44 protein-coding genes, 1 tRNA gene and 2 riboswitches (1 of these 47 running past the window's edge) are annotated in these 57,671 nt (G+C 53.8%); of the genes, 18 read left to right on the plus strand and 27 right to left on the minus strand.

All coding sequences use genetic code 11. The features are described 5' to 3' along the window. Nucleotides 1–876: 876 nt before the first annotated feature. From phnW to ACFPOF_RS05710, 15 genes are all read right to left on the minus strand, one after another. Complete coding sequence (gene phnW, locus ACFPOF_RS05640) at nt 877–1,992, minus strand: 2-aminoethylphosphonate--pyruvate transaminase (protein ID WP_378130462.1); 1,116 nt, start codon at nt 1,990–1,992, stop codon at nt 877–879. After that, entirely contained in the window at nt 1,989–2,828 is an 840-nt protein-coding gene (phnX, locus tag ACFPOF_RS05645; RefSeq protein ID WP_378130463.1) for a phosphonoacetaldehyde hydrolase, read from the minus strand. Before phnX ends, phnW begins: the two co-directional genes overlap by 4 nt. A gap of 295 nt (nt 2,829–3,123) precedes the next feature. Then, a complete protein-coding gene (locus ACFPOF_RS05650; RefSeq protein WP_378130465.1) occupies nt 3,124–4,533 on the minus strand; it encodes a glycosyltransferase family 2 protein in 1,410 nt (469 codons plus the stop codon). Nucleotides 4,534–4,565: 32 nt separating this feature from the next. Continuing rightward, a complete protein-coding gene (locus tag ACFPOF_RS05655) occupies nt 4,566–5,615 on the minus strand; it encodes a HEAT repeat domain-containing protein (protein ID WP_378130467.1) in 1,050 nt (349 codons plus the stop codon). A 12-nt stretch (nt 5,616–5,627) separates the two neighbouring features. After that, complete coding sequence (locus tag ACFPOF_RS05660; RefSeq protein ID WP_378130469.1) at nt 5,628–8,741, minus strand: hypothetical protein; 3,114 nt, start codon at nt 8,739–8,741, stop codon at nt 5,628–5,630. 11 nt (nt 8,742–8,752) lie between these two features. Continuing rightward, the gene (locus ACFPOF_RS05665) at nt 8,753–10,957 is read right to left on the minus strand and encodes a family 2 glycosyl transferase (protein WP_378130470.1); all 2,205 of its coding nucleotides are present in this window, start codon (nt 10,955–10,957) and stop codon (nt 8,753–8,755) included. Between the two features lie 148 nt (nt 10,958–11,105). After that, nucleotides 11,106–12,011, minus strand: coding sequence for a hypothetical protein (locus ACFPOF_RS05670; RefSeq protein ID WP_378130472.1), 906 nt, complete (start codon nt 12,009–12,011; stop codon nt 11,106–11,108). 122 nt (nt 12,012–12,133) lie between these two features. Then, a riboswitch (cyclic di-GMP riboswitch) is annotated at nt 12,134–12,221 on the minus strand. 70 nt (nt 12,222–12,291) lie between these two features. Then, entirely contained in the window at nt 12,292–14,028 is a 1,737-nt protein-coding gene (locus tag ACFPOF_RS05675; protein WP_378130474.1) for an ABC transporter ATP-binding protein, read from the minus strand. 25 nt (nt 14,029–14,053) lie between these two features. Then, nucleotides 14,054–14,341, minus strand: coding sequence for a 4a-hydroxytetrahydrobiopterin dehydratase (locus tag ACFPOF_RS05680; protein WP_378130476.1), 288 nt, complete (start codon nt 14,339–14,341; stop codon nt 14,054–14,056). Between the two features lie 65 nt (nt 14,342–14,406). Beyond that, a complete protein-coding gene (locus tag ACFPOF_RS05685; protein WP_378130478.1) occupies nt 14,407–16,182 on the minus strand; it encodes a sensor domain-containing diguanylate cyclase in 1,776 nt (591 codons plus the stop codon). A gap of 90 nt (nt 16,183–16,272) precedes the next feature. Beyond that, complete coding sequence (locus ACFPOF_RS05690; protein WP_378130480.1) at nt 16,273–16,977, minus strand: ECF transporter S component; 705 nt, start codon at nt 16,975–16,977, stop codon at nt 16,273–16,275. Next, entirely contained in the window at nt 16,974–18,614 is a 1,641-nt protein-coding gene (locus ACFPOF_RS05695) for an ABC transporter ATP-binding protein (RefSeq protein ID WP_378130482.1), read from the minus strand. The genes ACFPOF_RS05690 and ACFPOF_RS05695 overlap by 4 nt, the downstream gene beginning before the upstream one ends. Continuing rightward, nucleotides 18,587–19,480, minus strand: coding sequence for an energy-coupling factor transporter transmembrane component T (locus ACFPOF_RS05700; RefSeq protein ID WP_378130484.1), 894 nt, complete (start codon nt 19,478–19,480; stop codon nt 18,587–18,589). The genes ACFPOF_RS05695 and ACFPOF_RS05700 overlap by 28 nt, the downstream gene beginning before the upstream one ends. After that, entirely contained in the window at nt 19,477–20,268 is a 792-nt protein-coding gene (locus tag ACFPOF_RS05705) for a DUF4430 domain-containing protein (protein ID WP_378130486.1), read from the minus strand. Before ACFPOF_RS05705 ends, ACFPOF_RS05700 begins: the two co-directional genes overlap by 4 nt. A gap of 271 nt (nt 20,269–20,539) precedes the next feature. Further along, a complete protein-coding gene (locus tag ACFPOF_RS05710; RefSeq protein ID WP_378130488.1) occupies nt 20,540–23,284 on the minus strand; it encodes an S-layer homology domain-containing protein in 2,745 nt (914 codons plus the stop codon). 288 nt (nt 23,285–23,572) lie between these two features. Further along, nucleotides 23,573–23,778: riboswitch (cobalamin riboswitch) on the minus strand. Between the two features lie 334 nt (nt 23,779–24,112). Here ACFPOF_RS05710 and motA point away from each other — a divergent pair. Then, the gene (gene motA / locus ACFPOF_RS05715) at nt 24,113–24,919 is read left to right on the plus strand and encodes a flagellar motor stator protein MotA (protein WP_378130490.1); all 807 of its coding nucleotides are present in this window, start codon (nt 24,113–24,115) and stop codon (nt 24,917–24,919) included. Further along, nucleotides 24,900–25,742 carry a flagellar motor protein MotB gene (locus ACFPOF_RS05720; RefSeq protein WP_378130492.1) on the plus strand — a complete coding sequence of 281 codons (843 nt, stop codon included), beginning with the start codon at nt 24,900–24,902 and terminating at the stop codon, nt 25,740–25,742. Before motA ends, ACFPOF_RS05720 begins: the two co-directional genes overlap by 20 nt. 127 nt (nt 25,743–25,869) lie before the next feature. Here ACFPOF_RS05720 and ACFPOF_RS05725 read toward each other — a convergent pair whose 3' ends face one another. Beyond that, complete coding sequence (locus ACFPOF_RS05725) at nt 25,870–26,619, minus strand: hypothetical protein (RefSeq protein ID WP_378130494.1); 750 nt, start codon at nt 26,617–26,619, stop codon at nt 25,870–25,872. Between the two features lie 277 nt (nt 26,620–26,896). Here ACFPOF_RS05725 and tadA point away from each other — a divergent pair, with 277 nt between their 5' ends. Beyond that, on the plus strand, nt 26,897–27,358 hold the full coding sequence (gene tadA / locus ACFPOF_RS05730; RefSeq protein ID WP_378130496.1) for a tRNA adenosine(34) deaminase TadA: 462 nt from the start codon (nt 26,897–26,899) through the stop codon (nt 27,356–27,358). Here tadA and ACFPOF_RS05735 read toward each other — a convergent pair. After that, on the minus strand, nt 27,323–27,544 hold the full coding sequence (locus ACFPOF_RS05735; RefSeq protein WP_378130498.1) for a Spo0E family sporulation regulatory protein-aspartic acid phosphatase: 222 nt from the start codon (nt 27,542–27,544) through the stop codon (nt 27,323–27,325). The genes tadA and ACFPOF_RS05735 overlap by 36 nt on opposite strands. A 255-nt stretch (nt 27,545–27,799) precedes the next feature. Here ACFPOF_RS05735 and ACFPOF_RS05740 point away from each other — a divergent pair, with 255 nt between their 5' ends. The 7 genes from ACFPOF_RS05740 (at nt 27,800) to ACFPOF_RS05770 (ending at nt 34,479) form a co-directional block, all read left to right on the plus strand. Next, nucleotides 27,800–28,486, plus strand: coding sequence for a response regulator transcription factor (locus tag ACFPOF_RS05740; protein ID WP_378130500.1), 687 nt, complete (start codon nt 27,800–27,802; stop codon nt 28,484–28,486). Then, nucleotides 28,474–29,838 carry a sensor histidine kinase gene (locus ACFPOF_RS05745; RefSeq protein WP_378130502.1) on the plus strand — a complete coding sequence of 455 codons (1,365 nt, stop codon included), beginning with the start codon at nt 28,474–28,476 and terminating at the stop codon, nt 29,836–29,838. Before ACFPOF_RS05740 ends, ACFPOF_RS05745 begins: the two co-directional genes overlap by 13 nt. 120 nt (nt 29,839–29,958) lie before the next feature. Continuing rightward, nucleotides 29,959–30,651, plus strand: a complete 693-nt coding sequence (locus tag ACFPOF_RS05750; protein ID WP_378130504.1) for an ABC transporter ATP-binding protein — start codon at nt 29,959–29,961, stop codon at nt 30,649–30,651. Beyond that, nucleotides 30,648–33,194 carry an FtsX-like permease family protein gene (locus tag ACFPOF_RS05755; protein WP_378130506.1) on the plus strand — a complete coding sequence of 849 codons (2,547 nt, stop codon included), beginning with the start codon at nt 30,648–30,650 and terminating at the stop codon, nt 33,192–33,194. Before ACFPOF_RS05750 ends, ACFPOF_RS05755 begins: the two co-directional genes overlap by 4 nt. Before the next feature lie 156 nt (nt 33,195–33,350). Continuing rightward, nucleotides 33,351–33,500 carry a hypothetical protein gene (locus tag ACFPOF_RS05760; protein WP_378130508.1) on the plus strand — a complete coding sequence of 50 codons (150 nt, stop codon included), beginning with the start codon at nt 33,351–33,353 and terminating at the stop codon, nt 33,498–33,500. A 73-nt stretch (nt 33,501–33,573) separates the two neighbouring features. Continuing rightward, entirely contained in the window at nt 33,574–34,026 is a 453-nt protein-coding gene (locus tag ACFPOF_RS05765; RefSeq protein ID WP_378130510.1) for a UPF0158 family protein, read from the plus strand. A gap of 69 nt (nt 34,027–34,095) precedes the next feature. Continuing rightward, on the plus strand, nt 34,096–34,479 hold the full coding sequence (locus tag ACFPOF_RS05770) for a YciI family protein (protein ID WP_378130512.1): 384 nt from the start codon (nt 34,096–34,098) through the stop codon (nt 34,477–34,479). 65 nt (nt 34,480–34,544) lie between these two features. Here ACFPOF_RS05770 and ACFPOF_RS05775 read toward each other — a convergent pair whose 3' ends face one another. From ACFPOF_RS05775 to ACFPOF_RS05795, 5 genes are all read right to left on the minus strand, one after another. Continuing rightward, nucleotides 34,545–35,732 carry a response regulator gene (locus ACFPOF_RS05775; protein WP_378130514.1) on the minus strand — a complete coding sequence of 396 codons (1,188 nt, stop codon included), beginning with the start codon at nt 35,730–35,732 and terminating at the stop codon, nt 34,545–34,547. A gap of 5 nt (nt 35,733–35,737) precedes the next feature. Next, nucleotides 35,738–37,537, minus strand: a complete 1,800-nt coding sequence (locus tag ACFPOF_RS05780; protein WP_378130516.1) for a sensor histidine kinase — start codon at nt 37,535–37,537, stop codon at nt 35,738–35,740. A gap of 9 nt (nt 37,538–37,546) precedes the next feature. Further along, nucleotides 37,547–38,431, minus strand: coding sequence for a carbohydrate ABC transporter permease (locus ACFPOF_RS05785; RefSeq protein ID WP_378130518.1), 885 nt, complete (start codon nt 38,429–38,431; stop codon nt 37,547–37,549). A gap of 16 nt (nt 38,432–38,447) precedes the next feature. Then, nucleotides 38,448–39,341, minus strand: coding sequence for a carbohydrate ABC transporter permease (locus ACFPOF_RS05790; protein ID WP_378130520.1), 894 nt, complete (start codon nt 39,339–39,341; stop codon nt 38,448–38,450). A gap of 101 nt (nt 39,342–39,442) precedes the next feature. Further along, nucleotides 39,443–40,813: an extracellular solute-binding protein gene (locus ACFPOF_RS05795; RefSeq protein WP_378130522.1), complete on the minus strand. Its 1,371-nt coding sequence runs from the start codon at nt 40,811–40,813 to the stop codon at nt 39,443–39,445. 219 nt (nt 40,814–41,032) lie between these two features. Here ACFPOF_RS05795 and ACFPOF_RS05800 point away from each other — a divergent pair, with 219 nt between their 5' ends. The 8 genes from ACFPOF_RS05800 (at nt 41,033) to ACFPOF_RS05835 (ending at nt 53,622) form a co-directional block, all read left to right on the plus strand. Next, nucleotides 41,033–42,859: a sensor histidine kinase gene (locus ACFPOF_RS05800; RefSeq protein ID WP_378130524.1), complete on the plus strand. Its 1,827-nt coding sequence runs from the start codon at nt 41,033–41,035 to the stop codon at nt 42,857–42,859. Then, nucleotides 42,852–44,471 carry a response regulator transcription factor gene (locus tag ACFPOF_RS05805; RefSeq protein WP_378130526.1) on the plus strand — a complete coding sequence of 540 codons (1,620 nt, stop codon included), beginning with the start codon at nt 42,852–42,854 and terminating at the stop codon, nt 44,469–44,471. The genes ACFPOF_RS05800 and ACFPOF_RS05805 overlap by 8 nt, the downstream gene beginning before the upstream one ends. 204 nt (nt 44,472–44,675) lie before the next feature. Continuing rightward, a complete protein-coding gene (locus ACFPOF_RS05810; protein ID WP_378130528.1) occupies nt 44,676–46,070 on the plus strand; it encodes an ABC transporter substrate-binding protein in 1,395 nt (464 codons plus the stop codon). Between the two features lie 82 nt (nt 46,071–46,152). Beyond that, nucleotides 46,153–47,067, plus strand: coding sequence for a carbohydrate ABC transporter permease (locus ACFPOF_RS05815; protein ID WP_378130530.1), 915 nt, complete (start codon nt 46,153–46,155; stop codon nt 47,065–47,067). Nucleotides 47,068–47,080: 13 nt separating this feature from the next. Then, nucleotides 47,081–47,893 (plus strand): carbohydrate ABC transporter permease, encoded by an 813-nt coding sequence (locus ACFPOF_RS05820; protein ID WP_378130532.1) that lies wholly within the window; start codon nt 47,081–47,083, stop codon nt 47,891–47,893. Between the two features lie 56 nt (nt 47,894–47,949). Further along, nucleotides 47,950–50,235: a PQQ-binding-like beta-propeller repeat protein gene (locus tag ACFPOF_RS05825; protein WP_378130534.1), complete on the plus strand. Its 2,286-nt coding sequence runs from the start codon at nt 47,950–47,952 to the stop codon at nt 50,233–50,235. A 321-nt stretch (nt 50,236–50,556) separates the two neighbouring features. Further along, complete coding sequence (locus tag ACFPOF_RS05830; RefSeq protein ID WP_378130536.1) at nt 50,557–53,322, plus strand: carbohydrate-binding protein; 2,766 nt, start codon at nt 50,557–50,559, stop codon at nt 53,320–53,322. A 224-nt stretch (nt 53,323–53,546) separates the two neighbouring features. Beyond that, nucleotides 53,547–53,622, plus strand: a tRNA-Arg gene (locus ACFPOF_RS05835). Between the two features lie 554 nt (nt 53,623–54,176). On the opposite strand, the gene ACFPOF_RS05840 is transcribed toward ACFPOF_RS05835, so the two are convergent. The 5 genes from ACFPOF_RS05840 to ACFPOF_RS05860 form a co-directional block, all read right to left on the minus strand. After that, a complete protein-coding gene (locus ACFPOF_RS05840; protein WP_378130538.1) occupies nt 54,177–54,428 on the minus strand; it encodes a YolD-like family protein in 252 nt (83 codons plus the stop codon). Next, nucleotides 54,425–54,631, minus strand: coding sequence for a hypothetical protein (locus ACFPOF_RS05845; RefSeq protein ID WP_378130540.1), 207 nt, complete (start codon nt 54,629–54,631; stop codon nt 54,425–54,427). Before ACFPOF_RS05845 ends, ACFPOF_RS05840 begins: the two co-directional genes overlap by 4 nt. An 88-nt stretch (nt 54,632–54,719) precedes the next feature. Further along, complete coding sequence (locus tag ACFPOF_RS05850; protein WP_378130542.1) at nt 54,720–55,883, minus strand: MalY/PatB family protein; 1,164 nt, start codon at nt 55,881–55,883, stop codon at nt 54,720–54,722. A 216-nt stretch (nt 55,884–56,099) separates the two neighbouring features. Then, nucleotides 56,100–57,230, minus strand: coding sequence for a hypothetical protein (locus tag ACFPOF_RS05855; protein WP_378130544.1), 1,131 nt, complete (start codon nt 57,228–57,230; stop codon nt 56,100–56,102). 123 nt (nt 57,231–57,353) lie between these two features. Then, nucleotides 57,354–57,671, minus strand: partial view of a YitT family protein gene (locus ACFPOF_RS05860; protein ID WP_378130546.1) — the 3' portion only. 588 nt of this gene lie beyond the right edge of the window; the window shows 318 of its 906 coding nt (coding positions 589–906); its start codon lies beyond the right edge, outside the window; it ends in the stop codon at nt 57,354–57,356.

Genomic DNA, 57,671 nt, shown 5'->3' on the forward strand with positions numbered 1-57,671 from the left:
CAATATGTCCCGCCATTTAAGGTTAAATCTCCTGAATGACGTTAGGATAATGGATTTTCGAGGGTCATTCTTTGTGTCTACTCTTTCGATGCAAGGTCACCTTGCCGCACCCCGTAACCGACAAACTAAGCGCCAAAATGGCCAAAGCCGCCGTGCTTCCCCACTTCTTGCCCACTTTTTTCATACTTTCTCTCCTCCTGATAGGTCTATCTTTGTGTAGGGATGAGGTCCACCGTACTCGTTTTCGTTGCTTTTTCATGTGCAAAACCAATATAACAAATGAAAATCATGATTAAATACAACTTAATGTATTTGTTTTGTTAATTTTTTATGTTGTTTTTAGTTGTTTTTCGTTGTTGAAAAGTGTCGAAACGCTTTGCGAGCGCAGAGATGCAGGTTGGCAGTTTCATTATAGAGGCGAATATTCGGAGTTTTGTGTGTGGGTTGTTAACCGGTTGTAAACCTTGTGGCTGGTTGGCGTGTAAAAGTTTCCATAGAAGTGTGACCTGTCTCGGACTTGGAGCTCGCAGTAGCTAAACTTTCTATTGCTACGTAACCTACACTAGCCTCGAAGTCCGTATTAGCCAAACTTTATATAGTTAAGCGACCCACACTAGCCTTGAAGTCCGCATTAGCCATACTTTCCATAGCTACGTAGCCCGCACCGGCCCCGAAGTCCACATTAGCCATACTTTCCATAGCTACGTAATCCGCACCGGCCCCGCAGCTCCATGAATTGCATGCTGCTTCCGACAGAATCGAATCAATGATGCACCGCACCGACTACCGCACCACGCCACGCACAAAAACCTCCTGTAGACGCGCGATAACGCGTTCTCTCAGGAGGTTTGTCTCAACCTATGCATGCCGCAGTCGTTAAACTGCGCTAGCCACGTGGCCGATCGCCGCGATAAGCCTGCGCATATCTTCTTCGTGAACTTCTCCGATGTTGCCGATGCGGAACGTATCAGCCAGCGAAATTTTACCCGGATAGATGACGAATCCCCGAGATTTCAGCTGCTGGTAGAAGTCCACGAATGTAAAGGACGGATCATCCGGATAATAGAACGACGTAATGATTGGCGACTGCAGATCGTCCGGAAGCAGCGTCCGGAAACCGATTGAGCGCATGCCCGTCACCAGCGCGGACTGATTCCGACTATATCTTTCATATCGCGCCGCGACACCGCCTTCTTCCTGCAATTCGCACAACGCTTCGTAAAACGCACGTACAATATGAGTCGGGGACGTATAGCGCCATTTTCCACCGTTTGTCTCCATGTGATGCCATTGATCGTACAAGTCGAGAGACAACGATCTCGCCCGTCCCTTGCACTCTTCTAAACGCTCCCTGAGCGCGATAACGAAGCCGAAGCCCGGCACGCCTTGAATACATTTGTTCGCGCTGCTGATCAGGAAGTCGATTCCGATGTCTGCCACGTCCAGCGGTACGCCGCCGAAGCTGCTCATGGCGTCTACGATATAGATTTTACCGTGTTTCTTGGCAATACGTCCCGCTTCCGCGATCGGATTCAGGATACCGGTCGTCGTCTCGCAGTGGACCATGGCGACGTGTGAAATCGCCGGATCAGCCTGCAACGTCATCTCTAGCTTCTGCAAGTCTGGCAACGCCACTTCGCCGCTGTCCAGAACGACCGTATCGATTCCGAGGACGCCAGCCATCTGGGCTATGCGGTTGCCATAGGCACCGTTCACCATGACGAGCAATTTGCCATCCGCCCCGATCGCACTGCCGATAACGGACTCAACGCAGAACGTGCCGCTTCCCTGCATAAGCACGCTGGAATAGTCTTCAGTTCGATCGGTAGCAAGCGCAACGAGCCTCGCCCGGATTTCCTGCACAAGATCGTTGTAGTCGCGATCCCATGTACACCAGTCTTTCAGCATTGCCGCTTTTACTCGTTTGCTCGTCGACAGTGGACCGGGTGTCAGCAGCAAGTAAGGGTTGTCGTCTAACAAATTGATGTTCATCGTGTGGTCTCCTCGTATCGTGCGGCAGCCTGAGCGGCGTTTCTCGCGTTAATGTCTTCGATGACTGCAGGCAGGTCGGCTATCTGCTCAATGACGTAATGGGCGCCAGCCTTGCGGAACCGATCGGCCACCGCTTGCATTCGAGTTGCCAATTCGGCTTCCGGCATCGCAGCCACTTCGGCCTCGGACAACCCGAGCTCGCTGCTGCCCTTAATGACGCCAACGCTCCACATGCCCGCGTTCACGCCTTCGAGCACATCGCTCGTCGTATCGCCAACCTTCACCATTGCGGCCATCGGGTGCACGCCTAGCAGTTCCGCATTACGATAACACATCCATGGATACGGCCTTCCCGCTGCCACGTCACTCGGCGTAACAAGCGTATCGGGCGCATAACCTTTGCGTTTCGCTTCCGCCGCGACGACTTCCATCATGCCCGCTGTGTAACCCGTCGTTGAGCCGATTTTCAAACCGTCCGCCCGGAGCTTCACTACCACTTCGAGCGCGCCCGGGATCGGGTCCGTGTACGTCGCCAGATCGGCGAACAACATCGGCTCGAATTCAGCGTACAACTCGTCGACGTCCGCGTTCGTAGGTGCCCGGCCGAACTTCTCCCGCCACAATGCCTCGATCCGCTCCATTCGCAGCAACGCCTGAATATGATCCCACTTGAGCATGCCCATCGGAATCCGCGCTTCCTCCGCCGTAATCTCGATGCCTTTATTCCGGAAGACGTTCACAAAGACGATCAGTGGAGCGAAACATCCATAATCGACCATCGTACCCGCCCAATCGAAAATGACGCCTTGAACTTTTCCGTTGTATTTCGTTGTCATTTGCGCAACTCCCATCCGCCAAAATGTTGAATCACACTTTAATTATAATATATTTTGTTTTATTTAATTGTTTTTAATTGCGTGTTTGTGTAAAAAAATAACCATCAGGGACTCTCTGACTGGCCTTTGATTTTTGTCGGGGTCTCGAAACCCCATGTACACCCCGTCATATAGTTCATAATTGGAGAGGAAATTCAATAACGCCAAACAGACGTATATTTACATCTTGATCGTTTTCTGAGATCAATCTGCCAATATACGTCTAGTTCTTTTCGTGAACTGTCACCAATAGTTATTACTTTGAAGACACAAACTGTTTTCTTTTAATTGCCCCCCATGCATGGCGACCTTTTCTGAATTTGAAAATCCCTTCAATCCGAAACAAAATCGTAAGTTGCCTATACCCTAGATTCTCGAGTAAAGCGAAAAGAACCAAACGCATCGTATCCTTGAATGATGTATATTTACGGAAAGACATTTGCTCCAGAAGAATACTGCCCATAGATAAAGTTGTACCCAACAAAAACGCGGCAAAAAAATAAACAATGAAACTCTCGAATTCAAGCAACCCAAAAAGGTAGGCCATCGGAATAAAAATATAGCCGAGGAACTCCACCACCGGTCCCAAAAGCTCGAACAACCAATAGTACGGAAGCGTTAGCATTCCAACCGTACCGTATCTCGGATTCAGCAGCATTTTCCTATAGGCAAGCAAATTATCGAATAAACCGATCTGCCAGCGCCGACGTTGAACTCGCAGATCCTGAAGCGATTCCGGCGCTTGCGTCCAACATATCGGATCAGCTAGAAACTTGATTTTATATTTCCTTTTCTCATCTTTCATTTTCTTATGTAACTTGACGATAATATCCATATCCTCACCGATCGTGCCCACTTTGTAGCCGCCGCATTCGATGACGACGCTTTTATTGAACGCACCAAAAGCGCCGGAAATAATGAGAACGGAATTCAGCCTGCTCAAGCTGGTGCGACCAGTCAGAAAAGCACGCAAATATTCCACAATCTGGAATGAGGCTACTTTGCTTTTCGGTATTTTCATATCGATCAATTTGCCATCTTTAATAGTAGATCCATTGGCTATTCTTACGATTCCACCTACCGCCACTGTTTCGGGATTTTCCACGAACAGCATCGTAAGTTTGATGAGTGCTTCGTTCTCTAGGATGGAATCCGCATCGATACAAGCGAATATCGGGTACGACGAAACGTTGATCCCCACGTTAAGCGCGTCGGCTTTGCCTCCGTTGATTTTATCCACCAAAATAAGCTTCTCGTACTTTGGATTGCGGTAGATGCCCATTACTTCTTGTGTCCTCAAGCTCATCTTTACCGGCTGGTTTACTTTAACCAGATCGAATTCTTGAATGATTTTGTCTCGCGTCGAATCCTTCGAGCCGTCATTGACGATAATGATCTCGTATTCATAATAATTGAGCGCAAGCAAAGACTTGATATTATCGACGATCGTCTTTTCCTCGTTATACGCGGGGACGATGATAGAGATCGGGATCATGTTTTTGGAGTCGACATACCTTTTATAATCGGACGATTTCATCTTTCTCAAATAACCAAGCAAATCGACAACAGAGATCAGCATCTGCCCGTTATAGAACAGATTAATTCCAATCGTGTATAACATGCAGAATTCGCTGAAATACAGGATGAATTTCCAGAAAATATACACGTTTCTGCTCCTCTTCAACCGTATGGGATCCGTTACATTGACATCTCGAGCACTCCGACGATCGCTTCTCTCGCAAATCGATCATTGCCGTTAACGATCCGGTTTGCGTATTCCTTTCCACCGCTGATGGCGACGAGCGAACTGGCCGCATTTTGTCTGACCCACCATTCCTTATCATTGACGGCTTTGGCGAGAACGTCCAAGCATTGTTCCGTCCCAATCTTTTCCAATCCCTTGGCGGCTGCGGCTCTGACTTCCCATTCTTTGTCTTCCAACATGGCAATAAGGCATTGTTCGTTGCTCATGCCCTTGAAATCGGATAATGCCCGAATGCAGGCGATTCTCAGGTTTTTATTATTGCTGTTCGAGTATTTGACGAAACAATCGACAAGCTCCGCGCAACCTTTATCCGTGGCCGCCTTGATTAATATTCCTTTCATGTAATCATCGCAATAGTCGATCGTTTCTTTAACCAACTCCTCCAAAGAACCTCTAAATGCCGCAACCACTTCGACAACGGCCCTAAACGAAAGGTTAATATGGTTGGAGTTTTCCCGCAGACAATCAGACAAGCCTTTCAGATCGCCCATTTTGGAAAGTGCGAGCAGCATATTGTATATGACGTCGTTTTTCCGGCTATAAATGAGCTTGTACATCGACTCTTTCATCGCATCGATTCTTAAGTCTCCCGAGTATCGGCAGGCCAGAGATTGCTTGTATGTGATCTTGGATTCGAGCAGTTTCCCAAGATAAGTTACGATCTCCGTCTGCTCTAGGATCGCCGTCACGCGGCGGTGATTGCTCTCGAGGAAGTCGTCGCCCCGGCGAATCAACGATTTGATAAGCAGCTCTTTGTTACTATTGCTTTTCTCTACATAGCGCTTAAGTTTACCGATAGCGAGGCGTGACGACTCATCGCTGTTCAAGAAGATGTCGGAAAGCATGCCATTCAACGTATGATTCGTTTTGTTAACTGTAAGAAGGCGGATGTAAGAGTATAGCCAGGTGCATACGATAGCCACGAAAAATAGGACCGTCAATCCGAGCGAAATCCATAAAACAAATATAGGGTTATTTACCACGTGAGCCTCCTATTATTGTATGCTGAACGCCTCTTTTATGCTGTCATAGCTGGATTTCTGGCGTTGCTCGTATTGAGGAGCATCCCACGAAGACCAGGTAAATGTTTTATATCCAGACGACGTTACACTTTCGGGAAAATGATAATCAACCGCATTGGTCTTTTTGTCCATCACGACCAGAGATGCGACGACGCCATCTGTCATCCTCACGGTGAGCGTGTCTTTCTTGTTCTCCAATACCCCCGTCGTCTTATCGTCATTCAATACGAGCAAGCTGGACGGATCGGAGAAATTAAGCCTTGCCCAAGGAATCCTGATGTTTAGCGTGTTGCCCGTCAAATAAAATGCATTTGTACTGTTCTCGAACGGACCCGAAGTTAACGTAGAAATATCCTCGTAACGCGTGTCTAACTGTTTGCCGGACTTCGTCACGTACGATGCAGACAACTGTCTCGTAGCCTTTTCGAATAAACCCGTCGTCGAGACCATAGAAAAATAATGTCCCTTGCTTGCATTATAACTGGGAATCACGAGCAGCTCGGCTTTGGTCGGCTGCTGAATGCGGATGTTGAACTCCGCGCCGGACCAATTCTCGACGATGTCGGGCGCCAACATGTATTCCCCTCGCTTGCGGTCGAACGTGTCGAGATAAATCATAATGTTCTTCCGGGTCAAATCCGGAAATTTGCTGAATTCGGCCTTCACATAGAAATAGGATTCGTCCGCTGTCAGCGCCAATGTATCCAGCGGGTTCGACCCGCGAAGCGTCATCGCGTATTCGGACGGCGTCTTGGAAGCCATAGCTAGTATCCCGTAATTCTGGGAAGGGTCGTCAACATTATGCCAGAGTTTCCCCCGATTATATGGAATCATCAGAGAGGAACTGAATCGGTTGCTTTTCCCCCATTCGTCAGCCCATTCATAGATGAGCCCCCCCATCGCACCACTATCTTTGATGATCGACAACAAGGCTGTGATGCTATCGCCCTGATTTTTCTCGGACAATCCGCTACTTGTCGGCACTCCGAACTCGCTTACGAGAACCGGATATTTCTCTTGGCTCTTCACGAACTGAAGTAAATACTTCTTGTACGCCTCAAAGGATGGAGCGTCGGCTCCATGATCTTCTGCGAGCAAGCCCGGTTGATTCGGGAAAAGATCGAGCGCTCCGAATATTCCACCCTTTGCCCTATCACTCGCATCGATGTGCGCCATGCTCATCGCGGCATCGGTCTTCGCATCGGCCGGACTGTACTGAGAGCGATAGTTACGGTCCAACTCCGGGTTGCTTACGACTCCTACGGGGTGTTGCATGCCATAGTTTTGTTGTTCGTAACGATAGACCTCATCCAACACGGAAGCCAGCCACGCTTCAGTTCGCGTCGCGCCGGCACCGGCGGATACGAATTCGCCTGCATACGCGGTCGGTTCCGTCCCCACGTCCGTAACCGAGATAACATCCGGATTCCAATCCGGATCTACCAAGTATGCCAACAGGTAACCCGACACATCATTCATATATGTCGAAGTTGAGTTCCCTTTTTCGTTCGTCACTGTAGCATGACCATGAATCGCATTAATCGTAGTCTCAATTCTTTTGCGATATTCCGAACGGTATACGTCATCGATCGCGTGCTGCGGCGGGTTTTTCTGATCGGATACGATATTTTGCAATAAATACATTTTTTTCCCAGCATTATTAAAATTATATTCATCTAAAGCACGGTAGAAGACGGGCGGCATTAACGTGTATACTCTGATCGCGTTCGCATTCATACCAGCGATTTGGCTAAACCAATCTTTATAGAATGCCGGGGAATCGGGCATCTCGCCTTCGTTCTTGCCGGGTACTGTCGCACCGATGTTAACGCCTTTTACGTAAAGCTTCTGCCATGAACCATCACGAAAGACGGAGAAACGTCCGTCCGCGATTCGGGCTCCAAGTTTCGTGCCATCACTCGACACTTCCATATTCACGTCGGCATTCATGGATGATTTCACCGGTTTGACATCCTTCAATACCTTGGACATGAACGGCACGTAGAAGTGCCAGTAAAAATAAGACAAGTCTCCTTCGCTCTCCACGCTGAAATAACGATACAACATCGCCGCACCGACGAACTGGTTCAATTTTGTCGGACCCCTATAATCCGTAAAATCACCGGCGAAATAATAGGAATGCTTATGATTGACACGGTTATCGATAATAGCCGGGAAGCGTCGATCCAGTCCGAACGGTTTGAGCTGATCCGCACCCTCTTCCGTTAGATCCAGTTCGTACCAAGCAATGACCGAATCCGGATGTTCCGGTTGCACGATTTCGAACCAATTATAGTAATCAACCGTTTGAGTCTTATACGCATCCGCTGTATCCTTATCCATAGTGACCCGCAGCGACTGCCCTGTAAATCCGATGTCACGTTGCAGTACGACAATTCTGTTGTTACCTGCAATGACAATTCCCGCCCCAGTCAAGCTCCATTTTTTACCATATTGCTGCTCGTATGTCGCTTTTATCCAATTGGGAACGTCCTCTGCGGAGGATAGGTCAGAGAAAAACTTTCCGGCCAGTCCCGCAAACCTCACGCCGAATATTTCTTCTAATTCCTTCGCCACGCTTGGCTTTGTCGGGTCTCCTGCGATATTGTATTCGCCGATGACCGTTGTTCCCCGCTCGTAACTAGTCGAGATGACGCCAATCTCTTCCTTTGTCAGTCCAGATACGCCCTGACCTTCCTCACCGTTCGACTTAGAGTTACCAGTTCCGTACATATCTGAAAGGTAAATTACATCTGGCACCTCGCTTAGCGCCGAGAGAGGTTTATTCGTCAGTTTACCGTCAACCAGAAAATTCCCGTAATAGTCGGTACGAACATCGTATGAGCCCTTCGTGCCTGGCTGCTTGATTTTCAAATAATCGAGTAGCCAGAATAACCCACGCTGTTTGCTGTAATCCAGCTTCCCGCTCTCTCCGGACGCTTGCTTTACGAACGGAAACGTTTTATTAAGCACGATAATGTCCAATTTAGAACCGGATTTCGCCTGCCACCATATGAATGGAGTTAGTACAACAATGAACAGAAACACCAATAGGATGTAGCGGATTTTAAACTTTTTCTTCTTCATTGATCCATTCCTCATTTTCCGCCAGACCCTAATTCACGAAACCCCTTTTGTAAAATGAAATAGGATGGTTTCAATCTCTCATGGAAAGTTGGTGTGTCCCACTCGTTCCAATCGTAGGTCTGCATCGGCAAGTTTCTCACGCCTTGGGCAGTGCCATTCTTCAGCTTTTCGATTCCGATATGAAAGTCATCCGACTTCAAAGGAGTAATTTTGCCGCTCGCGAACATATCGTCGATAACAAACTTGTGAGATGGATCCATGACGTTGAACAACTGCCATGGGATTCTCATTTCCAGTTCGCCATCGCGATAATAGAAATCGCTCAATGAGTTGTATTCAGGACTTTCCGGATTGGCGATCCCGTATTGGAGCTTACCTGTTTCATACCCGGTGAACGGAACTTCAATAGTTGTCCCGGGGATATGAACTTTTTTGGTTATCGCTAATCTGATCGGATTAAATATTCCTGTATTTTTTCTCTGGAACGCATCGTCCTTCTCGATCAGATTGCTTTGCACAGCATAGCGAAAATAGTAGTTATCGTAATACGCATCGACTACCATTCGTGTGTCCGACTGGCCGTGAATTTGAAGAACGAAATCCGCCTGCTTGCTGAACGTCGTACCGAACTTTGCGTAACCGTCATTCCCTTGTCCGTTAATGGTGTCGATTGGAATGAGCAGCGTATCATTGTTGAAGTCGTAATCATCGGCATTTATTCTGAAATATACGTACCCCTCGTCGCTCTTCACGTATAATCGCACGCCATCCTGCGTTATCAATGGAGTATCGTGACTCCAATCTTCGACTCGGCCGTCCACCCTTACAATCGTGTCCGTGTTACCTGGGTCAAAAGCGAGTAATCCGAAATGCTGCTCGTTCGTTTGCGGATTGGACCAAAACGGACGGGAATCCGGCAAATCCAGATCGTTGTTGTTCCATGTCCGCTTAAACCATTCATCCTGCCACGCGAATACGATACCTCCTGCCAAATTCGCTGCATGAATGTCGTTAACCATATGGACCAACATTTCGCCTTGAGTCTTTTCGTCAATCTGTCCTTGATTGAATCCGGTAATCCTGTTTTCGTGCGCCTTCCCACGCGATGCCGGGATACCGAATTCAGACACGACAATCGGCATCGAATGCACCTTTTTTATATCCTCCAAATAGGCCAAGTATGGATCTGGCTTACCATCCGTACCTTTATATTCGATATAATCGGTCTGGTAGCTGAAGGAATCGGGATAGTATGGATATACGTGATAAGAAGCGAACATCCCCGGCTTGAAGGTATCGTGCCACTTCACATGCTCAACGTTTACTTCTACAATATCTTCATTTTTGTATGGTTCGTTCGGATGCTTCAACGGGTCAGTCGTCACCCAGTTGGAGAATGCAACGGGTCTTTGCATATTGTATTTCTGCGTTTCGTACGCAATGATCTTATCCCCTAACTCCGCCAAAAAAGCTTCAAAAGGCGAGGCATTCACGGTGTATAAATATTGTCCATCGTAATGGTTCCGATCCACATTATTCTCATTGGTACCGATCACGAAAGAAGGATCCCATTCGATCCCCAAGATCCACCCTGCAACGTATTCAGAGATATCCGTCGTATAAGTCCCATCCGCATAACCTTTGTGAACGGGTAAATCCTTATGGCCATGTAGAATATCGACGATTTCTTGCCCGCTCTTCACAACATCGTTCAGGATTTTGTTGTCGTTGCCAAACGCATCGTCAATCGTCATAATATCATTCTCGTTCACCCACACCCCATGAATGATGTAGAGCGGCTCTTTTCCCTCTTTTTCCATTTTCTTATTGAAATCATAGAGCGCATTGTAAAATTGCGGCCGTTGCGTTGTATACACCCTGATCATATTTGCGTTCATATCCGATATGTAACCGAACCATCGATAATATTCATCGTAAGTAATCGCAACTTCACCTGGAAAAGCACCAGGCTTGCCAGCGCCAATGTTGACCCCTTTGATAAATACGCGCTCCCAAACATTTCCTTTCAGAATATAGAACGAATTTTTATCCGTCCTGCTCATGTAGCGGATGCCTTCTTGCGATTGCATGGTCTGTTCAGCGGGAAGATGGCGAGACTCCAACTTTCGATACTCTAAACCTATGATTAGCGCAATAATCAGTAAGCAGCCCAATATGATAATAGATTTATTTTTTTTCGACGAAATTTTCATCATGTTATAACCCCCAAATCATCATTTTATAGGCATAAATACCTGATGTCAATGTAGAAACAGCCCCATTTTAGGACCAATGTAGTGGAATGATTTAACAACAAAAAAGCACCCTAAACAGGACCTAAACAGGGTGCAAATAACTTCTATTTTACTTCATCGCAACCCAGCTATCGTAGTAGTGAATCGCAATTCCATCAAATGCGGAATGCTTTCGGTGGTACTCATAGAGACGCTGGAGTTGCCGATTCATCACTTCTTTGCCTTTCCCATAAAAAGTGATAAATTGATACGCATCCGCTACTTTTCCGGTCTCCACCGCTATCGTTCCTCGAACTTTATACTTTTCGAAAAGTTTCATTTCCGCAGCGGCAACACTAATAATTCCATTTTCCCCCTCTACGCTATCCCGGTAAGCCATTATTGTCATTTTCTTGACGTAATGGCATAGCCATTCCGCCAAGTTTCCTGAGCCGTATTGGTTATCATACTTTACTCCGTAAAACCAGAACGGAATGTCGATACCGAATTCCAATTTAAGCTTGCTTGTCTGCATCTTAAATTTCTCGATCATTAATTGATAGTTGCCTATATACTCATCCATGTGCTCTTCATAATGTTCATTTTCGTAAGGCTCGACATCTAAATGAACTCCTTGAAATCTTTCCTTACTCACAGACGTATTCTGATATCGGACCAACCAGTCCAACATATTTTGCTGGAGCTCCTCGCCGCCGTCGGTCACCCACTGCGGTGCGCCATCCAACGCTTCGACCTTAATTCCATTAAAAGTCGCTTTGCCAATAAATTTGCGATAATACTCGACATCAACCGAGAAATCTATTTGTAATAAGAGAAACTTAACATGGCGATCAGCTAAATCCTCTATTACCTTGTCCGGAGAGTCGACAATTTTGGAAGCGTCCCATAGCCAGGTCGATAACTTAGTTTCATTCTGATAAGAATACGTAACGTCTGCCCCCTTGGCAGTTGTGGCACTCATTAAGTTTAACAGAAGCATAACAACGAAGCAGATCGACGGAAACAACTTCTTCATTACTGCCCCCCCCCCTTCCATTTTGCGCCAAAACAAAAACACAGTTCAGAGTATTGCCGAACTGTGTCGATATTGCGCAAAATTGACGGAAAGGAACATCGTCGATAGTTTCGCACTCTTCGTTCGGCAACTGGCTGCCATAGGTTGATTCACCCTTAGGCCCTGTAGTTTTGCGTCCCTGCCATTTCAGCAGGTTTGCTATTATCGTGAAGCTTACTCAAACTATCATAGCCGAGTAACATTTATCTGTCCAACAAATATTTAGTTGATCGTTGTCTGCCTAAACCGTCGCCAATCCAGCGCCGCCGCCGAATTGCGCGGCGCTCAAGCGCGCATATGTGCCTCCTGCCGCGATCAATTCTTCGTGCCGGCCTTGCTCGGCGATGCCTTCTTCCGTCACGACGACGATGCGGTCGGCATGGCGAATCGTCGCCAGCCTGTGCGCGATAATCAGTGTTGTCCGATTGTGCGCCAGCTTCTCGAGCGCTTGCTGGATCATCGTCTCCGTCTCCGTGTCCAACGCGGAAGTCGCTTCGTCCAGAATAAGAATCGGCGGATTCTTCAGGAAGATCCGCGCGATCGACAGCCGCTGCCGCTGACCGCCGGACAGCTTTAATCCCCGCTCCCCGATGAACGTGTCGAGCCCGTCCGGCAGCGCTTGAATCATCGCTTCCAGATGTGCCGCCCGCGCAGCTTCCCAAATTTCTTCCTCTGTCGCCCCAAGTCGCCCGTAGGCAATATTCTCGCGGATCGTTCCGTTGAATAAGAACACATCCTGCTGCACAATGCCAATCTGGTTACGCAGCGACTGCTGCTTCATCGCCCGAATGTCGATGTTATCGATCGTGACCTCGCCTTCATCGATCTCATAAAAACGCGGAATCAAGCTGCATAACGTCGACTTGCCCGCACCTGACGGACCGACTAACGCAAGCGTCTCGCCGGCCCGCACCTTCAGATTGATGTCCTTCAGCACGTGGGAATGGTTCTCGTAGCCGAACGTCACGTTGTTGAACTCGATGTTGCCTTTCAGCCGCGGCGCATCGATCGCATCGTCAGCGTCCTTCACGTCCGGCTCCGTATCCATCAGCTCGCAGTATCTCCGAAAACCGGCCATACCCCGAGGATACAACTCCAATAGCGCATTGATTTTCTCGATCGGCTTCAGAAAAATGTTCACGTACAGCAGGAACCCGACGAGCTCCCCGTACGATAACTTGCCTTGATAAGCAAACCACGCGCCGCACACAAGAACGACCAGCGTGATCACCCGTGTCAACATGTAGATGCTCGAGCCGCTCAAGGAAATCGTAAAATAAGAACGGAGTTTCGCGCGTCTGAAACCTTGGTTGTTTTTCGTAAAACGCTCCAGCTCGAACCCTTCGTTGCCGAACGACTTGACCACACGGATGCCGGAGATGCTGTCTTCGACTCGCGCGTTCACGTCGGCGATCTGCTCGAACATTTTGGTCGCGGCGTTGTTCAGCTTCTGATTGAAGTACACGATAATCCACGCCAGGAAAGGCACGACGATAAACGTGATCAGCGCCAGCTCCCAGTTCACCATCATCATAATGCCGAACACGCCGACAAGCGTCATGAGCGCAATGAACATATCCTCCGGCCCATGGTGCGCCATCTCGCCGAGATCGAACAGATCGTTCGTCATTCGGCTCATAATCTGGCCTGTCTTCGTATTATCGAAGAAACGGAAGCTGAGCTTCTGCACGTGCTGGAACAGTTGTCGGCGCATATCCGTCTCGATGTTGATGCCAAGCTTGTGACCCCAATAGCTGACAACGAACTGCATCAGCATGCTGACAATATAGAGCGCCATCAGGCCGACGCACACCCACGTAATCAGCCCCCAATCTTTCGTTGGAAGCAAATCGTCGATCATCCACTGAACCCCGACGGGGAAACCAAGCTCAAGCAACGCGACCAATATGGCGCAAGTGAAATCCAGTGTGAAAAGTCCTTTGTACGGACGGTAAAAAGCGATAAAACGGCGAATCAAGTGAGGCACCTCGCAATACGATAGTCTATTCTCGATCGTACGCGATGGCGGAATCGATGTCTATACCCGTGATTCCCCCGGAGTTCCAAGTCGTCAATCTGAGCGTTACTTTCCGGTAGTCGAGGGCGATGAACGGATGATGATTCATTTCCTCGGCAATAACCGCCACCCGATCCACGAAAGCGACCGCATCCATGAACGTTGGAAAAAGCCTCCGGCGCACGATCCACTTGCCTTCTTCGACCCGCCACTCCGGCAGTGCGGCGAGTTGTTCCGCCAACTGCTCTTCCGTTAATAAAGGATGTTTGCCCATGTCTACTCCTCCTTGTATGAAGACGATGTCGGCCAACGTGGTCTACAAAACTCGGGCAAAGCCGCTCACGCGGAAGCCATCGTCCGATTGCGCCCCGCCCGCTTGGCTTCATAGAGCGCCCCATCCGCAAGTTGGAACGTCGTGTCGAATGATTCGCCGGGTTCGGAACAAGCGCCAATGCCGATCGACACCGTGATCGGCCGGCCAGTCGGGCTAATCGCATCTTCTACCCGCCCACGAACCCGCTCCGCCAGCAAAGTGGCGCCTTCCAGCTTCTCGCCCGGCAGCACGGCGACGAATTCTTCGCCGCCGATTCGGCAGACGAGATCCGTCTCCCTGCACTCCGCTTTCAGAATACTCGCCAGATGGACAAGCGTGTCGTCTCCTATCTGGTGACCGTATTTGTCGTTCACGCTTTTGAAATGGTCGATGTCGATCACCATGAGCGCATACCCGGCGCTATCGCCTTCGCGCGCTTTCAACCATTCATCCAACCCCGTCCGGTTCGCAAGCCTGGTGAGACGATCGGTTCGCGCCTGCAAGCTCATCTCGTCCGCCTGATGCTGCAGACCCTGCACCGCCGTCATCATCGCGCGCGCCAAATGATGCGCCTCATAGTTCCAATGGCTCTCGAACGGCGGACGCCCCGCCCGCTCGCCTGACGCAATGCTTCTTGCGACCGCGGTCAGCCTCGCGAAAGGCGCCGCCATCTTACGAGCCATCCAAAGGCTAAGCAGCAAGAAAGCCGCGATGAGCGGCACGCTCCATTTCAACTGCGTCGATATGAACTCGCGCTTCGCTTTGTCCACGATGAAGATAGGCGACTGAACGACCACGCCCCAACCGAGATCGCCGACGCGTAAATAGCCGACCAACGTCTCGACCCCGTTCCCGTCAGCCAACATCGCCGAGCGCGGCACGCTGCCGCTTCCCTGACCAGGAGGTTCTCCCGGTCTTCCCGGAGGCTCATCGAATGGGCTCATCGGCGCAGAACGATCCAACGGACCATCACCCTGTCCTCTTCCGTCCTGCCCCGGCCCTTTCGTCCGCTCGTGCGTCTTTCCCGGCGATGCAACAAGACCTTCACTCGCTCCGTCGGACTCTGTGTCCCCTCCACCGAAGGTTTCCAGCAATGCCTTCGCCGGTATCACTTCCCCGGCGCGGTCTGCTTGAGCGCTCATCATCAACTCACCACTGCGGTCGACCAAATAAGCATACGTGCCCGGATCGCTCTTGATCGTATGCGAGAACATGTCGGAGAATACATTCGCGATCTCCAGGTCGACGAGGCCCGCGATGTAGACGGCCGTCCGCTCGTCTCCCGCTTTCATGGGGTGCAATGCAAGCACGACGCGATGACCGCCCGGCGAGACGAATGGCGCGGACATCCAAGGGCCTATTTCGTGTCCCGTTAACGATATCCCCGTCTCTACGCCGAGCCGATCGCCTACCGCGAAACCCGTACCCAGCGTCGAGACGAGCACCTCGCCTTCCCCGTCGACAAGCAGCGATCCGTTAAAGATACCGTTGCCCATCAGCAATGCACCGAGCGTCCTTCCTTCTCCGTCGAGAGGCAACTCTTCGTCAATGATATAACGTCCTGTCCCGCCAAGCTGTTTAAACATCAACTGCTTAATCGTATTGGCGGCAATCGCAAGATTGCGCGCCGCTTCGAAATTTTTTTGCCGTGTCGTCCTCATAATCGTCTCGTTCTGATGTTGGATCGACACGACTGTCAAAATCGCCGTCGACCCAATTAACGTAAAAGCGAGAAGCCCCACAAGCAAACTTTGTATTTTAAACCGGCCCTGGTGCGCGATGCGCTCCGTTTGGTGTTCCATGCGGCACTCCCTCTGATCGTTGCGATGTAAACGAATATGACATCATTCGACAACGCCCTTCGAAAGTCCTGCCCGGATTGGCACCGTCCGCTAATCCAACCTTTCCAACACCCCGTACTTGCGACGATATCTTTCGAGGACAGCGATCCACGACGGGCCGAACGTGAGGATAAAAAATAAGTTCGCCGACGCATGAATGACTTCGAACGGAAACCCGGTTACGTACTTCGCGAACACGGACGCCCATGAATGGGTTTGCGCCCATTGATCGATCGCCAGCGTCAGATTCATAATCCAGCCGTACAGGAAACCCCAAGCCACGCCGAAAATAGCCAGCGGCAGACGGCGGCGCCTAGCCGGGTTACGGTGAGCGAACAAACCCGCCGTATAGCCGACCATCCCCCATGCGAACATTTGCCACGGTGTCCAGGGTCCTTGCCCTAGAAACATGTTGGACACGAGCGCCGTCGTCGCCCCAACCATCCAGCCCGCTTCCGCGCCGAACACGACGCCGGAGACGATCACGACAAACGTGACGGGCGTAAAGCCAGGAAGCAGCGTCGCAAAAGGAATCCGGCTCACCGTCGCCACCGAAGCCATGACGGCGATCAGCATCAGCTCGCGGGCCTTGCGTTCCTTGCGCTCGAAGCGGAGCAGGAACGGGATCATCGAGAGCAGCACGAGCACGATGCCGATGAGCAACGAGTTGCCGCGCTCAATCGAGATATAAGATAAGACAAGGTAGATGATTGCAATCGGTAGAATTAACCACCGGATCGGCTTGGAAGCTTTCATCGGACGGTAGCCCCCTCCAACGCGAGCAACCGGTGAAGCGGCGTTGCATAGAACAGATTCCCTCGGAAAAAGGCTTCCGGTTCGCAGTCCGCCACGATCTCCCCGTGGAACAACAACGCGCATCGGTTCGCATACGCTGCCGCGAATTCGACGTCATGAGTCGCCATCGCAAGCGTTGTCCCCTCTTGATGAATCTGTCGCAGATGCTCTCCCAAGATTCGTTTGGCTAGCGGGTCGAGCCCCTTCGTCGGTTCGTCCAGCAACAGCAGCTTTGGTTTGCCTAGCAGCGTAATCGCCAGCGCGCCGAGTTGTTGCTCGCCGCCGCTCATGTCGTGCGGGTGTCGGGAGAGTAGATGCGCGATGCCGAGGCGGTCGGCCATCGCCCGGGCGGCCACCTCCGCCCGTCCGGCCTCGCCGGCCCCGGCCCGCGATGCCGCATGGACAAGGTCGCCGAGCAGGCTGTCGTGCGCATAGTGAAGCACCGGATTTTGCGCCAAGTAACCGATCTCGGCGAACCGCTCTTTCGGCTTCAGCCTGGCGAGCGACTTGAGCGTCTTAGCCGGGCACGCCACGCTGCCGCGCTGCGGTTCCCGCAAGCCGGCAAGCAGTTGCAGCAGCGTCGACTTGCCGCTGCCGTTGCCGCCGAACAGCGCCGTCCAATCTCCGGCGCGCACGTCCCACTCCAGCCCGCGCAGCACGGCGGGCGACCGCTTGTCGTACGCGAAGAATAGCTCTTTTGCGATAAGCAGCGCGGGCGAGGGGCTTGCGGCAGCCTTGGCGTGAGCGGCTGGCCGGGCCTCTGCGGCGGCGCTCGTCAGCCAACCGCGAGCTTCCTTCACCGTTAGCGGCGGCCGGGCCGCCGCCGAGGTGTTCGCCTCAAGCGCCCAGCGCGTAATGGAAGGCAGCGCGCTCGTCCAGGCGTCATCCGCCCGCCGCCAAGCTTCGCGGACGAACTCTCTCGCCTCGCCGTCGAACACGATTCGGCCTCTTTCCATGCGCACGACTTTGTCCGCGAGAGGCAGTAAGTCGTCGATCCGGTGCTCGCTCATGATGACGGTAATGCCCCACTCGTCGTTAAGCCGCTTGATCATGCCGAGCAACTCGCGCGCGGCAAGCGGATCGAGCTGGGCGAGCGGTTCGTCCAGCAACAGCACCCGAGGACGGAGCAGCAACGCAGCGGCAACGTTCACCGTCTGCTTCTGACCGCCCGACAGCTCGTCGGTTTTGCGCCCGAGCAGCGGTTCCAGACCGAAGAACCCAGCCATCTCGGCCATGCGGCGCCTCATCTCATCCCGCTCGAGGCCGAAATTCTCCATGCCGAACGCCAGCTCGTGCTCAACCGTGTCGACAACGAGCTGATTGTCCGGATTTTGCATGACCAGGCCAATAGTAGCCGCGAGCTCACGCGCCGGCCATTCTCCGAGCGACAGACCTCCGAACTCGATACTCCCTCCGATCCGGCCCCCAGGCGACACTTCTCTTTTTAACAGCCGCAGCAACGTCGACTTCCCGCTTCCGGAAGGACCGCACAAGACGACGAATTGACCGGCCGGGACGGAGAGGCTCGCTTCCTCCACCGCGGGCTCCGCCGCTCCTGGGTAATAGAAAGTCAAGTTCCGTAATTCGAGATAAGCCATGCCCTGCGATCCCTCCATTCCCAGCCAAGCGGCATCAGTAAAAAGACAATATAAGCGGCTAAAGCGACGCCGTCACCTATAGAAAGCGCGAATGCACCAAGACGCGGATAGATGGTCATAAAACCGTGGCCGCCCGCCCACGCCGCAAACAACGTCATCGCGCAGACCACAAAGCCGACGAGCGTCGCCCAGTCCCTCGCCCGTAGCCGATAAGCCAAGTACGAGCTGCGTTGCCCAGTTCCGTATCCACGTGCTTGCATCGAATCTGCCGTCTGAAGCGAGTCCTCTAACGTCCACGACAGCAAAGTGCCGATTAGTCGAGCGCCGTTATGCGCCCGTGCGGAGGGCGAGCCTTCTGTAACAGTTACTCCCCGCGTCCTCTGAATAAGCATGAGCTCCTGAAGACGACGGCGAATGCGCGGCACGAGCCCCATCGCCATCATGGCGACCAGCGCGGCTTTCGGGGATACCCGGGAGAACAAAAACAGAAATTTCTGCTCCGTCATAACCAGTCTGTAGGTCACGAAAAACGTCAGCAAGTTCAGTAACGACAGCGCAAGCGTCGCTCCGTATACGACCGATTCCAGCGTAATCGGAAGATCGCCCCAGTAAGTCAGCACCGTTCGCCCCCGGTGGGAGATCAGCGGATTTATCGCGGCGACAAGCAATACGCCGATCGACATCGGAATTGCCCATTTCCGCCATTCTCGTCCACCGTCGAGATGCAGGTTGACGACGACCGCACACGCCCAAGCCGCAAGCAAAACGATGGGGTGAAATAACAACATGCCGAAGGTTACCCCTCCGGCATAATAAACGAATATAACGATCGGATGAAGCGATCGGAAACCGAAACCTTCCGTCATGGTTTTTTCTCCTTGCCTTCCTCGGCTTCCGCATCCTCGGACACATAATACCACTCCAGCCGGTCGCCCGTCTTAAGCCGATAGGCGCCCGCGCCGATGTCGGCGACGATGCCGTTAACGCGATATTTCCAGCCGCTCGTCGGCCCGTCGTCGAACTCGAACAAGCCGTCTATGCCTTCTATATATGTCATCGCTCCGCTGCCACGGATGCCGAATGCAAGCCGATGGGCTTTCGCCGCTCTTTTCAGAACGCTTGCTGGCGTATCCCCTTTGCTCAGAACGACGGTTTCCGCCTTCAAAATCGTCCCCCATTCCGCGTTGCCCTCGATCGAGATCGTAACAACATCGGCCTTGGAAGTTTCTTCAGGCGGTCGCCCGTCTTTACCCGTCTGCGGGCTCGCGGACGGCTCGGATGGCTTGGCGGATGCGGCTGGCGTCGAAGATGGCTTAGACGACAGGTCGGACGGTGTGTCAGATACGGCTGGCGTCGAGGCAGGCTGAGACGGTCCGGCTGCCTTTGGCGGAGCTTCCCCCGAGGAGGAGCCACTCGCCTCCGACCCGTCAGGAGACGTCGCAGCGGAGGAGGAAGACGCTGACGGCCCCTCCGACTTCCCAGTTTGCATGGATTGTTCAACCGGCATTGACGAAGCAGACGACGATAGTTCACCCGACTCGACCGCCGCGCCTTGATTGCCACCTCCGCCACAACCCGAGATACCGATCATAACGGTAACCATCAAGACCAGCGCAAGCGCTGCCGACCGCCGCCTGAACATGAAGTTCCTCACACGTTTCTCCTCCTCTCCGACGAAGTATCCGTAACGCAACCCCGTTCGGTTCAGCACCTTACTGGATAAATCCTTTTATTTCTAAGGTATTTCAAGAAACTTAGCATTCTTACTGGAAAAATACATCTATTCAGCAGCCATTCCACCCGCAATCGGTACAAGTCACGAATAGTAATGGATTTTTCCACGGACTTGCCGCCTCACCCGCGAATGCGCGGGAAGTTAATGGACCATTCCATTAAATCCCCGCCCGTCACCGCGTGCTCAGATGTTACTTCCCGCTCGCGTGCCACACGCGCACGATGACAGTCGCAGCCTGCTCCCGCGTCAGCGTCGCCTTCGGCGCGAATCGTCCTTCATACGGCGTCAGCCAGCCTTGCTGAATAACCGCCTGCACGGCCGATACGGCGCTTGGCGTAATTTGCTTGGCGTCCGCCAACTCGGCGACAGCCGTCGCTTTCAGCTTCAGCGCGCGAGTCAGCAGAATCGCTGCCTGCTCCCGCGTGAGCGTCGCGTCCGGCGCGAACGAAGTCGCGGACACGCCGCTAATCAGACCAGCCGCCACCGCCGCATTCACGTCTTTGGCGTACCACGCGCTCGTCGGCACGTCTTTGAACGCCGATGCCGCCTTGCCGCTCAAGCCCAGCCCACGAGCCAGCGCAGACACGAATTCCGCGCGGGTGACCGCTTGCTTCGGCTTGAACGACTCCGTGCCGTCGCCGATGCCGCGAAGCAGCTTCGCCGAACGAGCGGTCGCTACAGCGTCCGCCGCCCAGGCAGCGACTGCACTTTGATCTTTGTATGCGCCGGCGATAGAAAGCCCAGTCACCGACCGAGCGACCGACGGCGCCGCATCTTTCGTATAACCCGTCACTTCAACCGTATAGTACCCTTCCTTCTGACCCGCGAAGGAAGCTTTGCCGTTCGGGTCCGTGATGACCGACGTTTGGCCAACGGTTACAGTCGCGCCTGCAATAGGCTTCGCCGCTTCGAACTTGCCGTTCTCCCAATCCCATGCGCGATTCGTGACCGTCACGGTGAACGCCTGACCAGGCTTCGGCTGAGCCGGAGAGAGCACGATCGGATCGACCAGCAACGTGGTGCTTCCACTGTAGTAGATGACCACTTCGTCGCCGTCTTCGAGCAGGAACGCGTCCGTACCCACCGCCGGTATGATCCAGTCGCCACCGCGAACAACCGCGAAGCTCCAGCCGTCGTAACCGCCGTACTTACCGCCGGCAATACCGTCAATCGAGTTAATATATTTGCCGAATGAGGATTCCTTCACTTCGTATTTAACGCCTTTGGCTTTGAGCAACTGTTCGATCGCCTGGAAAGCCGTTCCGCCCTGTGCGATGCCGGATGCCGTTACGCCGGCGTCTCCTTCGACACGTACGCTGACGTTCTTCTCGTACGTGGCGACTTTAACCGGAACCGACGATGCAACGACCGTCGGGACCGCATCCGTGCGGTAGCCGCCGATTGCGAGCACGTATGCGCCTGCTTGCGGAGCTGTCAGCGTTGCTTTGCCGTCCTTGTCCGTTTTCGCAGAAACGCCGCCGCCGAGCTTCACATTCACGTCTTCCGCCGGGCTTACGACCAGCTTGTTCGCGTCCCAATCGAATGTTTCTTTCTCAACGGTCACCGTTACCGGTTGGCCTGCGCGAGGCGCCGCCGGCTCGAGCTTCACCGAATGAATCAGCGATGTTTCCGCTCCGCCGTAGTAGACGACAAGCTCATCGCCCTGTTTAAGCGCGAACGTGCCCATACCTTCCGTAATCGTCACCCATGCGCCGCCGCGCTTGACGCCGTAGTTCCATCCATCGTACCCGCCAAACTTCGCGCTGTCGAGACCGCCGATAGACGTCAGCATAGGTCCGAAAGAGTAACGCTCGACTTTGTAAGCAAGCTTCGACGCGTTCAGTGCATTCACGAGCGCTTCGAGCGCCGTTTTGCCTGTTACCGAACCGTTCGCAACCGTGCCGGAGACGCCGTTTACAGTAACCTGAACTTTCGATGTCGCGTTAACGCCCGCATATAGGCCCGGCAAGCCATCTAACCAGCGTTCGGCCGCCGTCAATCCGAGCAATGCATAATAAGAAGCCATTCCGTCGGCTTTGCCGCCGAACGTATGAGAAAATTGACCGTCAGCAAGACGGAATTCAAGCAGACGAGTCAGCGCCGATTTGCCGTCTTTGGAAAATCTCGCGTCGTTTACCGGATCGATGCCAAGCGATGTCAGCGCAATGACGACTTGGGCCGCGCTCTCGCTCGACTCCGCGGCACCGCCGAATCCGCCGTTCGCCAGCTGAACGCTGGAAAGCCATTTTAAAGCTTCTTCTGTAGCGGATTTAACTTCCGGACTATCCTGATAGCCCGCCAGCGCGGACAAAACGATGCCTGTAATATCCGTATCGCTCTTACCTGCCGTCAGCGACCAACCGCCGCCGTTAGTGCGATGGTCGACGAGCCACTTCACCAAGTCGTCTCTCGACCACTTGTCGTTCGTGCCAGGCACGTAGCCGGCTGCATCCAACGCAAGCAGCGCATACGCCGGCGCGTTCGGACCTTGCGCTGTTATTTTATCGAAATTCGCGATTTTGCCGAGCAAGTCCGTCTTGCCGGAACCGACTTTGCGTACGTCGCCGCCGACCGCATTCACAGCCAGCGCCACGCGGGCGAAATCCGTTACAAGCCGCAAGCTGCCGCTATCCGCGCTCTTCGCCGCCTCGGATAAATAAGCTGCGCCGACCGTCGCGCCCGAGCGTGCCAATCCGAATGCCACCCAGTCACTCGACGGCTGCGACTTGCCAAGCAATGCTTGCAGTCCGTCTACCGCCTGACCCACTTGCCCCCGGATCGACGCCTTCGCGCCTGCTGCCGAATCGTCGCTTGCCGCGCCCGCAACGCCCGCCCAAGCACCCGCGACGAGTTGCAATGCAACGAACATTGCCAGCGCACCGCGCAACCAACCTTTAAACCCTCTTACTTCTTTCATGCTTTTCCCCACGTTCACCTGACCGCACGCTCCTCTCTGAATTCGCGTCTTCGCCTTCTCCCAAACGGCGAAAACATTCTTGCTTGCAGAGTGAAGGCAACAAAAAAACATCTCCCTCCCGGAAGATGTTCGCGTGATGGCCGAGCCACTCCTTGCCGTTGCTAAGGAGGGCGAGCGTTCGGAATACGATCCGTTCGCGCTCGCCAAGTCGCTCCGCCGCGGAAACCCGCTACCCGCAATTAGCAGGCGCAAGCCGTCATCCGCGGCCGATGCCGCCACACCTCCCCTATTCCTCGTAGGTTATCGGGTGTTTGTCGAGAACGGGCAGGTTTCCTGGCTCCTGGATCAATGCCTCCCGGACCTTCCCGCATCCGTCTACCGACGGCCGCAGTGGCATATTCCGCTTGGCTCCCCATGGTCAGTGGCGGGACCGCGCCGGTATCGCACCGGACTTCCCTATTAGGGCGTATCTGAAAACCCTGAATTTTCAGACACGCCCTAAGCTCTTGCGAGCACCCTGTTCTCCGCCGTATTCACTTGGTCGACCGGACAATAGCTGTTTACGATCCGATCGCTGCGCCTCGCGCCCCTCCCGGGGACATTAGGCTTGTGTAGCCATAGTAACACGCATGAAGTGGACTGTCCATTGGTCCAATTATGCATTTCCCCGCTCCCGGCGCGGCCTGTCAGCTTCTTATCCACACGTTTCCGCATTATGATTTTACGAAAAACAACGTTCCCCTCTAAAGCTTTTGCTTCATTCTGTCGATAAACCTATTATCGTGTCGGTTGCTGAGAAACTCTCCTGTCGCGTACATATCATTCTTTCATATACCGGGGTGTACGATGAAAAATTCAACGATTATTGGATTAGGTTTAGGTTTTGTCGCGCTTATATTGGGGATGTTCCTGAAAGGTGCGCCAATCGTCAGTCTCGTTAACAACCCGGCGGCTTACGTCATCATTCTCGTCGGTACTGCGGCTTCCGTGTTCGTCGCTTTTCCGACCTCGGATCTCGCCAAAGTTCCGAAGCTGTTCAAGCTGATTTTCTCGGAACCGAAACTGATCGCCCGCACGGATCTCATCGCAATGTTCATGGAATGGGCTACGATTACTCGCCGCGAAGGCTTGCTTGCACTCGAAGCCCGCGTCGAAGAAATTCAGGATCCGTTCCTCAAGTCGGGCATGCGAATGATCATCGACGGCAACGACCAAGACTTCGTGCGAGATGTTCTGCTTGAGGACATCTCCGCGACGGAAGATCGTCACCGCGTCGGAGCCCAGATTTTCTCTCAAGCGGGCATGTATGCGCCAACGCTCGGGGTTCTCGGGGCAGTTATCGGTCTGATCGCCGCTCTCGGCAACTTGGCCGAGATGGAGAAGCTCGCGCATGCCGTCGCAGCCGCTTTTATCGCGACTTTGCTCGGTATTTTCACCGGTTACGTGCTCTGGCACCCGATCTCCAACAAGCTGAAACGGTTGTCCAAGCGTGAGATCGACCTCAAGCTCATGATGGTCGAAGGATTGCTCTCGATTCAGTCCGGCGTATCGACGATCGCTATCCAACAGAAACTGCTTGTATTCCTGACCCCGACGGAAAGACTTGCTCTAGCGGATAAGGAGGATACGCAGCGTGAGCAAAAAACGGCATGAGCATCATGAGGAGCACGCGGACGAATCGTGGCTCCTTCCCTATTCCGACTTGATGACGCTATTGCTCGCCCTGTTTATCGTTCTCTATGCAGCCAGCGCTGTGAACACCGCCAAGTTAGAGCAGATGAGCCAGGCGTTCAAGACGGCGTTTAACTCCGGCATTAGCATTTTTGAAAAAGGCGACATCACCCGGGATAACGACATGAAAAAGCGCTCTGCGGAAAACGAGTTGAAACACAATAACGGCACGACGAAAAAGACTGAGACTCGCGAAGAGCTTATGCAGCAAGAACAGCAGAACCTTGAGCAGTTAAAGAAAGATCTCGACAAGTACATCAAGAAAAGCGGGCTGTCGTCTCAGCTTGATACGCAGCTTAACCATTCGCAATTACTGATTACGATAAGGGACAACGCGTTGTTCCCGTCCGGAAGCGCGTCAATCAAGCCCGATTCCCAGAAGCTCGCCAAGGCAATCGCGCAAATGCTGGATCAATATCCAGGCTACGAGATTCTCGTTGCCGGGCATACCGACAACCAGCCGATCAAGACGACTGAATTCCCTTCCAACTGGGAGCTTAGCTCGCAGCGCGCTGTCAATTTCATGAGGATTTTGCTCGAGAACAGCAAACTCGATCCGAAGCATGTCAGTTCCACCGCTTACGGCGAATACCGTCCGCTCCAATCGAATGACACCGAAGCCGGACGCGCGATCAACCGCCGCGTAGAAGTGTCTATCCTTCGCAATTACGTCGAGCCGACGGACGCGAACAGCACCGATCGAACGCTTAGCGCAATTGCGAACGACGGTAAGCAGCAGCCGTAAGCTGCGCCGATCATAGATAAATAGAACGCCCGAGGAAGTTCGACTTCTCCGGGCGTTTCTTTTTTGGATCGTCGGCCAACATGCACAAAATAGCGGAACCTATTGCCGCTACCGAGGAAAAGTACGCCTACACCCGCTTGGTCCGTTTCTCCCATTGGTGTAATAAGGTTGCCAGCTCAGCCCACGTCACTTTTCTGCCGGGGTGGGGCACAGGCTCCGGCAACAACCCTTCCGCCCGCAGCCACGTCAAGTCAGCTCCGCCGGACGTCAGCCAATCTGCACCCGAACCGTGATCTTCCGGCGTCTCCCGCCCGTAGGCGCCACCCCACCCTGAACTCGCACGCTCCATGACGACCTCCCCCTTCCCGCGCCAAGCAAGCATATTCCGCCACATCGCCGTGACGTCGTGACCGTACCGATGCGCTTGGTACGAACGCGACCACTTGCCCCCGAGATCTTCCCAGCAGCTGACTGTGCCGTGCCAGCCTTCCCGTTCCAACAAGTCCGCGTCATGCCGCCCAAGCGCAGCTCCTCCGGAAGAAGTCGAGAATGAGAATAACAGCCGCATTCTCTCCTCGATCGCAGATTCTTCCGCCCACCTTCCCGCTCCGAGCGGCGCCCACCATGGTCCGAGCATCCCCGACGTCCATCCTCTCGTCTCGATGGCCGCTTGGCAGAACGCGACATCGCCGCGAATCCCATAACGTTCTCCAAGTCTCAAGTACGTTTCCGCTACGTAAGGCGCCGCTGGATTACGCCGCCTTACGTACGCAGTCATCCGCTCGGCATCGCAACATGCCCGTCCGACGATCGACAGCTTGCCCGACGGCTCCAGCTCGGGATGCCCCCGGAATACGTCTGCGACTTTGCCCCCCATCCGATCCACTCCAACCGCGTTTTGCCGCAAGTTTGTCCTGCCTATCTCTAGCTTATTCACGGCTTCTCCCGGTTTGACCTTATTTGCCAACCTGATACAATAAAAAAAACGCCCGCAGCATCTGCTCAGGAGCGTTCATGGTACTCTTAATCACAGTTTATACCCACAAAACAATAAGAAATGTGCATAACTCTGTGGACAACCCCGTAGTTATCCACAAATTCATGCACAGCATGTTAACAACGAATACATGTTCGCGGAGTAAGGAGCACTTCTCATGTTGATAACTGCAGATGAACACTGGATGAAAGAAGCCATCCTGCAAGCCCGCATCGCCGAATCGTTGGGCGAAGTGCCGATCGGAGCCGTCGTTGTACGGGACGGCGAAATCGTCGGCGCAGGGTACAACCTTCGCGAGCGCGATCGGGATCCGACGGCACACGCGGAGATGATAGCGATCCGCCAAGCGAGCGAGAAGCTGCAAGCTTGGAGATTGCTCGGTTGTACTTTATATGTCACGCTAGAGCCTTGCCCGATGTGTGCGGGCGCCATTCTGCAATCCCGAGTGGAGCGTGTCGTGTACGGCGCATCCGATCCGAAAGCCGGTTGCGTCGGCACGTTAATGGACTTGCTCCAAGATTCTCGCTTCAACCACGTGAGCCCCTGGACATCAGGTGTGCTGCACGAGGAATGTTCGGCCTTGTTAACCGACTTCTTCCGAAAGCTGAGGAACCGTTAAACCCGCCAGCTTGCTTAATTCTGCTAACCTGCGGTATTCCGCTTCTTCCTTCCGGAGGCGTTGAAGCTGAACGATAAGACGATCGGCTTCTTCGCTGACCGCTACGATCTCGGGATCGGTCAGGCTGCCAACGTCGCTGGCCATCTCGCACAAACGACGCTGCAGCAGTTGGAGGCGTCTTACCAAATGCGTAGTCTCCAGGCAATCCAATCTGACCTCTCCTCATTGCACGTTATCGTGTTTTGCGCTCCTTTTCACTAAGGTTCAAGCAACCTGCAGCTAGGGAAAATGAACTACACAAATTATAGGACAGACTTACTCAAATTTTTGTAGAATGGTGTCGTTTCAATCGCTTTATTTTCCGACAAAATTAGTCAATAATACCTGCTACTTCAGTCTGAGAAACGGGTCGCCGAGTGCGATCAAGGAGGAATCGCCGTCATGAGCGCTCGCATTATTCTCGTCGAAGACGACGATGCCCTGCACCGGGGCATCCAATTCACCTTGCAACAAGAAGGTTTCCTGGTGGAGGGGGCAAGAAACCTATCCGAAGCGAGAGACCTGCTCGGAAGCGGCACGACCGACTTGCTTCTGCTTGACGTGCAATTGCCTGACGGCAACGGCTTCGATTTCTGCACGGAAATTCGGCGCTCGATGGATGTGCCGATCATTTTCCTGACGGCGAGCGATCAGGAATTCGACATCGTTCGCGGGCTCGATCTTGGCGGTGACGATTATGTGACAAAACCTTTTCGCCTCCGCGAATTCGTCTCGCGCGTACATGCGGTGCTCAGGCGCCGTTCAAAGATGAAGCCAGAGGAGAAAGATATCATCGTCTCCGGCCCGCTCTCGCTGTCTGTCGGAGAGATGCGGCTCGACAAGCAAGGCCAGGACATCCCGCTGAGCCTGACGGAATTCCGGCTGCTCCGCTTGTTCATGTCCCATCCCCGCTCCGTTCTGTCGCGCGATCAGATCATACAACACGTATGGCCGGACGGCACGGAAGTGCTTGACGACAACACGGTGGCTGTCAACATTCGCAGGCTGCGGGAGAAAATCGAGAACGATCCCCAACGCCCCGATAGGATTGTGACGATCAGAGGAGCCGGTTACCGATGGAACGATTAGAGCGCATCGAACATCGCTTGCCGCTCGGCGCGGGAAGAATATGGAGGAATCCCTCTACGAGGAGGCTGGCCGCCGCGCTATGCCTTCTTTTCGCGCTGTGTCTCGCCTTCTCATTCTGGTACAGCCGGCACTCCGCTCAGACGCTGAAAGCCGAGCTGCTCGACAAGCAGGCCGCGGCGATCGGCCGCTTGGCCGCGAAAAATCCGGATCAGGCCGCCGATTGGCTCAATCTTTACCTAGACGGCAAACGTCCGACGGCCGAAGAAATCTCGGCAGGTTGGAAGGTCATGTCGCAATACGGCGTAACGCCTACATTCGCGACAGAATGGCTGCCATCCGCAAATGCACATCGCTGGCAGACGTTCTGGGCGCTCCTCGCCGTATTCGCAACGCTATTCACGCTGTCTGCCGTGTTGCTGCTCCTCCATCACCGACGCCAACTGACGGACATTCGCGACCTCGCCCTCGACATCGAGGAAACGGTTAAACACGACCGCCCGATTCCCTATCGTCTTTACGATGAAGGAGAGCTTGGACTGCTCGCAAGCGGCGCTCAAGAATTATCGCTTCGCCTCCGGCAGACGATCGAACAGCTGCACCAGGACCAAATCTTCCTGAAAGATACCGTTGCCGACATCTCCCACCAGTTGAAGACGCCGCTTGCCTCGCTTGCGATTTACATCGACTTGTTGCAGGAAGGCAACGTCGACAAGCTTCATGCCGAGGAATTTCTGAAGATCTGCCGACGCGAGCTCGACAGAATGGAATGGCTGACGCTCACGCTGCTGAAGCTGGCGAGGCTGGAGGCGAACGCGCTGGATCTGCATATCGCCGAAGCTCCGCTGATCGACACCGTGAAGCAAGCGTCGGAAGCGGTCGAACAGGCGGCGATTCAGAAAGGCGTCGACCTCGTCTTCGAGACGGATGGCCAGTACGCCGGCGGACAGCGGCTCGTCGTCCCTCATGACCGACGCTGGTTGTCGGAAGCGATCACCAACGTGCTGAAGAACGCCGTAGAGCATAGTCCACCCGGTACAACGGTCTCGATTGGGCTCGAGAGCACCGCCGTCTTCGCCCGGCTGCTCATTCGCGACCAAGGTCCGGGCATCGATCCGGAACATCTCCCGCATATCTTCAAAAAGTTTTATCGCGCCCCGGGCAAGGGCAAGGAAGGCAGCGGCGTCGGCCTCGGTCTGCCGCTCGCCAAGTCGATCGTCGAGAAACACGGCGGATTCCTGTCCGCCGCTCCTGGGGAATCGGGAGGAACGGTGTTTACCGTCGCGCTGCCTCAGCGTTCTTTGCCGGCGGCGCCCTTCGACGGCAACCCGTCCCGCAAGCTTACAAAACTGTAAGCTTGCGACCGGAGCTCCTGTAAGGTTGGCCCTTTATACTTGGGTTCGTAGCAGGGGGAAGCTGCGTAGACGCTCGTTCCGCGCTTCCCGAGAATCCAACATCGGAGGATGAATCCCGACATGAACGTCATACAAGTAGACGGTTTAAGCAAAAGTTATGGTACAGGTTCAACGAAAGTAAACGCGCTGCACGGCGTGTCCTTCTCGATCAAACAAGGCGAGTTCGTCGCCGTCGTCGGGGCGAGCGGCTCCGGCAAGAGTACGCTTCTTCATATGCTCGGCGGACTCGACAAGCCGACGGGCGGTTACGTGCACATCGACGGCGAAGACTTGTACGCCTTGAAGGAGAAAGACCGCGCCGTGTTCCGTCGCCGGAAGATCGGCTTTATTTTCCAGGCATATAATCTCATTCCCGTGCTGAACGTCGAAGAGAACATTCAATTGCCGTTGCTGCTCGATCACCGCCAGCCGGACAAAACCTACGTCGACGATCTCATTCGTACGCTCGGCTTGCACGAACGCAAGAAGCATTTGCCTTCGGAGCTGTCGGGTGGCCAGCAACAGCGCGTCGCCATCGGTCGGGCGCTCGCCTACCGGCCTGCGATCGTGCTGGCCGACGAGCCGACGGGTAACCTCGATTCCGCGAACGGACGCGAAGTGCTCGAGCTGTTGAAGCTGGCTGTCCGGCAATACCATCAGACGGTCATCGTCATCACGCACGACATGAACGTTGCCGCAGAAGCCGACCGCGTCATTCGCCTGCAAGACGGCGTCATTCTCAGCGACACGCACAGCCGGGGGAATGCTCTATGAGAAGCTATGGCGCAATGGCGGGGAAATATTTAAAGCAGCAGAAGAAGAAAGCGATTCTGACCATCGTCGGCATTATGCTCTCCGTTGCGCTTATCAGCGCGCTCGGCACGATGGGTCAGGCGCTTAAGGACAATTTCGTTCGGCAAGTCGAACTGAGCGACGGTAAATTCGAGCTCGGTTACACGAAGCCGACGCCTGCCCTCGTCGATACGCTGCGCAAGCACATGCTTGTCGATAAGCTCGGCCTGATAAGCCCCGGGACGTCCACGGAGCTGGATAACGGCTACGGCATTAAGCTGGATGCCGCGAACACCGACGCGTTCGGATTGCTGCCCGCGCAACTTCAGGAAGGCCGCTATCCGGCGACGCCCGACGAGCTTGTCGCGGAGCAATGGATACTGGAGCAGTTGCCGGGCTCCCCGAAGATCGGCGGAACGACGGAACTGAACGCTCCGGACGGCAAAACGCATACTTATCGTATCGTCGGCTTGATGAAAAATCAGCAGATGACGCAGTTTGAAGGCAGCGCCAAAGCATTTACGCTCCTGCAAGACGGCGCTTCCCTAGGCGAGCAGTCGATGGTTGTCTTTACCTTAAAGAAAGGCGTAAAAGTCGACGCGCACCTCGACGAGTTCCGCAAGCTGAACGAGAATCTATTCGAGAACTTGCAATTGCTCGCGCTGCGCGGCGAGAGCGGCACAAGCATCGATCTGGCGCTGTCCGTCATTATGGGGACGCTGATCGGCCTCGTTGTGCTCTCTACCGTGGCTGTCATCTATAACGCCTTCCATATCGCGGTATTCGAGCGTATCCGGCAATTCGGACTGCTGCGCACGCTTGGTGCGTCGCCTCGCCAAATACGTAACCTCGTGTTCCGCGAAGCAACTGTTCTATCTTTCATCGGAGTGCCGCTGGGTTTGTTCATCGGCTGGTTCGGCCTATGGTTCGCTCTGTGGCTTATGAAGCAATTCGGCTTACGGATTTTCATGATGGACGACTTTAAGTTGACGTTCCATTGGTGGATTATGGGCGGCAGCCTGCTGATCGGTTTCCTTGCGGTGTATATTGCGGCTTGGCTGCCGGCGCGCAAAGCATCGAGCGTCTCTCCGGTGGATGCCGTGAAGGGCACGGGCACCATCGTTCGGGAATCTTTCCGCCGTCTGCGCATTCCTTCCCTGCTGACGCTGATCGGCATCGAAGGCAAGATGGCGTCGACCAATATTCGCCGCAACCGGACGAAGTTCCGCATTACGACATTCTCCATCGTCGTCAGTATCATGCTGTTTATCGTGTTCCACTATTTCACGCAGCAGCTGGTCAGTATGACGACAACGACAAATGAGAACGACCGGATCGCCTTCCAGCTTATCCAGTCGTTCAGTTCGAAGCAAGAGAATGCGGCGAAGAAAACAGACGATCTCCTCTCGGCCGACCAAATCGCCAAGATTCGGAAATTGCCCGGCGTTGCGGCCGTCTACGGCGGCTACACCAACCGTTCCGCGAATGCGATCGTTCCTGATACGCTGATCAACGCCGATTTCTCCAAGAAGACCGGCAAGTCGCTAGCGACCGTTGATTGGGAAGGCCGCAAAGATGCGCTTCTCAGTTCCCGCATCGTGCTTTACGACGATGCCCGTCTCAAGGAAGCGGCCGATTATTTGAAGTCGGGGTCCGCCGACCCGCAGAAACTGGCGGACGAAGACGGCGTTCTGATCGTCCAGACGATCAAGCCGGTCGTCTCCGACGGCAAAACCGAGATCATGCCGCTCACCCGCTACAAAGTCGGGGATCGGATCAAACTTGACCTCTCTAATGACGGCAGCGCGCCGGTGAAAGATCGCGTACGCGAAGTGAAGGTCGCGGGCATTCTCGAACAATCGCCGTTCGACTCCCCTTATCAGAGGGAGCCGGGACTTGTGATTATCGCCGCGAAAACCACTTTCGCCAAGCTCGCGGCAGTCGGGTCCTCTGAAGAGTCCGCCGCCCTGGCTACGCGACTGACCCGCTTGGAAATTGCTTTGAAGGACAAGGCCGACCCTGATCCAATCAAGCGTGCGCTTAGCGAGATGGCGAACCCCCAATCGGGCATCCGTCTTGTGGACACCGCGCAATCGCAGAAGGAAGAGCGGCAGTTCAACTTGCAAATGCAAATTTTCGTCTATGGCTTCCTTATCATCATCGGAGGCATCGGCAGCTTAAATATTATCAACACGATACAGACGAACTTGCTGCTGCGCCGCAAAGAAATCGGGCTGCTGCAAGCGGTCGGCATGACGATGGGCCAAATTCGGAAAATGGCTGCGGCGGAAGGAATCTGGTTCGGCGTCATCGGCGGCATATGGGGCATCGCGATCGGCTACGGCATCAGTTACCTGCTATACGCCAAACTGAACGAGGTGCAGGGCGTACCGTTCGAATTCCCTTGGCTGGCCGCTTTGCTGGCCAGCGGGACCGCTTTGCTCGTCGGGCTGCTGTCCGTGCAAGGACCGCTTAGAAAAATGGAAAAAGCGAATTTGCTCGAAGAACTTCGCGTTGAAGCTTAATATCTACAAATAACAAAAGGGTAATCCCTCAGTTTGCCGCCCATCGCGGTTTACCGAGGGATTACCCTTTTGCAGCAGCCCACAATCGTTCTATACGGCATAAAGATCGCGTGATATATTCAACTTGTAGGTGCTCCGGCGAAAGGACGTGGCTTAATGAATGAAGAAAAAGGTACAGCAGTGGTTGAATCTAAGAAGCTAACGATTACAGATATTAAAAAAGCTTTGAAAGCTTACGATAAAGAAACATTGTTATCAATCATTCTAGATTATTATAAACAAAGCCCTGAAGTGTCAGGGAAATAATGGTTTATGATGATGAAGATGAAGAGTTAGAGGCGTAAGTAAAAAATGAAGATTATATTCGAGGGTGATATCAATGGAGCTGGAGATCGTCAAGATAACAGCTTTTCAGTTTGGAGAGTTAGTATTCGCATGCGAACAATCGAGTGACGACATTTCTTGTTACTTCGATAAACAGACTGGTGATATTGAAATGCTGGGCGACTATATAGAATCAGACCCAGAGCTTGAAGAAAGAATCGAAGAAGAATTCGGTGAACGATATATTAGGGTGCCTAAGATTGAATCTTGGCAATCGTTCGAGGACATGGAAGAGTTCGTAACGACTGTTCAAGACGAACGAATGCAGAAGTCGCTTGAACGAGCTTTAAGCGGCGGCAAAGGCGTATTCGGGAGATTTAAGGATACCTTGTCGGACGATGATGATTTGTTGAATGCATGGTATGCATTTAAGGATCAGAGGAATAAAGAACGGGTAATTGAGCTGCTTGAAGAAGAAGAGAATATTAAACTAATCGTTGACGCTTAAGGGGCTCCGTCCTTTGTCGTCTAGATGTCTTGTACACACGAACGACCGAGACCGTGAGGAGGAAGATTTATGCTATTTATGATGATAGTCAAAGCCTCGAAAAATGCGGAAGCCGGAATTCTCCCGAGCTCGGAGCTAAGAGAAGCTATGTCGAAGTACAATGAGGAATTAATTGAGGCAGGCGTGCGGGTTATGGCTAAAGGACTTCATCCAAGTTCAAATGGGATTCGTCTTTCGTATCCAGAACCAGGGAAAAAACCGGTGGTTACGGATGGCCCATTTACGGAAACGAAAGAATTGATTGCGGGGTTCTTTCTAATTGATGTGAAGTCGAGAGAAGAAGCCATCGAGTGGGCTATGCGGGCGCCGGACCCGATGGGACATGGGGAAGGTCAGATTGAATTGCGTCAAGTATGGGAGGAGCCGGAATTGACGGAAATCCCTTCGTCCTAGAAGGAAACTAAACGGTCGAATCAACTGGTCGAGTAGGGGCCAGCGGCCCCTACGTCGGCGGACGTTCACTCCTGTTGAACCGTAATTGCCCCGCTTGCGCCTTGGCGATATTCCGAAGGGGTCTGGCCGCTTTTCTTGCGAAAAATTTGCGAGAAATGACGAACATCGGAATACCCTATCCGTTCGGAAATATCGGCGATTTTCAGCTCGGAGTCCCGCAGCAGCTCCATCGCCCGCTCCATCCGCAGTTGGGTGACATACTCCTTGAATCCGTGGCCGGTCTTCTGCTTGAACAACTGGCTGAAATAGATCGGGTTCAAGTAAACGATCGATGCCACTTTCTCCAGCGAAAGCTCGGTATGATACTGTCCCTGAATGTATTGCAGCGCCACTTCGACCGCCTGATCTCCGCCGCTTGCGTAGTGATCGTAGACTTGGCTGACCGCAGCCTTGCGCATCCGCCTAACCTCTGCCGGAACCTCGTTGAAATCGGCAAGCCGCTCGGAATGCAGCACCTGGAACGGTACTTTCATATAACGCTTCAAGTGGCTGCGAAGCTGCTCGGTCAGTCCGTGCAACGTGCTCTCCTCCCGCAGCGTCACAAGGCCGAGCAAACTTTTTGCATCGATGCTGGCGACAAAACCTCTCCCTGACGATTCGATCAACTCCGACAGCACGTTTTCCACGATAAAATGCTCCAGCTTCATGTCTCGCTCGCTTTCTACACGGACCATCAACAGATGAAAGCTCGGATGATTTTCGGTGAAAGGCTTCAGATCGATGCCGCCAAGATCAAGGCCCGATGCCCAGCGAGCGAAGACGGCCTCCCGCAGCAGGCGCAGATTGTTTTTCAGCAAATGCGTTTCCTTGGAGCGTACGCTTTCCTGTGCAATCTCCTCGCCCAGCTTGCGGATCATCTCGATCAAGCTTTCCTTGCCGATCGGCTTAAGCAAATAATCCTTGGCACCGAGACGAACGGCCTCTTGGGCATAGGCAAATTCCGAATATGCAGAGATGACGACCCATTTCACATGGGCATGGCTTTGGCGGGATATTTCCATCAGCTCCAGGCCGGTCATTCCGGGCATCAGCACGTCCGTGAATACGAGATCGATAGATTCGTTTCTGAGCAGCACAACCGCGTTCTCCGGATTCGCCGCCTGGTAGACGGCATGCTCCGGAAAGTGATGGCGGATCGTCCGTTCGATGCCGCTGCGAATGACGCTTTCGTCATCTACGACAAGAATGTTCATCCAACTTACCCCCTCTCGGGCGGAATGGGGATCGTCACAATGACGGTCGTTCCCTCGTTTAACCGGCTTTCGATGCGGACGCCGTAACCTTCCCCGAACAGAAGACGAAGGCGGAGATGCACATTCTGTAGACCGATCCCTTTGCGTCCCGGCTCCAGTTCCGGCTCTTCCTCGTCCCCTGCCTTCATGGACCGGATCGCTTCCAAAGAACGTTCCAGGTGCCGCAGCGTCTCCTCTTCCATGCCGACGCCGTTGTCCGCAACGACGATTTCCAGTTTGCCGTCGCGCTCCCGCGTCGAAATGCGCAGCTGACCTGGACGGTCGACCGGCTCCAGCCCATATTTGACCGCGTTCTCGACAATGGGCTGCAGGAACATTTTCGGCACCTCAATGCCCAGCCATCGCTCTTCTACATCGAACTCGGTATGCACCCTGCCCCCGAGGCGGGTCTGAATAATCGTCAAATAATGCCGGAGCTGCTCAAGCTCCCTTCTCAAGGGTGCCCTGGAAGCTTGCTCCCATTCGCTGCCATAGCGGAAAATTTGCGACAGAGCCAGAATGACTTTGCCAAGCCGATCATTCTCCCGCTCATCTAACATCCAATAGATCATGTCCAACGTATTAAACAGAAAATGCGGGTTGACCTGGGATTGAAGCGCCTGAAGCTGGGCATTCTTCTCGCTGAGCGTCGCCAGCTTGATCCGTTCGATCAACTCATCCATCTGGCGGACCATCCGGTTGAAGGAGCCTACGAGCACATTCAGCTCCTGGTACGATTGCACGTGTACTTGACCTTTAAAGTTGCCAAGCTCCACCTGCTTCATCTGCTGGATGAGCCTCTTGAACGGAGAAGAGAAGGAGCGAGACACGAACGTCGCAAGCACGGTTGCGGCGAGTACAAGAACGATAATGACCGATAAAAGGAATCGCTGAGTCTGCCTCAGTTCCAGTTGCAATTCGCCTTTGGGCGTGATGCCGATAACCGTCCAGTCCGCCGTACGGATGCCTGAGGCGGTAATCATTACGTCCTTCTTGTCCGTGATCTGCACTTCTCCCGTCTTAAGCGGGCCCGGCCACCCGGCCGGAATTCGTTCCTCCGCCGATCCGGCGGGATTCGTACGGATCATTTCCGAACCATCGGAAGCTTGAATGATGACGTCGCTGCCCGGTCCAAGACTGGCATTCGTCAGCGCCGAGACGATCGCGTCCACATCGGTCTCGATCAGGACGATTCCGATCGACTTAAGCGCGCTCAACTCGTACAACTGGCGGCCAAAGGCGAACACCGGACGTTCGATCCCGCCGCTCATCAGCGAACGGGGATAAACGCCCAGCCAGATCATTTCTCCGGTTGAGCGCTTGAGCCGAGTGTACCACTCCTGTTCGGAATGATCGCGGACGGTTGCCCCCACCGATCGGTCGAAGCTGAACACCCGTCCCTCGTTAGTGACAATATGAATACCGACAATATCGTTGCGAGAGTAAAAAATGGCGCCGATGGTGTCGGTAATTTTGCGGTCCAAATCCACGTTGGCGACTGAGAGTCCGGCGGAAGAGCTGCGCAGCAGCCGCATGAGCTCATTGTTGGAATTGAGCGACTTCGTCACGCTGTCATACCCTTTCAGCATCACGTCGAACAGACCGGCCGTCTGGGAAATGTTTTTCTCCGCGACGACGCTCATCTTGCTGCGAATCTGCTCCGTGGCGCGCTGATAGTAGACAAAGCTGACGATCAGCAGCAACCCTAGCATGCTGAACAAGAAAATCAGAAACAATCTGCCGCGAATGGATCGGAATTTTTTCATGCTTTCATGTTACCCTTTTACCGCCCCGGCGACCATGCCTTTTGTAATTTTCTCCGCGAGCAGGAAGTAAATGAGCACAACCGGCAACGCCCCAAGCACGAGGAATGCGCCGATGGCTCCGTAGTTGACCGAATATTGACTGACGAAGCTGTATACGCCGAACGGCAATGTTTTCAGCTTCTCGGAAGAAATGAAGGTAGCCGCCATAATGTACTCGTTCCAAATGTTGATGAAGGCGAGAATACATACGGTCATAATCGGCGGAATGGAAATCGGCATCACGATGGAACCGAATATCCTCATCACTCCCGCGCCGTCCACGATGGCCGACTCTTCGATCTCCGTCGGGATCGTCTTCATGAAGCCGCTCAAAATAAAGACGGCGATCGGCGTCTGGAAGGCGATGTAAGGCAGAATCAGCGACAGATGTGTATTCAGAATGCGGATGTTCTTGAAAATGAGCATCAGCGGGAGCAGCGTTGCCTGCATCGGGATCATCATGCCGATCAGGAAGATGAGCATCACGATCTGGCCGTATTTCCAACGAAAACGAGTAATCGCGAATGCCGTCAGCGAAGCGAGCAAAATGATGCAAATCATCGTGACAATCGTCACGAAGCCGCTGTTGTACAGGTACTTCCAGTAGTTGCCCCCGTTAATGGCGTTAGCGTAATTGCTCCATTGCCATACGGACGGCAGCGAGAAGAAACTGCCCGACAAAATTTCTTCGTTCGTCTTCAGGGAATAAATCAGCAGCCAGATGAGCGGGTACAATTGCGTGACGAGAAGAATACCGAAAAACGCGAATACGACAATCTGGGCTGCGGACAGGCGGCGTTTGCGCCGAACGTTGGCAACGGGAGTCCCTTTCGTCAGACTGACGGTCTGGTTCATGCGAAGCTCCTCCTTTTTACGAGAATCGTTTGTCCAGACGGTTGAACAGCAGGTTGATGACCAAGGTGGCCGCTAGACAGACGACAACCAGGAAAGAGGCGATGGCGCTTCCGTAGCCGTACTTCATCGACAAGAAGCTCATGTTGTACATATAGCTTGCGAGAACGTCGGTCGCGTGCGCGGGACCGCCGCCCGTCATGACCATTATCAAGTCAAACGATTGGAGGGAGCCGATAAACGAGAGTACGACGGAAATTTTGAAAATCGGGACGATCAGCGGCAGCGTAATATAACGATCCGCTTTGAGGCCTGAGGCGCCGTCGATTTTGGCCGCCTCGTAAATATCGGCTGGAATGTTCTGGATGCCGGTAAACTGGATCAGAATGTGATAGCCCAAGTACTGCCACAAGGCCACGACGATGATCGAGAAAATCGCGATTTTCGGCTCGGTTAACCAGGAATGCGTCCAAGAGTCCAGCCCGAGCTGAATGAGAACCTGGTTAATCATTCCCCCCATCGGCGCCGGATTGTAGATCGTCTTCCACAGTTGTCCGATGACGGCCACTGACAGGATCACGGGCAGAAAATAACTCGACACGAGAAACCCCGTCCGGCGTACGAAACGGCTGATCAGAATCGCCACGAATAGCGCGATCGGCAGCTGGATCAGCATCGAGAAACCCGCAAGCAGGAACGTTCGGCGTACGGATGGCCAGAACAGCGAATCGTTCGTAAACATTTTCTCGAAGTTGGCCAGACCGACGAACTTCGAAGTGCCTATGCCGTCCCAATTCAGCATGCCGTTATACACGGAGACGAGGATCGGAGCGAAAACCAGACAAACATAGAGGAGCAAACACGGCAATACGAAAGCCGCGATCGTCCAAGGGGATACTTTTAACACCTTCAAGGCTCCCGCCTCCTTCAAGCACTCTCATCGATGACGAAAGAGGTTGTCACACGGGCCGAAGCCCGATGCTTGATGACAACCTCCTCCGTTCTCTTCGCTGTTTATTCCTTGTTCTCTTCGTAGCCCTTCTGATGTTCCTTGGCCACCGCAGCCGAATCTTCTTTGGCTACGAACAGTTTCTGGATGCTGGAGAGATGCACTTGAGCCGTTCCCGGATTCATCGTGTTGTCGAACGCCAGGTCTCCGCCTTTAACGTCTTTGAACATGCCCAGCACTTCCATCGCCATGTCGGAGTAACCCGCAGCTTTGAAGTCTTCCTTGATGTTCTGTGCGACGCCGACTGCGCCTTTCACTGCGAACGCTTCTTTCGGATAGTTCAGCATGAAGTAGTTCAAGAAGTCGAGCGTCTCAGCCAGATGCTTGCTGTTCTTGGATACTGCGAATGCGCTTCCCGGAGCCAGCATGAACTCATCCGGATTGCCTTTGCCGCCGATCGTCGGGAACTTGAACACGCCGACATCGCCGCTCTGGCCGACTGTGGATGTCTCAATGCCGCCGGTAGCCCAGCTACCCATGAAGTACATCGCCGATTTGCCTGTCTTGAACAAGTTTTCACCTGCGTTGTAGTCGAAGGAAGTTGCGCCTTCCTGGAACGCGCCCGCTTGAACGAGCGATTGGAACGCGTCTACCGCTGCGATGAACGCCGGATCTTCGAATGTTTTCTTGCCGTCGAGAACGTCTTTCAGGAAGCCCGGGCCGCCGTTCGTGCGAAGCAGCATGTTCATGAACAGGAACGAACCCGTCCAAGAATCCTTCTCGCCGATCGCGATCGGGGTCATGCCTTTGGACTTCAGCAGCTTAACCGTATCCACCAGCTCTTCGAACGTCGTCGGCACTTTCGCGCCCGCTTCCTGGAACATTTTCTTGTTGTAGTAGATCAGCGCGATATTGTTGCCGTCAGGCAATGCGTACAAGTTGCCATTGAAGGAGTAGTAGTCCAGAATGCCGGCCTGGAACGTGTCCTTGAGCCCGTTCTTCTCGACCATCTCGTTAAGCGGAGCGAACAAGTCGGCATCCACGAACGGCTTCATCTGCGCGGCCGGGTTCACGATCGTAATGTCCGGCACTTCCTTGGAAGCGGCTTGCGTCTTCAGCTTCAGCTTCTGCTGGTCGGTGTTGAGGGAATCGAGCTCGATCTTGATGTTCGGATGATCGGCTTCGTATTGCGCAACGATCTTGCGCAGCATGTTGTATTTCGGATCGGTCGGGTCAGGGTAGATGTTCTGGAACGTTATCGTCACTTTCTCGTTGCTGCCGCTGCTCGCTTTAGGCGTCTCGGATGCGGTGGGGCTGCTTGCCGGAGCGCTTTCGCCGTTTTTATTGTCATTGTTTTTCGATCCGCAGGCAGCCAGACTGAGCGCAAGCGCGCCAGCCATCGCGGAGAGAAGCATCTTTCTGTTCAGAACTTTCATCTTATATCCCCCTCGGGTTGTGATAGACCCATTATCTATCTAAGACCTCGGACGAACAATAAAGTTACTTAAGGGTTGATGTTTGTTTTTTTAAGGTGCTCTGTGTTGGGGACAATCTCTCCATTTGGTATTCCCACCATGCACCCGATCGGACATTTTGTTGTCGCGGAAAAACTTGGCGGGTGCTACAATACTTTTTAATCAAAAGGGGGGCCGGCGATGAAGGGAATTGCGGAAGCTTGCCAGAGGCTGTTCCTCGGCTCTATTCAAAGAAAATTGGTTTTCGCTTTCTTGTTTTTGATCGTGCTGCCGATCGTGCTGTCCGGCATCATCTCTTTCAGCCTCATCCAAGCCTCGGTGAAGAGCAAGGCGAACATCGGCAACGAGATGGCATTGTCCCAAGCCGGCGCGCAGGTGGAACGGGTGTTCCGAGACATGATCATCGCCTCCAACACGCTGATGCTTGACGACGAAATCTCGGAGATCGTGGCCGGGGGCGCGCGTGAAGATCCCTCGGAGCGCTATTATGCGAGCAGCATCATGAACAGCAAGTTTTTCAATATCCAAACGTCGACTTTGGATTACTACGCCAACAATTTTATCGCGGTTATCGACCAGAGCGGCGATATGTATACGACGATTCCGTCGGAATCCGGCGCCTCAGACACGCTCGCCCAGCTGCTGAAACAGGAAGGGGCCAAAGCGGACTCCAACTATGTGAAAATGGGCGGCTCCGCTTACGTGATCGACTTCTCGCCATTGGGGAAAAAGATTCGCTACATCGTCTTGATCCGTGCTTACATGGAGCTCGGAAACGGGAAGAAGCAGGGCGATATCGTCATCGGCATGCCCGAGAAGGAAATATCCGGCATTCTGCGGGGTCTCGGCTCGGAACAAGGCATCGGCGGCTATGTGATCAACGGCGAGGGGAAAATCATCTCCTCCTCGAACGAGGATGAGGTCGGACAGACCTTCCCCTATTGGGCGGAGATGGCGGACAACCCTGCGGAGGACATTAATTTTCTAGAGTTGAAAAAGCAGCACGTCATCGTGAACGCCCGGTACCTGGAACGGCTGGGGTGGCGGGTCATGCAGGTGGTGCCCGACGACGTGCTGTTTGCCGACGCATCCGCGATCCGCAATTCCCTTCTTTACGTGAACCTCTTATTCTTGTTCGTGTTTTTCGGCCTGTCTTTCTTTATCGCAAGAAGCCTGTCGAGGCCGATCGCCAAGCTGAACAAAGCGACCGAACAGCTGGCTTCGGGCAACCTGGAAGCGCGAGTGGATGTGCTGCGCAAGGACGAGTTGGGGATGCTTTCGGTCAAATTCAACAAAATGGCTTCGCAAATCCACGAGCTGTTCGCCAAGGTGAACGAAGAGCAGAAAACGAAGCGGGAACTCGAATTGAAGATGCTGTATGCGCAGATCAACCCCCACTTCCTGTTCAATACGCTCAATTCCATTCGCTGGCTCGCCGATGCCAGCAAAGTGTTTAACGTGAGCAAGGTCATCGTAGCGCTTGCCAACCTGTTGAAAAGCAGCATCCTGCACAAGAACGAATGGATTACGGTGCGGGAGGAAATCGACAACGTCAAAAACTACGTGACCATCCAGAAGTTCCGCTATGCTTCGCTGTTCATCGATGAGTACGACATCGACGACAGCATCGCCGACTGCGGCATTCCCAAGCTGATCCTGCAGCCGATCGTCGAGAATTCGATTATTCACGGGTTCGAGGGGCTTTCCCGCAAAGGTTTGATCCGTATCAGGGCCCGCAAAGAAGGGGAGAAAATCGTCATTACCGTATCGGACAACGGAGTCGGAGCCGACCGGCAGCGTCTGGACGAGATGATGACGGGACAGGGACAGGGCGGCCAGTCCGGGAAATTCAGCGGCATCGGCATTCACAACGTGAACGCCAGACTGGTTCTGCATTACGGGACGGAATCGGCCCTGCGCGTGCAAAGCGAGCCCGGCGAAGGCATGATTACGACGGTTGTCATCCCGATTCGCCAGATGGGGCCGGAGGTGGAAACGCATGTATAAAATTTTGATCGTGGATGACGAAATCTTCGTGCGCATGGGCCTCAAAATGTCCATCGATTGGCACGCCCACGGCTTGCAGCTGATCGGCGAAGCATCGAACGGCCAGCAAGCGCTTGAGCTGATGAAAGAGACAACGCCCGATATCGTCATTACGGATATCAAGATGCCCGTGATGGATGGCATCAAACTGATCCAGGAGATTGCCGCAGCGTATCCGGCGGTAAAATGCCTCGTACTGAGCAATTACGACGAGTTCGAGCTCGTCAAGGAAGCGATGAAGCTCGGCGCGCTCGACTACTTCCTGAAGGTCACGATCGAAAGCGAGAAACTGATTGAAGCCATAAAGCGGGTATGCGAGCGATTGGACGGAGAAAGGCGTGCGGCCAACGAGGTGCGGGAAATCGTCAGGGCGATGAACGAGCATCGGACCGTGATCGAAAGAAAGTATTACTTGGAGCTCATCCAGCCGGAGGCGAAGCCGGGTACGTTCCATGCCGCGGTTGAAGCGCTCGGCTTAAAGCTGTACGACCACAGCGGAGCGATTCTGATGCTTCTGCTGCGGGATTACGGGAAGCTGCTGTCCGAGCGGTTTCAATCCAACCGGCGCTTACTCGAGTTTACGATTCTGAACGTCGTCGAGGAACTGATCAACCACCACTCCAGCGGCAAAATCATCGAGCACTCGGACGGCGTCTACGCGATGATCGTCAGCTGGAAAGATCAAACCGATGAGCGGCAAGTTTCCGATTTGGCGGATCGGGTCAGAACGGCGCTGCACGATTATTTGAGCATCGAATCCAATGTCGTCTGCGGCGCGGCTTTCCAGGGTTACGAGCAGCTGCGGGACGGGTTGGTGGCGTTGGACAAAGCGAAGCTCGAAGCTTTCTACGAGGATGCGGGGTCTGTTCTGCGCATCGGCCAAACCGCGTTCTCCGACGACGGCGTCTCCGAAACTTACCTGAACGCCAAGGGACAACTGGCGCTGTACGTCCAATTAGGAGACGGCCCGCGGATCGCGGCATGCCTGGATGCTTTTCTTGACTGTGTGAAAATGGAGCGGATAGACCCCGTCCTCGCCAAGCGGCACGTCCTTAACCTGGTCGGCATCGTGCAGGACGAGCTTTCGCTGCGGATCGAAGACAAGGGGAACGCCCCGATCGATACCGCGATCGCGGGCAAGATCGACGAGGCCGCCGGTTTCGCCGAGCTCAAGGAAATCGTGCTCCCCTTCGCCCGCCAATGCGAAATCCGACTGGAAAGCTTCCGCCTGCAGGGACCCCGAGACGAGATCGTTCAGGCGATCGAATATGTAAAGCGGCACTACGCGGGGAAGGTGTCGCTGGAGGACATCGCCAGACGCGCAGCGATGAACAAAAGCTATTTCAGCCGCTTGTTCAAGCAAGAGACCGGCGAGGCGTTCCAGGATTTCCTGATCCGCACGCGAATGGAACAGGCACGGGAGCTTCTGCTGGCATCGGACAAAAAAGTGGCGGACATCGCGGCGGAGGTCGGATACAACGATATTTTTTATTTTACCCGGGCGTTTAAGCAATATTTCAAGATGTCCCCCGGCGAATACAAGAAAAGGAACCGGCCGGCTCCCCCGAAGTAATCAAAATTACAAGTGGATCTCCCGAAAAAGGTATATTCGCGCAATATGCCTTTTTTGTTGCGGGTCGGGAGGGTTCGGCAAGGTTCAGCAAGTATTCAAAATGCAAACAAGCGGTAAAACGAATTCATATGTCCGCCACAAGAAATGCTCTACAATTCAAAGTGTCGAAACAAATCGACGTCATATCGGGGAGGTTACGAAAGGATGCAGGCAATCAAGAGAACGACGGGCATCATCCTTACGGCCGCGCTAAGCGCCATGCTGTTCGCGGGCTGCAGCAACAATTCAAATTCGTCCGAAACCGGCGGCAATCCGTCGTCGCCCGCGGCTTCGGGAGGAGAAGGAAGCGCACCGCCGGCAAGCGACAAGGAAGTCGTCGTGCTGAAATACGCCGTGTCGGCCGATCAGGCGGCCCGGCAGAGCACGAAGGACTTGCTGGCGCTCGTCGAGAAAAAGCTGGGTAACGTTAAGCTTGAGCCGATCGTCATTCCCGGAGAAGGGGCCGAGTGGAACAAGAAGGTCACGATCAGCTTGATGGCCGGGGACGAGATGGACGTGCTCTACCAGAACGCGACAACGTACCAGAAGTTCGCGACGGCGAATCTGATCGAGCCGCTGGACGAGATGATCTCGCAGGACAATTACGATGTCGACAGCATTTACGGAAGCAGCATTTCGAAGTACAACGACAAGATTTACATGCTCCCGGCGTTCAGGGATGTGCATGTGACGATGTACAATAAAAACCTGTTCGACGAAGCCCATGTCCCTTACCCGGACAATGCGACCTGGACGTGGGACAAATACGTCGAGACAGCGCAAGCGATTAGCAAGCTGGGCAAAGGCACGTACGGCTCCTACATGTTGGATTGGGACAATTACTTCATGTTCAAGGCCCGGCAAATGAAGGTCCCGGAATATAAGCCGGACGGCACGTCGAATTATGACGATCCGGCGTTCGCCGAATCGATGAAGTTTTACGGCGACCTAGGCAACGAACTGAAGGTTCAGCCGGATTTCATCACCTTCAAATCCAAGAAGATGCCTTGGGACACGTTCCTGACGACCAACAATTACGGTATGTTCGTCGTCGGCAACTGGGCGGTTCAAAGCGCGATGGACAAGAAGCAATATCCGCGCGACTGGAAACTCGGCGTGGCGATCATGCCGCAGATCGACGCGGGAGGCAAGACGGTGATGGGCATTATGGGCGGATACTCCGTGTCGTCTACGTCCAAGCACAAGAAGGAAGCCTATGAAGCGGTCAAGGTGCTGGCGGAGCTGCAATGGACGCTTCCGGGCAACATCCCCGCCAGAGTCGATCTGAGCGCGGAAGAGGTCAACTCCATTTTCCAACCGATGGTTGACGGCTTGAAGGACGACGGCATTACGGTCGAAGAGTTGAAAGCCGCCATTCTGAACCCGTCCCTGGACATCGTCAGCGAGAAAATCGTCGGACCGGGCATGACGCAGATTACCTCCCTTATCATGTCGGAAGGCGAACTGTATGCCACCAAGCAAAGAACGCTCGAGCAGACGATGAAGGAGCTGAAGGAAAAAGCCGACAAGGCGATCGCGGAGGATCAATCTACCCCATAAGGCGCGGCAAGGCAAGGAGGGAGCATACGTTAAACGTTGTCTCCCTCCTCGTTTTCCCGAGAGGCCGACGAAAGGAACGCATATGAGAAAAACGCATCGATCGGGCTCATGGACGCTCAGGCGGCAGGAGGAATGGATCGGCTATTTGTTCATTCTGCCTTTCGCCATCGGTTTTATCGTGTTCCAGTTCGCCCCGCTGCTGTCCTCTGCGGCAATCAGCTTAACGAATTTGAGCTTTATCAGCAATCTGTCGGGTGTCCGCTTCATCGGCTTGCAGAACTTCACCGCCCTGTTCGGAGACGAGCAATTCACGGGCGCTTTCTGGCGAACGTTATATTACGGTGTGTTGTTCGTTCCGGGCGTCATCGCGATCAGCCTGTTTTTCGCCTTTCTGATCAACCGGAAGATTTACTTCAGAAGCGCGATCCGCACGGCGATCTTCATGCCTTACGTCTCCAACATGGTCGCCATCGCGGTCGTCTGGGCGCTACTGCTCGACGTGAACGACGGTCCCGTCAACATGCTGCTGCGGGCGCTCGGCGTGGAAAATCCTCCTCTGTGGCTGCTGGGCGAGAAAACCGCCATTCCGAGCATCGTAATGATCGTCGTGTGGCAGAACATCGGTTTTTTTATGATCGTGTTCCTGGCCGCACTGCAGAACGTCCCGGGCGAACTGTACGAAGCCGCGATGATCGACGGCGCAGGCGGCTTCGCGAAATTCCGGAAGATCACCCTGCCGATGATCTCACCGACGACATTCCTGCTTACGATCACGGCGGTCATTACCTCGTTCCAGAATTTCGGACCGATTCAAGTGCTAACCAAGGGCGGCCCCGGCTCGGCCTCCACGACGCTGTCGGTCAATATTTATCAGGAATCGTTCGTCCAATACCATATCGGCTACAGCACGGCGCAGGCGGTCGTCATGTTTCTGATGATTCTGATCATTACGGTCATCCAGTGGCGCGGACAGAAAAAATGGGTGACTTATTCCTGATGGAGGCTTAACGATGCGCAAAATCATCCTGACGTCGCTTGTGGCGATTCTCGGCATTCTTAACTTGTTTCCGTTTATTTTCATGCTGTCCTCTTCGTTTAAGCCGCTGGGCAAAATTTTCGAGTACCCGTTCCGGCTGATCCCTGAGCCTTTCATCTGGGACAACTACAAGGGGATTTTCGGCGAGCAATATCAGTTCGCGCTCTGGTATCAGAATTCTGTGGTAATGGTCGTGCTGACGCTGCTGCTGAAGTGCGCGATCGTATCGATCACCGCGTATGCGTTCGCTAGGCTGAGGTTCCGGGGGAGAGATCGGATTTTCCTGCTTTTTCTAGCGGCGCTTATGCTGCCTGGAGACGCGACGATCATCCAGCGTTACGTCATCTATAAGGTGCTTCACTTGACTGATACCGTATGGGCGCTCGTGCTGCCCGCGGCGTTCGACGTCTATTTCGTTTTCCTGCTTCGCCAGTTTTTCGTTTCGATCCCGTTCGAGCTGACGGAGGCCGCGATCATCGACGGATGCGGACATTTCCGAGTGTTCTACCGGATCATCCTGCCGCTGGCCAAGCCCGCCGTCATTACGATGATTCTTTTCTCCTTCGTGTGGACGTGGAACGATTTTACCAACCCGTTTATTTTCATTACGAATATGGATAAGCAAATGCTGACGGTCGGCATCGCGATGTTCCAGGAGATGAGGTCGCAGAACTACGCGCTGCAGATGGCCGCCTCTTCGTTGGCGCTGATCCCCGTAATCGCGCTGTTCATGTTCTCGCAGCAGTATTTTATTAAAGGAATCGCAACCAGCGGCGTTAAGGGCTGATAGCCGGAGGCGAAGCGCCTGCGCTGCTGCGATTGCCGCACCCGGAGGAATGAAACATGAAACCTAATCTGCTGGCGGGGCTTTCCCCGCAGCATACGAAATTCGTGCAGTTGCCCAATGAGAAAGGCCACAACGCGGTATGGGATTTCCGCCGTTCGCCCGACGACCGCTTCTATGTGAGCGTATGCGGGGAGAACGACAAGCCGCTGTCTGCGCTGTTGTACGAATATGATCCCGAGAACGGGAATTTGCGCTTGATTCTCGACGTGGAGAAAAGCTGGATCGTCGATCCGCGGCAGATGCCGCCGAGCAAAATCCATACGAGCCTCGACTTCCTGCCGGACGGCAAGCTGATTATGGCCACTCATAATACGTCTCCTGCTCCGGGACATCGGCAGTGGCTGTTCGAGCAGCACTACGAGCATCCTTGGGAAGGATATCCCGGCTCCACCGTGATGATCGTCGATCCCGACACGACACAGGTGCGGACGCTCGGAATCCCCGTGCCCCGCGAAAGCATCTACGGCGGCCTGCTCGGCGACGATCCGCGATATTACTACTTTCTCGGGTATATGAGAGGCCACTTCTACCGGCTGGATCTGGAGACGAACGAGGTGAAGGACTACGGCAAAGTGTCCGAATTCGCTTCGTGCAGATTGGTAAAAGACGAGAAAGGCCGCATCTACGGGGGCACCTACACCGGAGAGCTCTGGCGTTACGACCCTGTGCGGGATGAAATCGAGGATTTGAAAGTCCACTTTGTTTCTCCTCACGGGACGAAGTATCGCCGGGCGCTTATTTTCGCCCTGAATTCGCCGCGCGGCACCTTGTTCCTGACCAACAACGTGGACGGCGAGATGATCGAGCTTCATCCGGAGACGCTGGAGGTCACCCGGCACGGGTATGTCCATCTCCGGCCGGAGCAGCCCCGGAATCCCTATTTGAGGCACGCGATCGGAGGGCTCGCCGCCGACGATAATTTTGTGCTGTATTACGGCCTGGAGACGTATCACGGAGCGGATCTGATCCGTCTCGTCCGGTGGGATATTTTGAACGGCGGCGAGCCGGAAAATCTCGGACTGATCGCGCCGGACGGCAAACAGTCCCATTATATTTGCGAGATGGCGTTCGATCGCAAAGGTTGGCTTCATATGGTCGACGTGTGCGGCGCCTACTCGCCCTACATTCTGGCTGTCGACGTCGCCAAGCTTCATCCGCCGGGAGATGAGGCGCCTCCCGCGGACATTCAAGCGGTCGCGGAGCCGGATATGCATATGAGCGCCAATGCGGACACCTTCATGCATATCGAGGCCGCTTCGACTTTCACGCTGCCTCTTCATCGTTACCTGGCATGGCGGGACACGGCGCTGACGTACATTCGGTTATCCGCTCACAAACTGTACGGGATCGGGGGGAAATCGGCGGTGCTTCGAATCGTCTGCAATCTGGATGAGGACAAGCCGGAGAAAATCGAGGTTCTTTACGCCGGAGGGGGGGTGTTATCTTGTGTGGATTTGCCGGACGGTCGCATCGCCGCGCTGACGACGGACGGCAAAGTGGCAACGTTCGATCCGTTGTCGGCTTTGGGCGTAGGGGCCGGGGCGGGGACCGGGGCTGCAATCGCGGCGCTGCCTGAAGGCATCGGGGCGTGCAGGCTGCATTTCGCGTTGGATGCCGTGACGGTCGCGGCCAGCGGCAGGGACGGCCTCGTCTATGCGGTCGATTGCGCCGGAGGCGGGGCGGCTCGGTTGGACGGGATTCGTCTGACGGAGGAGGACGCATTGCTTCTGCAGTTGGAAGACCGTTACTGGCTGCTGTCCGGCGAAGGGGACCGACTGCTGAAGTACGACAGAATTGCGATGCGCTCGGAAACGCTCGGCGTTAAGGCTCCTTCGATCAGAGGCAGGGCATTCTCGGCAACGCTGACAGGCGGCGCGGTTCTGGCGGACGGAACCGTCGTGGCCGGCACGCGCGACGGCATGCTGTTCGCGCTGTCGCCCGAATTTGAAACGGCAACGCGTTACGGGCGGCTCTACTCGGCCGGCCAGCTAAGAAATTTCGTGCGCAAAGGCGGCGATGAGATTCTGGGCGTCTACGGAGGGGCGACGGACGCGGGACACGTGTTCCTTTTCTCGCTTCGCGAGGGGTTCATCGATCTGGGAAGGCCGCGGGTCGTGAAAGACAATGCCGCGCAATTGGATCTCGATACGGAATGGGCGAACATTCATCACATTTCCTGTATCGCCTATGCTCCCGAAGAAGACACCCTCTTCGTGGCGTCGGCGGAGGAATACGGATGCGTGATCCGTTACCGCGGGTTGACGTGTTCCGGTGACTTCTAAGTGCCTAAAGTACAGTTAGTTTCGGCAATTGGCGTGTTCCGAGGTTTCTACGTGCGAATAGTGCAATTAGTTTCAGGCAGATCGTTTGCTGCGAAGAAATGCGTGGAACTATATGTCGTTTTTACAATTAGTCGCGCGATACGTTAACTCCTGCCCGAACTAAATGTCGTTTTTACACTTAGTTCCGCCGATCCGCCCAATTTGGCCGATTTCCTACCCCTTTTGCACATGATCGCCGACACCTTCTGTCGTTCTGCAATTTGGGGATAAGCTCGTAGTTTCATAAAGCAATCATTTTCGCGAAAGGAAGGGATTGGCTTGATGAAAAAACGGATGGGTTTTCTGCTGTTGTTCGCGGCGTCGGTCATATGTTGGCTGTCGTTTGCGGGACATGAAGCGTCGGCAGCCTCGAAGGAGGTTCGTTTTACCGATACGAACGCGATTCTAAGAGGCAACCCTTATTCGGGGACGGCTTTCGACATTAACTCTGGGGGAGGCACTTCCTTCGCCAGCGATCCTGCTATTACCGATTTTATCAACGGCGTGAAAAGCATTCCGTCCGATGCGGACATCGTGCGGGTGCTAATCGGATGGGGGGATTTCGAGCCGACCGACGATCAATGGGATTGGAGCCGGATCGACCAGCTGATGAGCCGGGTGGCACAGGAAGGCAAGACGCTTGAAATTCAACTGCTCATGTCCGAAAGCCCGGACCCTGCGGAAGCCCATTTCGCTTACGTCTATCCGCCGGCATGGCTGTTCGACGTGAAAAACTGTCCTTATCGGCTGGCGCCTTACGGGGATGGAACGCATTATACGAAGCAGCCGATTTATTACAGCGAAATTTATCTCGGCGAACTGGAAGAAGCCATCGACGCTTTCGCCGGGCGGTATGACGGGAATGCGGCCATCTCCTGGGTGGATTTGCGGGCATTCTCTTTGTTCGGAGAATGGGGCGGCTGGTATGACGCGGAACATTTTCCATGGCCGGACGCCCAGACGAGACGGACGACGTTAAACCGCATTGTCGGCATTTACGAGAATGCGTTCGCGAGCACGATGGTCATGATGCAGAATGCGGGCGCCGACGTGGTCACGACAGACCCGGCTGCGAATACGCTTGCCAAGCGGTTTACGGCTTTTGCCTACGATCGGGCCGCCGCGAACGCAAACTGGGGGTTCCGCTCCGACACGGTGAACAGCGCCGGCAACTGGATGTGCTACAATTGTCCGCTCGCGCAAGCCCCTTGGATTAACAAGAAGGAGCGCCGCGACCATATCCAGGTGTCGGAGGGTGCGAACTGGGACAATCCCGATATTATGCTGAACAATCCGCGGAAAATCGTGCAGAACGCCCTTGAATACTATCATGCCAACCTGCAAGGCATCAACAACACGAGCTTCGCGAACTGGGACAATATGAAAAATGCCTACGGAGAGTGGTTTACGCTGCTGAGCCGATACGTTGGCTACCGCTTCCTGATGGCCGAGGCGCATTATAACGACAAAGTGAAACCCGGAGGCTCGTTCGCGTTGTCGCAAACCTGGGTTAACAACGGCGTCGGATTCAGCCCGAAGCGCTACCCGTTAAAGGTGATTTTTACGAATCCTGCAACGGGGAACGCCGTATGGAGCGGCACCGATTCCGCCATCGATCAACGCCAATGGTTCAAGGGCGAGTTTCATGACGTCGCCTCTACGTTCACCTTGCCGGCGAACTTGCCGTTAGGCACGTACGATGTGCGGATCGCCATGACCGACGCGGCGGGCAATCCGCGGATCGAGCTGCCGATGCCGGACGGCGCCGGCAAAACGTACAAAATCGGGACGGTCACTGTCGCCGCGCAAGCCGACGCGTATTCCGCCCCCGCCCTGCGCAACCAGTTCCGGATCGAAGGGGAAGATTATACCGATGCCAGCGGTGCATACGGAGCCTTCTATGCTCCGGAAGGCGGCGGTAACATGCTGTATATGTTCGACAGCGGGCAGTGGGCGGAATATGCCAGCGTGAACGTAGCGCAAAGCGGCGCTTACACGGCCGAGTTCCGGGTATCCGCGGAGGAAGGTAACTCCTTCCGCCTGGAGGTGGACGGCGTTGACGTCACGGGCAACATCAAGACGCCGAATTCCGGCGGTTATCTGAAATTCCGGACGATCGATAGAAAGATCAATCTGACGGCCGGCAAGCATACGTTCAAGCTGGTGAAAAACTCGCCCAACGTCTGGCTGTTCGTTAACTGGATGCGGTTCACGCTGGACAATCCGCACGAATTCAAGATCCAGGCGGAGAACGCCAGCATCTCTTCGGGCATTTATCTGGGGGCGAACGAATTCACGGACAACGACGGCACCGTCGGCGCCTCCGTTATCGACACGGGCGACTGGGCGCAGTACGACAACGTCAACATCCCAGTCAGCGGACCTTATTTGTTCGAGATGCGCTATTCGACTCTTGCCGGCTCTTCTCCGCAGAAATACAAGCTGCTTGTCGATGGCGTCGACGTGTCGGGAGAATTGACTCTCACAGATACCGGCGGCGTAAACAACATGGCGAACCAGGACGAAATCGTGTTTTTGACGGCGGGGACGCATTCGCTCAAAGTCGTGTGGACAGACGCCCAGTCCAAAGTGATCTGGAACTGGATGAGATTCAGCTATCAAGGCAGCTTTACGAAAAAGATCGAAGCCGAGCATTACAGTATGCAGTGGAATATCGACAAGGAAGACCAATGGAACGGACCGTTAACCGGAGTCGGGACGGGCACGTACCAAGACGGCGGGCCTGTCGTTGCCGTGGATGCGATGGACAAGAACGACTATATGAAGTACGAGAACATCTACGTTCCCTATACGGGGCACTATTTGTTCGAGTTCCGGGTATTCTCCGACACCGCGCGGAGCTTCCGGTTCGAGGTCGACGGGGACGCGACAAGCGTGCAAGTGCCGAACACCGGCGGGGTCGGCTCGTTCGCCACGGTCCAGAGATGGGTCAAACTATCGGAGGGCGTGCACAACTTCCGAATCGTCGTAGATGACGCCCCGGCCAACGCCAAAATGGGGATCGATTGGTTCAAGTTTACGAAGTAGTCGGGGGTTGGCGGGCAGACTGGTAACGGGCTGCGCGGGTATTCGCGGCAGCCCTCCCGTCTACTATTGGACGTGTAGGGCTGCCTCTCTATTCGTGTCGGTGCGAATCAGTATAAGCTTCTCATGATATTGTAGATTAGCACGGGCATCCATGAATCCATCTAGAACGGCGTAAATTCCTTTTGGCTCCAAGGGGCAGGGTGTGCTATAATGATTACTGCTGTGGCCCCGTAGCTCAGCGGATAGAGCACACGTTTCCTAAACGTGGTGTCGGATGTTCGATTCATCTCGGGGCCGCCAGTTAACAAGTCGAAAACCCTTGATTGAATGGGGTTTTTTTATTTTTGCGGGGATGTTAAAGTGTCGTTTTTAGTCCCTTTTTGTATTGCCACGATCCCCCCCTCAAGTGGAGCGTCCCTTAACGTGCTGGATGGCATCTGGTCGTGTCTGCCGTAGAAGGGGTTCAGGTGCGCGGAATTGTCTACCGCATGGACTTCGAATTGGGCTCGCTCCCGCGCTTGCCATGCCCTTCGCGCCTAATGAACTTAGGAAGGAAGCACAAGCCTATTGACCAAACAAAGCGGCAGGCACTGTGCCCTGCCGCTTTGTTTGGTCGCAGACGTCTCTGCCGCTCAGCCTTGTCCGATCATCGTTCACTTCATGGAATTGTCCAGTTATTTACCCCTTTTGTCCCTGAAGCAAAAGAATAAATGGAAATCTACAGTAACTTCGCTATCACGAGCGTGCAAGTCACTCAAACGGCGGTTTTTGATGGACTTTTCCATGAACCCGGACCCATCACTTCGACTCGAAGCCAAATTAATGGATTCTTCCATGAAGCACACCGCCGCCCCCTACACCTTATACTCCGCCGACGCTTCGGTAATATCCGCGAGGTTGAAGCGCTCGCCGTCGACGGTGAACGTCCGGTCGTACGGGTCGACCCGCTCCACGACGCCGATCACCGCGCAATCCTCGAACGGGTCGTACAGGCGGAATTTCGCGGAAGTCTGCATGCCGAGCGACTCCAACAAGACGCGAAGAATGTGATTCCATTCGACGGAACCGACCTCCGGCCTCCTGCTCGCATACCGCTCTTCCGTCATATCGCGTATACCGCCTGAACCGTCAGGATGCGGTCTACCGACAGCGTACGGAATCCCCGCTTATCCAGATCGTACACGCGGGCTCTGCCGTTACGAATGGCAAAAAGGTTCACTCTGCGCTGCGAGAACTTTCCTTTCGTATCCACGTAAATCAAATCGACCTTGCGTCCGATGCACTTCTCGATTGTCGATGCTCCGCTCATTGGGTATCCTCCTCGAAATGGAACGTATGTTCTTATTATAACGAGATCATACGTTCTTATACAAGGGGTGTTCCTGTTATCTTCGCAACTATTTTGTCAGCGCTGCTACGATCCGCGAAAGCCCTTCGGCAACGAGGCTCCTTCTCGTCGCGAGGTTAATTCGAATGAAGCCCTCTCCTTCACCGAATCCGGCACCGTCAACCACGGCCACTTTGGCTTCCTGAACAAGATAAGCGTTCAACTTGTCCGGCGCAATGCCGAAAGCCCGGCAATCCACCCATAACAAATACGTCGCCTCCGGACGCGACACATGCGCTTGAGGCAGATGCTCGCGCAAATACGACATCGCGAACTCCACGTTCCCATCCAGATAGGTCAGACATTGGCTCAGCCATTCCGCCCCTTCACGGTAGGCCGCTTCCACGGCTGCCATAGACAACGGGTGGGGCATAATATGCCCGAACTCCTTCGATAGCTTTGTCCGTACGTCTTCATCCGGCACGACCGTGAACGCCATTTGCAAGCCGGCCATATTAAACGTTTTGCTCGGCGCAACGCAAGTGATCGTTTGTTTCGCCATATCCGGAGCAGCGAGCACGAATGGAATATGTTTGTTCCCGGCAAGGATCAAGTCAGAATGAACTTCGTCGGCTATGACGAGTACATCATACGCCTGACACAGCTCCGCCAGCCGCGACAATTCTTCTTGCGTCCACACCCGCCCGACAGGATTATGCGGACTACACAGAATGAGCAAACGCGCTCCCGTCGTTCTCAGCTTGTCCTCCAAGTCGTCGAAGTCCATCTCATAACGGTCGGAGACAAGCTTGAGTGGATTCGAGACAACGACTCTTCCTTGATCCTGCACAACTGCAGCGAACGGTGGATACACCGGCGGCTGGATGATGACGTGATCTCCCGGTGCGGTGAACGCGCGAACTGCTGCGGCGAGCGCGGAGACGACGCCCTGCGACCACACGACCCAATTCCGCTCGATCGACCATCCATGCCGGTTCTCCATCCACCCGCCTACCGCTTCATACAACGAATCCGGTACGGATGCATAGGTGAACAGGCCCATGGCGACTCTTTTCATTAAAGCCTCAATAACAGGCGCAGGCCCCGGAAAGTCCATATCGGCCACCCACATCGGCAGCAAATTCTCGCCTTCAAATTGCTTGTCAGCGACCGCCCACTTAAGGAAATCCGGACGAGCCAAATGTACTTCTTCATCGTCAAAGTTGTAATTCATCTGCGTGCCTCCGATTTGTACATTCTAAAAGTAACTTGTTCCGTGTATTGCTGGCAGCTTTCGTAGAAGCATTATAAACCGCACTTCCCGCCGACTTCGCTCCCATTATCACACAGGGGCTGCGGGAACAGCAACTGTTTACATTGTCCGGCTATATAAGAAAGAACCTCCCCGCCTGGGCGAGAAGGTTCTGACTTCGTAAATCGTATGCTTTGTTTACATGCTTTCGTTCGTTGTGCCTTCGTCGGTAGAGCCATCGTCAAAACTGCCCATGCCGCCGAACATGCCGCCCATCAATTCCTCCAGCTTATCCGTCGTAATGACGTTGTCGCCGCTTGGAATCGGGTTCTCGAACTTCACTTCTTTGTTCACGTTCGACATCTCGGATACGATGCGAATCGTTACGCCGCCCGTCATTTCTTCAGACTCGATTTTCGCAGAGATCGTCGCGTCCGTGTAAACAGGGTATTCTTTCTTATCGATGCCGATGTTCGCTTTAATGTCGAGTTTCTTCAGTTCTTTCTTCATATCTTCCAGGCTGGTTTTGATTTCATTTTTGTCTGTATCGGCAATTTCTTTCTTCGCCTTGTCCAGATCTTCCTGGGTAACGTTCAGCAGCTTGCGATATTCTTCGTTCTTGGACAACAGGTCAAACACATCCGGAACGATCTTCTCGATCACCGTGTTCACGAATGGCTCGATTTGGGACTGATCAACGTGCAATTGTACGACTTGCTTCACGTCAACACTATCCGGGATGCCGGCGTCCTTCGCTTTCACGTCGGACAAATATTGCTTCTCATCGATATGTTTGAAAATAATGCCCATTAAATCGTTGCCGAATTGCTGCGACTTGCCGATATCGAGGCTAGGCATTTCTTGGCCCGCGTCTTCCGCAAGCTTCTTCAAGTCGAGTTCGACGAACTTGCCGACGACTTCTTCCGGAATCGGAAGCATCGGAATATTCGGTACCTTCACCCATACTTTCTCCTGGGTCATGATGATAGGGATGCTAAACGTAACCGCCAAGTCGCCCTGCATCGCAAGCTTCAGGTTAAGCTCGAGCATCATCGGATCGCTCTTGTAAGCGCCCGTCCAGCTCACTTCGGCGTTCTTCAGCATGTTGGCGACTTGAGCCGCACTTTGATCAGACGTGTCGGATTCCGGAATATCGAGGTTTTCGATCTTCAAGCTACCCTTGAAGTTGTAGGATTTTATCTCCGTAGATTTCGACATCGAAGCTTGAAGCGCGTCTTTCGGAGATTTGCTCTTCGTGCATCCGCTCAGCACAAGCGCAACCGACAATAACACGGCAACGATTGCGAAACCCATTTTACGAGTAAACAAATAAGTTAACCCCTTCCCTGTATGAACCTCTTTAGTCAATGAACCAACGTTCATTGTATCTTAATTTCGCAGGCGCGAAAAGACTTTTCGTGTTAAAGATTTGTTAAAATTTCGGGGTAATTGTTAATGAATGTCTTTCTTCTTAAATCTGCCGCCTTTGACGTCATGAATGTTGCCGACCGCGAGGAACGCCCCCGGATCAAGCTCGTTGACGATCGTCTTCAGCTTCGTTTCTTCCAAACGGGTAATAACGACGAAAATCACTTTCTTCTGTTCGCCAGAGTAGCCGCCCTCACCATGCAACAGCGTTACACCACGTCCCAATCGAGCGGAGATCGCGTCCCCGATTTCTTTGTAATAATCGCTAATAATCCAGCAGGATTTCGATTCGTCGAACCCTTCGAGGGTCAGATCGATAACCTTAAACGCGATATAATAGGC

Origin of the sequence: Cohnella soli (assembly GCF_042655525.1) — a bacterium.
Taxonomy (GTDB): Bacteria; Bacillota; Bacilli; order Paenibacillales; family Paenibacillaceae; genus Cohnella; species Cohnella soli.

Excerpts from the sequence above, each read along its gene's own strand:
- phnW (WP_378130462.1), bottom strand. The coding sequence starts at position 1,992 with ATGAACATCAATTTGTTAGACGACAACCCTTACTTGCTGCTGACACCC.
- phnX (WP_378130463.1), bottom strand. The coding sequence starts at position 2,828 with ATGACAACGAAATACAACGGAAAAGTTCAAGGCGTCATTTTCGATTGG.
- ACFPOF_RS05660 (WP_378130469.1), bottom strand. The coding sequence starts at position 8,741 with ATGAAGAAGAAAAAGTTTAAAATCCGCTACATCCTATTGGTGTTTCTG.
- ACFPOF_RS05665 (WP_378130470.1), bottom strand. The coding sequence starts at position 10,957 with ATGATGAAAATTTCGTCGAAAAAAAATAAATCTATTATCATATTGGGC.
- ACFPOF_RS05670 (WP_378130472.1), bottom strand. The coding sequence starts at position 12,011 with ATGAAGAAGTTGTTTCCGTCGATCTGCTTCGTTGTTATGCTTCTGTTA.
- ACFPOF_RS05680 (WP_378130476.1), bottom strand. The coding sequence starts at position 14,341 with ATGGGCAAACATCCTTTATTAACGGAAGAGCAGTTGGCGGAACAACTC.
- ACFPOF_RS05685 (WP_378130478.1), bottom strand. The coding sequence starts at position 16,182 with ATGGAACACCAAACGGAGCGCATCGCGCACCAGGGCCGGTTTAAAATA.
- ACFPOF_RS05690 (WP_378130480.1), bottom strand. The coding sequence starts at position 16,977 with ATGAAAGCTTCCAAGCCGATCCGGTGGTTAATTCTACCGATTGCAATC.
- ACFPOF_RS05695 (WP_378130482.1), bottom strand. The coding sequence starts at position 18,614 with ATGGCTTATCTCGAATTACGGAACTTGACTTTCTATTACCCAGGAGCG.
- ACFPOF_RS05700 (WP_378130484.1), bottom strand. The coding sequence starts at position 19,480 with ATGACGGAAGGTTTCGGTTTCCGATCGCTTCATCCGATCGTTATATTC.
- motA (WP_378130490.1), top strand. The coding sequence starts at position 24,113 with ATGAAAAATTCAACGATTATTGGATTAGGTTTAGGTTTTGTCGCGCTT.
- ACFPOF_RS05725 (WP_378130494.1), bottom strand. The coding sequence starts at position 26,619 with ATGGGGGGCAAAGTCGCAGACGTATTCCGGGGGCATCCCGAGCTGGAG.
- tadA (WP_378130496.1), top strand. The coding sequence starts at position 26,897 with ATGTTGATAACTGCAGATGAACACTGGATGAAAGAAGCCATCCTGCAA.
- ACFPOF_RS05740 (WP_378130500.1), top strand. The coding sequence starts at position 27,800 with ATGAGCGCTCGCATTATTCTCGTCGAAGACGACGATGCCCTGCACCGG.
- ACFPOF_RS05745 (WP_378130502.1), top strand. The coding sequence starts at position 28,474 with ATGGAACGATTAGAGCGCATCGAACATCGCTTGCCGCTCGGCGCGGGA.
- ACFPOF_RS05750 (WP_378130504.1), top strand. The coding sequence starts at position 29,959 with ATGAACGTCATACAAGTAGACGGTTTAAGCAAAAGTTATGGTACAGGT.
- ACFPOF_RS05755 (WP_378130506.1), top strand. The coding sequence starts at position 30,648 with ATGAGAAGCTATGGCGCAATGGCGGGGAAATATTTAAAGCAGCAGAAG.
- ACFPOF_RS05760 (WP_378130508.1), top strand. The coding sequence starts at position 33,351 with ATGAATGAAGAAAAAGGTACAGCAGTGGTTGAATCTAAGAAGCTAACG.
- ACFPOF_RS05765 (WP_378130510.1), top strand. The coding sequence starts at position 33,574 with ATGGAGCTGGAGATCGTCAAGATAACAGCTTTTCAGTTTGGAGAGTTA.
- ACFPOF_RS05770 (WP_378130512.1), top strand. The coding sequence starts at position 34,096 with ATGCTATTTATGATGATAGTCAAAGCCTCGAAAAATGCGGAAGCCGGA.
- ACFPOF_RS05775 (WP_378130514.1), bottom strand. The coding sequence starts at position 35,732 with ATGAACATTCTTGTCGTAGATGACGAAAGCGTCATTCGCAGCGGCATC.
- ACFPOF_RS05780 (WP_378130516.1), bottom strand. The coding sequence starts at position 37,537 with ATGAAAAAATTCCGATCCATTCGCGGCAGATTGTTTCTGATTTTCTTG.
- ACFPOF_RS05785 (WP_378130518.1), bottom strand. The coding sequence starts at position 38,431 with ATGAACCAGACCGTCAGTCTGACGAAAGGGACTCCCGTTGCCAACGTT.
- ACFPOF_RS05795 (WP_378130522.1), bottom strand. The coding sequence starts at position 40,813 with ATGAAAGTTCTGAACAGAAAGATGCTTCTCTCCGCGATGGCTGGCGCG.
- ACFPOF_RS05800 (WP_378130524.1), top strand. The coding sequence starts at position 41,033 with ATGAAGGGAATTGCGGAAGCTTGCCAGAGGCTGTTCCTCGGCTCTATT.
- ACFPOF_RS05805 (WP_378130526.1), top strand. The coding sequence starts at position 42,852 with ATGTATAAAATTTTGATCGTGGATGACGAAATCTTCGTGCGCATGGGC.
- ACFPOF_RS05810 (WP_378130528.1), top strand. The coding sequence starts at position 44,676 with ATGCAGGCAATCAAGAGAACGACGGGCATCATCCTTACGGCCGCGCTA.
- ACFPOF_RS05815 (WP_378130530.1), top strand. The coding sequence starts at position 46,153 with ATGAGAAAAACGCATCGATCGGGCTCATGGACGCTCAGGCGGCAGGAG.
- ACFPOF_RS05820 (WP_378130532.1), top strand. The coding sequence starts at position 47,081 with ATGCGCAAAATCATCCTGACGTCGCTTGTGGCGATTCTCGGCATTCTT.
- ACFPOF_RS05825 (WP_378130534.1), top strand. The coding sequence starts at position 47,950 with ATGAAACCTAATCTGCTGGCGGGGCTTTCCCCGCAGCATACGAAATTC.
- ACFPOF_RS05830 (WP_378130536.1), top strand. The coding sequence starts at position 50,557 with ATGAAAAAACGGATGGGTTTTCTGCTGTTGTTCGCGGCGTCGGTCATA.
- ACFPOF_RS05840 (WP_378130538.1), bottom strand. The coding sequence starts at position 54,428 with ATGACGGAAGAGCGGTATGCGAGCAGGAGGCCGGAGGTCGGTTCCGTC.
- ACFPOF_RS05845 (WP_378130540.1), bottom strand. The coding sequence starts at position 54,631 with ATGAGCGGAGCATCGACAATCGAGAAGTGCATCGGACGCAAGGTCGAT.
- ACFPOF_RS05850 (WP_378130542.1), bottom strand. The coding sequence starts at position 55,883 with ATGAATTACAACTTTGACGATGAAGAAGTACATTTGGCTCGTCCGGAT.